The organism is Streptomyces sp. AK02-01A (assembly GCF_033795305.1).
Classification (GTDB): Bacteria; Actinomycetota; Actinomycetes; order Streptomycetales; family Streptomycetaceae; genus Streptomyces.
Map to the genome: position 1 here is coordinate 56142 of NZ_JARBAE010000027.1, position 52647 is coordinate 108788.

Here is a 52647-nt window from a genome sequence, read left to right on the forward strand (position 1 = left end):
TCGCGGCGGCGCCTTCCTCGGTCGCGAAGACGATCCGGCTGATGGCCGGGCACGAGCTGGTCACCGAGGGCTTCAAGGCCGGCCAGGTCGGCTCCTCCGCGATGCCGCACAAGATGAACACCCGTTCCTGCGAGCGGGTCAACGGTCTGATGGTGATCCTGCGCGGCTACGCGTCGATGACCGGTGAACTGGCCGGCGACCAGTGGAACGAGGGCGATGTCTCGTGTTCCGTGGTCCGCAGGGTGGCGCTGCCCGACGCGTTCTTCGCGTTCGACGGGCTGCTGGAGACCTTCCTGACGGTCCTCGACGAGTTCGGCGCGTTTCCCGCGGTCGTGGCGCGTGAGCTGGACCGCTATCTGCCGTTCCTCGCGACGACGAAGATGCTGATGGGCGCGGTGCGCGCGGGCGTGGGCCGGGAGGTCGCGCACGAGGTCATCAAGGAACACGCCGTGGCGTCGGCGCTGGCGATGCGCGAGCAGGGCGCCGAGCGCAATGAACTGCTGGACCGGCTCGCCGCCGACGAGCGCATGCCGCTCGACCGGGCTCAACTGGACGCGCTGATGGCGGACAAGCTGTCCTTCACCGGCGCCGCGGAGGACCAGATCGCGACCCTGGTCTCACGTATCGACGAGATCGTGAAGCAGCACCCGGAGGCCGCGGGTTACACGCCGGGATCGATCCTTTGACCGTGCGGACCGGATCGCGGTCCGGTTCCTGGGCCAGCTCGTGGGCCGGTTCCTTGGCCGAATCGCAGACCGGATCGCGGGCCGGATCGCAGACCGGGAGTACGCGGCGGCCGTTCCGGCCGGCGGTCCGGAGGACGGTCTCCGGATGAGGCCGGAGGAACTGGAAGCCGCCCGGGACCGAGTCCTTTCCGATGTGGTGTCGGACGGGCTGCGCGTGCTGTTCTGCGGTATCAACCCGGGCCTGATGTCGGCGGCGACGGGCCACCACTTCGCCCGTCCCGGCAACCGCTTCTGGCCGGTCCTGCATCTCTCCGGCTTCACGCCGAGACAGCTCGCGCCGGCCGAGCAGGACGAACTGCTGGCCTACGGCCTCGGTATCACCAATGTCGCGGCGCGGGCGACGGCGCGAGCCGATGAGCTGAGCGCCGCCGAGTTCCAGGAGGGCGGCCGGCTCCTCGCCGCCAAGGTGAGCCGGCTGCGGCCACGCTGGCTGGCGGTGGTCGGCGTCACCGCGTACCGGGCCGCCTTCGACGACCGGAAGGCCCAGATCGGCCCGCAGCGGCGGACGATCGGCGACACCCGGATATGGGCCCTGCCCAATCCGAGCGGTCTCAACGCGCACTGGCCGGTGGCGGCGATGGCGGAGGAGTACGGCAGGCTGCGCGCGGAAGCCGAACGCCTCTGAGGCGTGCGCGCCCAAGTCCGCCTCCAGGCACCTCTATTTGGTCTTGCCATAGGAGCGTTGACCACAAACGATCACCGGGTTGGTCACGCGGCCCGGGACTGAGGACGACCCCACCGGCGGTGTCGTTCACGCCGTACTCGGGCACCTTCTCGACGCTGCGCGGCCCGCACATCCGGATGCCGGTTGCTGGCGTCGCGCCACCGCGGATACGTGTGCGGCTCCCGCCCTCGCCCTCCCACCGGCCGAACTATGATTCGGCCTCGGGCCTCAAGTCGTTGGAGAAAACGCATGAGTGATGTGAGCGTCGGCACCGGCAAAGTGGTTGTGAACAGGGCGATGTCGCTGGACGGCTTCATCGCCGGTCCTGGCCACGCGATGGGCTGGATCGCCGAGTACCTGTCCGCGGACGCGTTCCCGGAGGTCATGGCCGCCACGGGCGCCATGCTCGTCGGCCGGGGCACGTACGAGGTCGCCAAGCGTATGGCCGACCAGGACACCGCCTACGACGGGGGCTCACAGTTCATCCTCACCCACAAGCTCCCCGACGAGCCGGACCCTACCGTCACATTCCTCACGTGTGAACTTGAGGAAGCCGTTGCCACGGCACGCAGCGCCGCGGGCGACAAGAACGTGGAAATCCTCGGTGCCGACGTGGCCGCCCAGTGCCTGCAGCGCGGGCTCGTCGACGAGATCCTGGTTTACGTCCTACCGGTGCTACTCGGCGACGGTGTCCGCTTCTCACCCCCAAGCCTCGACAGGATCGACCTGGAACCTTTCAGCAACACCCAGTCGGGCGCCGTCACGATGCTCCGCTTCCGCGTGCGAAGGTAGGCGCGGCCCTCAAGCGGCTAAGGGCTGTCCCTCCCGTAATCCCGGGCGAGCGCGTCCGGGCCGCCGCCTCGCCGCAGGGCCTACGGAGGGTCTGTCTCCGTCACCGCGGCGACCAGGCGGAACCGCTGGTCTCCGGTCCCGCCGGCCAGGCCCACCGCGAGCCAGCGGTCGCCCGTCCGCCACAGACGCAGCCAGCGGACGCCGCTGCTCAACTCCCGCCAGGGCTCCGGTATCTCCTCACCCTCGCCGCCTCGGATCAGGACGCTCGGCGTCTCGATCCGGCACATAACGACCAAGGTCACCGGAAGGTGCGGTTGCTCAACAGCGCCGCGATCGACAGCAAGGAGCCCTCGCCCTATACGTCTTGGTCAGGAGCCCTTGACCGACTGAATGCCGACGGCTCACGATGTGCGAGCACGGTTCGCCAAATTTCGAGCAACGGAGGCACGACATGCGCGCTCGGCTTCTCGGCAAAGACCCGGAGTCCCAAGAAGGCAACTCTCCTACCTTGTTCGCCACCGACCGTACCGACCGCCAGACCTATCTTGCTCAGGGATGGAAGGTGACCGACCCCCAGGCGCTCGCCGACGTCGGCCCCGTCCCCGACCACGAGACTCTCATCGAGATTCCGGAAGAAGTACTCAAGATGTACGCCCTCCGCTACTTGGAGCAGGAGGGAGGGCACTGAACCTGATCATCGGCCCCGAGTTCAGCAAGCTCTTCCGCACCTTCGAGCACACGGCCTTCCGGCTGGAAACTCGGGATCACTACAAGTCGGACAACGAGTCGGCGGCGCTGCGTCAGTTTGCCGCGGGTGAGCCGGTTGACCTCAACTGGTTCCAGAACTGGCTGACCATGATCCGACAGACCACCGCTGAAGGCCGGCGTTTCATGCGCGTGCGCGTAGTGTCGATGCCGCTCACCGATTACAGCCGCTTCGGTGTGTTCTGCTCGGAGCACACCAACGCCGCAGGTGAGGACATCCGTTACCTTCGGAGGGACGACGCGGCGGACCTGCCAGATTACGACTATTGGTTGTTCGACTCGCGCAAGCTGGTGCGGATGCACTTTGATGACGATGAGAACTTCCTGGGCGGTGAACTGATCGAAGACCCCGCCCTGGTCGTGGCACACAACTACTGGCGAGATGCTGCCTGGCATCTCGCTACCAGGCGGGACGACTTTGCCAGCGAATAGAACGACCGGCGTCACCAGTGTCCACGAAGCTCGTGACGCATTGGGCAAACGACTCCGCGAGCTACGCCAGCAGGCCGGCATGAGTGGTCGGCAGCTCGCGGAATCGTTGTCGTGGCCACCTTCCAAGGTGTCCAAGTTGGAGAACGGCCGCCAGGCACCGACCGATGACGACCTTCGTGGTTGGACGCGGGCAACCGGCAGCGAAGGCGAAACGGAAGCGTTGCTCGCTTCACTGCATACCCTCGAAATCCAGCACGCCGAGTGGCAACGTCAGATCAAGTTGGGCTTGAAGCCGCACCAACAAGAGATGGCTTCACTCGACGCCCAGACGCGGCTCTTCCGGGGGTTCGAGTCCACGTTCATCCCTGGGCTCCTCCAGACGGCCGAATACGCGCGGGCACGGTTCGCCCAAAGCATCACCGTGTTCAAGGTACGCAACGACATCAACGAGGCGGTGGCGGCCCGCATCCAGCGCCAGGAAGTCCTGTACAAGCCCGACAAGCGGTTCCACTTCGTGCTGACCGAGGCGGCGCTCCGCTACCGGCTGTGCCCACCGGAAATCATGCTCGGACAACTTGATCGGCTGGTCTCGCTCGCATCGCTGCCCAACGTGAAGCTCGGCATCATCGGATTCGAGACGGCCTACGTGGTCGCGCCCGCTCACGGCTTCTGGATGCTTGACAACGACCGCGTGATGATCGAGACGTTTTCGGCTGAGCTGAACCTCGCCCAACCGCAGGAACTCGGCCTGTACGGCGGCATCTTCGATTCGCTCGCAGCGGTCGCCAGCTATGGCCGATCAGCACGGACGATCATCAACCGGGTGGTTGACGACCTTGTCCCCGACGCCCCGGAGAGTGGCGAGTAATTTCGTACCGGTTCACCCCGCTCGGTACGTTGCGAGAAATGCCAAGAAACTTTCTGGCCATCTGTAAACAGCACCCCTACGCTCCCGGATGGGGCACGCCACTGCGTGCTCCATCCGTCTTCGGTTATGGGAGGCCGTCAGGTGCCCGTCTTGTGCAGCTTTTAACGCGGGATCAGATAGAGCGGATGCCCGAGCGCGCCCGCGACTCGTGCGCCGTGGCGTATGCCCATGAACTGTCGGACTACAACGGCCACTACGGCATCCCTGAACTGTGCGACATCTGCCCGCTCGCGCAGCTCAACCGGTGCAAGAACGCATACAGGGTGCCGGACGCCCTGGGCGTACGAAGGGTCGCCAGCACCTTGCCCGAAGCGCTCGGCTTGGTGGTTGTGGACATCACGGAGCACGCGGCGATCGTGTCCGGGCTCGCCACCGAACAGCCCCGCTACTACTTGCAACACGCCCTCGGTTTCCAGGTGCACGACGTACGGCACCCGCACCGGGAGCGACGACACGGCCGAGCAGACATCGGCTGGGAAGACGGCGCACAAGATGAGTGACTGGACGGAACTTTCGTACGCGGTCGTGGACGTAGAAGGCAACGGCCACCAGCCTCCGGACCTCGTGGAGTTGGCCGTCGTTCCGATCGTCGGCGGCGTCATCGGGGAGCCGGTGTCGTGGTTAATGCGCCCCGATCAGGCCATCACGCCGATGGCCCAGGGCGTCCACGGCATCCGGAACAGGGATGTGGCCGACGCCCCCGTGTTCGCGGACATCAAGGACGACATCCTCAAGGCGTTGGACGTCTCAGCCTTTGTGGCGCACAACGCCCACGTGGACGCCAACGTCCTCCGTCGCAAGCTGCCCGGCTGGGTGTGCCCTGAGGTGTTCGACACGCTCAAGCTCGCGCGCCGCTTCGTGTCCGGCCAGGCGAGTTTTCGGCTGAGCTCGTTGATCGAGGTGTTCCAACTTGCCGAGGGGCTGCCGCGTGATCTGCACCCTCACCGGGCCATGTTCGACGCCTTGGTGGCGGCCCGTCTCTTTGTCCAGCTCGCCTCCACGGCCGGCTCACTGGAAGAACTGCGCGGTACACCGCCCGGAGGGAGGGGAGATGAAACTCCGTCCCTTTTCTGACCACGACCGTGGCATGTTTGTCAGCTTCGACGGCCCCAGCGGTGCGGGGAAAAGCACCATCGTTCACCACCTGGCGCAGATGCTCGTAGTAGCAGGCGAACGAGTCCACGTCACCGCCGAGCCGTCCACCGGCCCCATCGGCAACCTCTGCCGCGAGCTGACCGAGACGGTCACTGGTCACGCACTGGCGTGCTTGTACGCCGCCGACCGCTACCACCACGTTGAGACTGAGATCCGGCCGCACACCACGGCGGGGCAAACGGTCATCAGCGACCGCTACCTCCCGTCGGCGCTCGTCATGCAGCGATCCGAATCTTGACCAACAACGTGAAGCAATGGCAAGTCTCGCACTCCTGGTCTCAACGCGCACTGGTCGACGGCGGCGATGGCGGAGGAGTACGGCAGGCTGCGCGCGGAAACCGAACGCCCCTGAGACGGGCGCGCCCGGGCCGCCGCCTCGCCGCAGGGCCTACGGAGGGTCTGTCTCCGTCACCGCGGCGACCAGGCGGAACCGCTGGTCCCCGGTCCCGCCGGCCAGGCCCACCGCGAGCCAGCGGTCGCCCGTCCGCCACAGACGCAGCCAGCGGACGCCGCTGCTCAACTCCCGCCAGGGCTCCGGTATCTCCTCACCTTCGCCGCCTCGGATCAGGGCGCTCCAGAGACTGATGTACCGCGGCTCTCCGAAGCGCGCGGTGAGGATCTCCGTCAGCGCGGTGTGCTCGGCCGCGGACTGATCGGCGTCCGCCGCCGAGTACGCGCCGTCGTCCCGGAAACCGCCGTCGTCCCGGAAACCGCCGTCCCCTAAGCCGTCGGCACCGGGCAGCTCGGCGAGGTGATAGCCCGGTCCGCTCGTGCCCACCTCGGACGGGCCGCGCTCCGCCGGGAACGCGCGGACGCGCAGCCGCTCGATGACGGCGAGATGCTGTGCGGTGGTCATACGGCCAGTAAACCCCCGGCCACTGACAATTGGCGGCCCGTCAGGCGACCGGACCGGTGCCCGGACGGAACCCGCCCGCGCCCGGTCCGGTTCGCTCAGTTCCGTTCGCTCAATCCTGTTCGCTCAGTCCTTCGTGCGGCGCAGCCGTACGATCGGGATGTCCCTGTCCGTCTTCTTCTGGTAGCCCTCGTAAGGCGGGAACAGCTCCACAAGTCCCGGCCAGACCCGGGCCTTCTCCTCCGGTGACAGCGTCTCCGCCCGCGCGCTGAAGCGCTCGGCGCCGACCTGGACCCGTACGTCGGGCTCCGCCTCCAGATTGACGTACCAGAGAGGATGCGTGTCGGCGCCGCCCTTGGACGCCACGAGCAGTACGTCTTCGCCGTCGCGCCCGTAGATCAGCACGGTCCTGCGCCACACGCCGGTGCGCCGGCCGCGGTAGTCGAGCAGCAGGCACGGCGCGCCCTGCAGGGTGCCGCCACGGGCGCCGTCGGACTCCTCGTACTCCTTGGCCTGCTGGGCCACCCAGTCCTGCGGGCTGACCACGACTTCTTCGTCCTGTGCCATCTCGGCTCCTCCGCTCGTACGTCGCCAACGCGCCTCAGCCTAAGACCTGTCCCAAGCCCGTCGCGCTCGCCCCTCGCCGCGCCGCCGACCAACGAGTAGCATCCGCCAGACACGCACGAGCTGGGAGGACATACCGTGGGGCGGCTGACCGGCGGAGACCCTTCTCTCCTGCGGCGGATCAACTCCGCGGTGGTGCTGCACGCCCTGCGGGGCGCGGGCTCCCTCACGCTCACGGATCTGACCCGGATCACCGGTCTGTCACGGCCGACGGTCGAGGGCGTGGTGGAAGGGCTCATGGAGGCGGGCCTGGTCGTCGAGTCCGCTCCGGAGGAGGGCGAGACGCGTAAACAGGGCCGCCCGGCACGGCGGTTCCGGTTCCGGGCCGAGGCCGGACATCTGCTGGGCATCGAGATCGGCCCGCACCGGGTAGCGGCGCTGCTCTCCGGACTGGACGGCCGGATCATCGGCGCCGGGACGCGCGAGGTGTCGGAGACGGCCGACGCGGACGAGCGCCTGGAGCGGGTCCGGCTCGCCGTCGCCGATGTGCTGCGGCGCGCGGGAGTGGCCCGCAGTTCGCTGCGCGCGGTCGGGGTCGGCAGCCCCGGCATCGTGGAGGCCGACGGGACCGTACGGCTCGGCACCGCGCTCCCGCAGTGGACGGGTCTGGCGCTCGGTGAGCGGCTGCGACGCTCCTTCCGCTGCCCGGTGCTGGTGGAGAACGACGCCAACGCCGCCGCCGTCGCCGAGCAGTGGAAGGGCGCCGCCACCGACTCCGACGACATCGTCTTCGTACTGGCCGGACTGAGTCCCGGAGCCGGTGCTCTGATCGGCGGACGGCTGCACCGCGGCTTCGGCGGAGCGGCCGGAGAGATCGGCGCGCTGCATCTGCTGGGCCGTGATGTGACGCCGGAGAGGCTGCTGTCGACTACCGACGAGCCGCTCCATCCGCTCGACGAGCAGGCGGTGGCCAAGGTCTTCGCCCATGCCCGCGAAGGAGACGTGGGCGCTCAGGAAGCTGTCGAGAGGTTCATTCAGCGACTGGTGCACGATGTGGCGGCGCTGGTGCTGGCGCTGGACCCGGAAGTGGTGGTGATAGGCGGCTGGGCGGCCGGGCTCGACGGTGTGCTCGACCCGCTGCGCGACAATCTCTCGCGCTTCTGTCTTCGGCCGCCGCGGGTCACACTGTCGCTGCTCGGCGAGGCGGCGGTGGCCACCGGCGCGCTGCGGCTGGCTCTCGACCATGTCGAGGAGCAGCTCTTCGCGGTGGACGGAACGGTGACGGCCCGCCGCTGAGCGGCGGGCCGTGTGCTGTAAAACGCGTGCTGTAAAACGCGTGGCGTGAGACGCGTAGTCAGAGACCACACGTCATGCGTACCGGTTCAGGACGCCTGGCGCTCCTGCGGATGGTCGCTGATCTCCAGATCGCCGGAGTCTCCGAAGGTGAGCCGGCAGGTGTCGGCGCGGTAGGTGGCGACCGAGACGGCCGCGGTCCGGCCCGACACGACATAGCGCGTCGTGACCACCAGGACAGGAGCGCCCGGGAGCCGGTCCAGCTCCTTGGCGTCGTCCGCGCGGGCCGAGCCCAGCTCCACCGCGCGGTCCTGGCCGTCAAGGCCGAGACGCCGCAGCTCGCGCAGGACGGCGCGGGCGCGAGCGGGTCCGGAGGGCGCGTCGATGGCCGACAGCTCGGGAACCGAGGACGGCGGTACGTAGAGCAGCTCGGCCGCGACCGACTGGCCGTGCGTGACCCGGATCCTGCGGACGGTGTGGACCTCTTCGCCGGTGTCCGTCTCCAGGAGGCGGGCCACCGCGGCGGGCGCGGGCGTCGTGGCGCAGTCGACCGGCTGCCAGGCGTCATTATGCGTGCCCGGCCATTCGTGCTGCGTGGTGGAGACGTCCACGCCGACCCGCGGCGGTGCGACGGTCGTACCGACACCGCGGCGGCGCTGGAGCCGGCCTTCCAGCTCAAGCTGTTCGAGCGCCTGCCTGAGCGTGGCGCGGGCGACTCCGAAACGGGCGGCCAGTTCACGCTCGTTGGGCAGGATCTCACCTACCGCGAAGTCACTGTCGAGAGCTTCGCCGAGCACGGTCTTGAGATGCCAGTACTTCGGCTCCGGCACTGTTTCAAGCTGCGTGGTCCCCACCCTGATCCTCCGCAATCGCCGTGTCCCCGGCGGGTTTTCCGTGCCCTTGTTTATTAAAGGTTCCTGCACTAACTACCGACCATAGGACGGCTCTTCCCGTTGGTCAAGACCAATCCTGCGCCGGTTACGCAGAGAAATCGCGTCTCGACGCAGGGCGTTCACAGGACGTTCGTACGTGGCTGAGCCGATGGCGGAAAGCGGAGCCGATGGCGGAAACAGGCGCAGGACCGGGCGCCGGGACCGTCGCCGGCGCGCGGAGTCGACAGGCCGTTGTTCATCCCGGGTTCGCGCCCAGGCCGTTGCCGGAGGCCAGGGCCTTTCGTTTGGATCGGACTGGATCAGGGAGCCGGGCGGAGCCCTGGTGACCGACGACAACGCGGCGAGGCGCGGCACCAGGGCACGCGAGCCCGGCACGATCCAGACGACAGGCCCTGGGCATGGATCCCGGCACCCCGTCCCCACTCGCGCAGGAGGCTTCTCGATGTCGCCCAACTCCCCTACCGATCACGGTCGTTCCGCGTCCGGCGAGGCCCTGGACCCGACGGGTTCCGCCGCTCCCGCCCGTCGCCGTGTGCTGCGCGGTTCGCTCGCCGTCTCGGCGGCGCTGGCGCTGCCCGCCGGCGTCGCGGCCGCCGCGCCCGCGCAGGCCCTGTCCGGCCGGCCACGCGCCCTCTGGGGTGTGCAGACCGGCGATGTCACCTCCTCGTCCGCGCTGGTGTGGGTCCGCTCCGACCGGCCCGCCAGGATGATCGTGGAGACCTCGGCCACCGAGTCGTTCCGCCGCTCGCACCGGTGGTACGGCCCGTTGCTCGGCCCCGGCACCGACTTCACCGGCACGGTTCCGCTGCGCGGACTGCCCGCCGGTGAGCAGGTGCACTACCGGGTGACGCCGGCCGATCCCGAAGACCCGCGCCGTACCGGTGAGCCGGTGTACGGCACCTTCCGTACCGCGCCCGCGAAGCGCGGCGGCAGGGTCCGGTTCGTCTGGTCGGGCGATGTCGCGGGACAGGGCTGGGGCATCAACCCGGACATCGGCGGCTATCGCGTGTACGAGGAGATGCGCCGGCTCAACCCGGACTTCTTCCTGTGCAGCGGAGACACCATCTACGCGGACGGCGTGATCGAACCGAGTGTGACGCTGCCCGACGGCCGGGTCTGGCGCAACATCACCACCGAGGAGAAGTCCAAGGTGGCGGAGACTCTGGACGAGTACCGCGGCAACTTCCGCTACAACCTGCTCGATTCGAATCTGAGGTCGTTCAACGCGCAGGTCCCGGCGATCATTCAGTGGGACGACCACGAGGTGCGCAACAACTGGTATCCCGGGCAGATCCTCGACGACGACCGCTACACCGAGAAGAACGTCGACGTGCTGGCCGTCCGCTCGATGCGCGCGTTCCGCGAGTACTTCCCGGTGTCGACGCCGCCGACACGCGGCACGGACCGGCGTGTGCACCGGGTGGTGAATCACGGTCCGCTGCTCGATGTGTTCGTCCTCGACATGCGGTCGTACCGCAACGCCAACTCACCGGGCCGGCAGGCCGACGACACCCAAGGCATCCTGGGCGCCGAACAGCTCCGCTGGCTCAAGCGCGAGCTGTCGCGCTCGCGCGCGGTGTGGAAGGTGATCGCCGCCGACATGCCGATCGGGCTGGTCGTGCCGGACGGTACGGAGAACATCGAGGCGATCGCGCAGGGCGACCCCGGCGTCCCGCTCGGCCGCGAGCTCCAGATCGCGGAGCTGCTGCGCTACATCAAGCACCGGCGGATCACCGGCACGGTGTGGCTGACGGCGGACGTCCACCACACCTCGGCGCAGCACTACGACCCGTCACGGGCCGCCTTCAAGGACTTCGCGCCGTTCTGGGAGTTCGTCTCGGGGCCGCTCGCCGCGGGACAGTTCCAGGCCAGTGCGCTGGACGCCACGTTCGGCCCGGAGCGGGTCTATGTGAAGGCCCCGGACCGTGCCAATGTCTCGCCGATGGAGGCACCGCAGCTCTTCGGTGAGGTGGACATCGACGGCGGCAGCGGAGAGCTGACGGTCCGGCTGCGGGCGGAGGGCGGCACGGTGCTGTTCACCAAGGTCCTCCAGCCCGGGAAGGTCGGGCAGTAGGACGCAGCGGGACGCAGTAGGACACCGACGGACCCGGCGGCGCCGGAGGACGGCGAGCGGCTCCGCCGGGAGCCGGGTCGTTCTCCGGCGCCGCCGGTGTATGTCCGCCCGAGGTGCTGAGTGCCGGGTCCGGCGGAGGCGGCCGGAGAGGCGATATCTCCGGCCGGCCCGGCGGAGGCGACGCCACCACTCGTCAGGACGCACAATAGAGATGATCATTCCTCGCCAAGGTTGGCCGAATATCGCCCAAAAGCGAACAGATCCATACTTAACCCATCAGTCACAAACCGTTCGTGATCACGCAACACCTGTGGGTCAGAGTGAAGCCATGACCCATGTGACTTCTGCGCAGAGTGTCCGCCGCCGGCACCACTGGCGGCGGGACGTTGTCGAGCTTGCCGCCCTGTTCACCGCCGTGGCCGTCGCCGACGCCGTGGCGAACATGATCGCGCACGGACCGCACGGCGCCTTTCTGCTGGTCGCCTCGGCGATGGCGCTGATCGCCACCGCCACATTCCACACCTGGTGGGCACGGAGGCACAGTCATGCCCCACCGCCGTCGGGCCCCGCCGGGCCCGCGCCCGCGCCGGACGCGGCGGCCGGTCCGGCTCCGGTGGACACCGCGCTCTGGCGGATGCGGACCACGGTCCGCGACGAGCCCGGCAGCCTTGCCGCGCTGTGCACGACGTTCGCGGCCCACCATGTGGACATCCTCACCCTGCAGACCCATCCGCTGGCCGACGGCACGGTCGACGAGTTCCTCCTGCGCGCCCCGGCCACGCTCCAGGCGAAGGACCTCACCCGGGAGGTCTCGGCCGCCGGCGGCAGCGGCACCTGGATCGAGCGCGCCGACGCGCACGATCTGGTGGACACGCCGACCCGGGTCCTCGGCCTCGCCACCCGTACGGCCCTGGACGCCGCCGAACTCCCGCTCGCACTGCGCCAGTTGCTCGGCCGCTGCACCATCCACTCCCGCCCCGCCGTGTCCGTCACCGGCCGCGTGGCCGGCGAGAGCGCTCCCGTCGAGGGCGTGCTGGACGGCACGGAAATGCGGCTGCGCGATCCGAACGGCGGCAGTATCACCGTGGAGCGTCCCTATCTCCCGTTCACGCCGACCGAGTTCGCCAGGGCTCGCGCTCTCGTCGAGCTGGACGCCAGGCTCGGGCCGCGCATCCCGCGCAGCCACGATGTCCTCACCCTCCCGGAAGGCGAGGAGATCACCGTCCGCCGCGCCGACCACGACGATCTCGATGCCGCGCTCGCCATGCACGGCCGCTGCTCCGACCGCACACTCGGGCTGCGCTATCACGGCCCTGTCGGCGACGCCAACCGCTATCTCAGCCATCTGCTCAGCCCGCGCTTCGGACGTACCCTCGCCGTCCAGACGGCCTCCGGCCGCCTGGTCGCCCTCGGGCATCTGCTCTGGGACGGCGACGAGACCGAAGTCGCCCTGATCGTCGAGGACTCCTGGCAGCGCCGGGGCATCGGCTCCGAGCTGCTCGGCCGGCTGGTCGCACTCGCCGACGAGGCCCGCTGCGGAAGTGTGTACGCCGTCACTCAGGCGTCCAACACCGGCATGGTCGCGACCATGCGGAACCTCGGCCTGCCGCTCGACTACCAGATCGACGAAGGCACGCTCGTCATCACGGCCCGGCTGGACCGGGCGGCCGAGCGGACGCCCGAGCACAACGACCAGCGCGACCGGCACGAGCAGGCCGATCGCTGAGCACCGTGCTCTGAGCACCATGCTCAGCTCCTCGGCCACAGCGTGGTGGCTGACGGAGGCACGACGGTGCCGCGGTGAGCCCGCCCGGAGTGCCGCACTACGGGACCCGAAGGACGCCGTCGTCCCGTCGCGCCTCGATCCGGCCAAACTCAGAAAACACAGACGCGCTCCGAAGCCGCCGCTTCCCGGCGGTGCCCGGCGGCGCCGCGAGGACCGCATCCGGTCCGAAGTCGCCCGCGCCAGGGCCCAGTTGGTGCGCCAGGAGCCGGAGCACGACCCGCCGATGCCGCCCTCATCAGCCATCCCGGCCCGTTCGCCCAGTCGGACGATGTGACGTGAACGGCTCTCTTGGATGAGGATGGCCGCATGTCAGACACAGCCGGCAGCGCGCTGCCCCGCCAGGTCGCCGACGCCTACGTCGACGCACTCATCGAACTCGACCCGATCACCGGTACCTTCCTCGGCGTCGCGGAAAGCCACCGCCGCCTCCCTGATTTCTCTCCGGCCGGACAACAGGCCCTCGCCGACCTCGGCCGGGCCACCCTCGCCCGGCTCGACGAGGCCGAGCGGCTGCCGGGCGCGGACAGCGAAGCCGAGCGGCGCTGCGGCCGGCTGCTGCGCGAACGCCTCACCGCCGGGCTTGCCGTCCATGACGCGGACGAAGGACTGCGCATGGTCAGCAATATCCACTCGCCGGCGCACCACATCCGCGAAGTCTTCACCGTGACACCGACCGAGACGGACGAGGACTGGGCGGTGGTCGCGGAGCGGCTGCGGGCCGTGCCCGCCGCACTGGCCGGATTCCGGGCCTCGCTGGCGCTGGGACTTGAGCGCAAGCTGCCCGCCGGTCCCCGCCCCACCGCGACCTTCGTCCGTCAGCTCACGGAATGGGCGGGTGAGGGCCGCGGCTGGTTCGAGGAGTTCGTGTCGGCCGGCCCGGACTCTCTCCATACCGAACTGGACGGCGCGGCGGCCCAGGCGACCGCGGCCGTCGCGGAGCTGCGCGACTGGATGCGCGATGTGTACGCGCCCGCCGTCGAGGACGCGCCCGACACCGTGGGCCGGGAGCGTTACCGCCGCTGGTCACGCTATTTCAACGGCACCGATCTCGATCTGGACGAGGCGTACGCGTACGGCTGGTCCGAATACAACCGCCTGCTCGCCGAGATGAAGACCGAGGCCCAGAAGATCCTGCCGGGCGCGGGCCCCTGGGAGGCGCTGGCCCATCTCGACGAACACGGTGCGCACATCGAAGGCGTCGACGAGGTCAGGGACTGGCTGCAGAACCTGATGGACGAGGCGATCGAGGCGCTGGACGGCACACACTTCGAGCTCGCCGAGAGGGTCCGGCGGGTGGAGTCCCGGATCGCGCCGCCCGGCGGCCCCGCGGCCCCGTACTACACCGGCCCGTCCGAGGACTTCTCGCGCCCCGGCCGCACCTGGCTGCCGACCATGGGCGAGACCCGCTTCCCGGTGTACGACCTGGTGTCGACCTGGTACCACGAGGGCGTGCCCGGCCACCATCTGCAGATCGCCCAGTGGACGCATGTCGCCGAGCATCTCTCGCGCTACCAGGCGTCGGTCGGCCAGGTCAGTGCCAACGCCGAGGGCTGGGCGCTCTACGCGGAGCGGCTCATGGACGAACTGGGCTTCCTGCCCGACGCGGAGCGCAGGCTCGGTTATCTGGACGCGCAGATGATGCGTGCCTGCCGGGTCATCGTGGACATCGGTATGCATCTGGAGCTGGAGATCCCGGCGGACTCGCCGTTCCATCCCGGCGAGCGCTGGACACCCGAGCTGGCGCAGGAGTTCTTCGGGAACCACAGCGGCCGTCCCGCGGACTTCGTGGAGAGCGAGCTGACCCGGTATCTGTCGATGCCGGGCCAGGCGATCGGCTACAAGCTGGGCGAGCGTGCCTGGCTGCTCGGCCGGGAGAACGCCAAGAAGCGCCACGGTGACGCCTTCGACGCCAAGGCCTGGCACATGGCGGCGCTCTCGCAGGGCTCGCTGGGCCTCGACGATCTGGTGGACGAGCTGTCGAAGCTCTGATCCCACGGCGCGCCGCACGGCGGCCGGACCCCGCCCGGAGGCGAGTCCGGCCGCCGTGGCGGCACCGCGAGTACCGCTCCCGGGCGGAACGCTACGCCCGCGACTCGCTCCGCCCGGCCGGTGCGTCCACGAGGACGGGCCTGGTCGCGACGACTACGGTCGCGTCCAGCTCGTCCGACGTCGCCACCTGAGAGACGAGCCCGTCGCGAGTGACGGTCTCGACGGCCGCCGCCGCCTGCCGCCGGCTCGTCTCGAACAGCAGATGGCCGCCCGGCGCCAGCCACACCGACGCCGCGGCGGTCACCCGCCGCAGCACGTCCAGCCCGTCCGTACCACCGTCGAGCGCCACCCGCGCCTCGTGCACGCGGGCCTCCGGAGGCAGCAGCGCTATCTCCTCGGTGGGCACATAGGGCACATTGGCGAGCAGCACATCGACCCGGCCCCGCAGCGCGGCGGGCAGCGGATCGTAGAGATCACCTTCGTACACCTCACCGCCGACGGCGGCGACATTGCGCCGGGCGCACAGCACGGCCGCGGGATCGATGTCCGTGGCGTGAAGATCGGCCCGTCCCAGCGTCGTGACCAGGGCCGCGCCCAGCGCGCCGGAGCCGCAGCACAGGTCGACCACGACGGCTCCCGGACGGGCGAGCGCGGCGGCCCGGCCGACCAGGAATTCGGTACGGCGGCGAGGTACGAAGACCCCGGGGTCCACGGCGATCCGCAGACCGCGGAACTCGGCCCAGCCGAGGACATGTTCCAGCGGGAGACCGTCGACGCGCCGGTCCACCATGGCGGCGAGGCCGGCCGGTGTCCGTGCCGTGGAGATGAGCAGCTCCGCCTCGTCCTCGGCGAAGACACAGCCGGCGGCTCGAAGCCTGGTGACGATGGCGGAGTGAGGGAGAGGAGACGGTGAGACCGACATGGGAGCCTTTCGGGATGCCTGAGGGCGCTCCCGCGGTCACCTATGCCGAATGGACCGCGCCATGGGATGAGAGCACCCAGCCTGGTACAGCGGTAATGGGTCCCACCTCCTCGGTCGTTCACTGCAGAAGACGGCAACACTGTACCCGAGCCGGATCGAGGCGTGCGGACACCCGCCCGGCCCGGGCGCCACACCGTCCAGCCGGTCAGCAGCCGCAGTCCGCGCTCCCGGCGGGCGCGGTCAGCGGGTCGGCGTCCCGGCGCTCCCGGCCCCGCGAGGTCTCGGTCTCGAACCCCTCCCGGATCCAGTACTCGATACCGCCGAGCATCTCCTTGACCTGGTAGCCGAGACGGGCGAGGGCGAGCGCGGCGCGTGTCCCGCCGTCGCAGCCCGGGCCCCAGCAGTAGGTGATGACCGGCACCGCCGGGTCGAGCAGCCGCTCCGCCTCGCCGACGATGCGCGCGGTCGGCAGATGAACCGCGCCCGGGACATGGCCCTGGTCCCACGACCGCGCCGAGCGGGAGTCGAGCACAACAAAGCCGGGATCGCCGCCGGCCGCCAGCGCGGCGGCGACATCGGAGACATCGGCGTGGAAGGCCAGGCTCGCGCCGAAGTACGCGGCGGCCTCGGCGGGAGCGGCGGGCGGCACCCGGAGGACCGGGTTGTCGGAGAAGGACGGTATCGGCGCGGCGCCGGGAAGTGTGGTCATGGCCCGAAATCTACGGGCGCCGACCCGTCCGATGAAGGCGGATTCACCGGTACTTTCCTTGCCACGCACCGACTTTCCCTGTTATTCCTCGGTGATGACCGAGTATTCACCGGACGCCACGGACTGGCACATTCTGGACGTCCTGCAACGCGACGGCAGGGTCAGCTTCGCCGAACTGGCCAGGGCCGTCTCGATGTCACCGAGCGCCGTCACCGAGCGAGTGCGCCGACTGGAGGAGGCCGGTGTGATCTCCGGCTACACCGCGGTGGTCGACCGGGAGCGGCTCGGCCGGCCGATCCTCGCCTTCGTCCGGCTGCGCTATCCGAACGGCAACTACAAGCCGTTTCACGATCTGCTGGCGGCGACCTCCGAGATACTGGAGGCCCATCATGTGACAGGCGACGACTGCTTCGTACTGAAGGTCGCCGCTCGCTCGATGCGCCATCTCGAAGAGATCTCGGGCCGGATCGGCGCACTGGGATCGGTGACGACGAGCGTCGTCTACTCCTCGCCGCTGCCGCGCCGTTCGCTAGGACGCTGAGCGCGCTTCCGCGGCGCGGCCGTCACCTCGTCCCGCCGCGCGCGCGTATCGCCGAGCCGTGCCGGTCCTTGACGATCTCCAGTTGCGTGGGGATACGGCGGCGCAGATCGGCGACATGGCTGACGATGCCGACGCAGCGGTCCCGTTCCCGCAGCGAGTCCAGCACATCCAGCACCTCGTCCAGCGTCTGGTCGTCCAGGCTGCCGAATCCCTCATCGATGAAGAGGGTGTCCAGGCGGGCTCCGCCTGCCTCGTCGGTGACGACATCCGCGAGGCCGAGCGCCAGAGCGAGGGACGCGAAGAAGGTCTCGCCGCCGGAGAGCGTCGACGTGTCGCGCGCGCTGCCGGTCCAGGCGTCGATGACCTGGAGCCCGAGGCCGGACCGCCGCTGTCCGCCCGCTCTCGCGTCCGAGTGCGCCAGCGCGTACCGCCCGGAGGACATGCGCTGGAGCCGTACGGTGGCGGCGGCCGCGACCTGTTCGAGACGGGCCGCCAGGACATAGGACTCCAGACGCATCCTGCGTTCGTTCTCGGTGGAGGTGCCGGCGGTGAGTCCGGCGAGGCGGGCCACCCGGTCGTACTCCTCGCGCACCGGTCCCAGCCGCCGCACCTCGTCCTCGGCCTGCCGGGAGAGTCTGCCCAGCTCGGTGCGGCGGTCCCGGGCGGTGGCATACGCGGACGACGCGTCCCGCAGCGTGCGTTCGGCCGCGTCGTACGCGGCCGACGCGGCATCGGCCTCGGCCGGCGGACGCGCACCGGCGTCCTCGGTGTCCTGCTCGGCGAGCCGGTCCGCGACGGCGGCGGCCTCGGCGCCCCATGCGTCGAGCCGGTGCTGGAGGCCGCGCCGCGAGGTGTCGGTGAGCAGCGCCGACGCGGCGGCGTCCGGCGTGTCGAAGCCGGCCCGGAAGGCGGCGTCCGCGAGCCGGTCGTCGGCCTCCTTGAGCTGAAGCGCGGTGGTGTCGACGGCGCGTACGGCCTCGGCGGCCTCCGCGAGCCATCGGGCCCGGCGCTCCAGCTCGTCGGCGCGGTCGGCGACGCTGCCCGTGTCGCCGCCGACTCGGCGCAACTCGTCCCGTAGCGAGGCCTGTTCACGTTCGAGGGCTTCGCGCCGCGAGGTGCGGGCCGCGACCCGGCGTTCGGCCTGCTGCTGCGCGGCGAGCCGGCCCTCGTGCTCGCGCTCGGCGCGGCCGAGAGCCTCACGCGCCGCGTGTGTGCCTGCGGCGGCGGTGTGCGCCTCGGCGTGTTCCTGTGCCAATCGCCCGGTGAGCGCGGTGAGTTCAGCGACGGTGGAGTCACCGGCCGCCGCGTCCGCCGCCGCGTGCCGCTCCTGTACGGCCGCGTACTCCCGCTCGGTCTCGCCTCGGGCCTGGTCGGCGCGCCGGTGCTCCGCGAGGGCCGCCTCCTCCGCGGCCGGGTCGACCTGACCGTCCGCCGCCCGGGCGGGCCCGGGGTGCGCGGCGGAGCCGCAGACCGCGCAGGGTTCGCCGTCGACGAGCCGCGCGGCCAGCTCGGCCGCGATACCGCGCAGCCGTCGCTCCCGCAGGTCGAGCCAGGTCTCGTGGGCGGTGTTGGCACGCTCCCTGGCGGCGTCCAGACGGCGTCCGGCGTCGGTGGCCTCCGCTTCGAGTGCGTCGCGCCGCCGGGCCGCTTCCAGGCGTTGCCGGGCCGGTTCGAGCTGTCCGGCGAGCTGCTCGGCGCGGGTCGCCGCGTCCTGCGCGTGCTCGATCCGTTCCCGCGCGGCGCGGCGCGTGGCCTCCCAGCCGGCCAGCCAGCCGGCCGCTTCCTGGAGGATCTCCTCGTCGGCCCGCGCCTGCCGGTCCAGGTCGGCGCGTTCCGCGGTGATCTCGGCGCTGCGCCGCTCGGCGCGTCTGGCCGCGTCGAGGGCGCCGAGTTCCTGGCGTACGGCACCGGCCCGCGCGGCCAGTCGCTCCGCGCCGGCGTCGGCGAGATCGGCGGGCAGCAGCTCCCGAGTGCGGTCGTGCTCGGCACGCGCCGCGCGGTGCGCACGCTCGGCGTCCTCGCGCAGAGCGATGGCCGGGGCCACCCGTTCCGCCTGGAGAGCCCGGTCGAGCCGCGTCCGGTCGCTCTCACGCTCGGGACGGCGTGCTTCGAGTGCCTCGGCACGGCGTCTGGTTTCCTCGAACCGCTTCTGCAGGCGCAGCAGTTCGCGCGCGGCCTCCACCTCGCGCCGGGCGGCGGCCCGCCGGCTCTCGGCGGCGGCCAGCGCCGATTCCGCGATGTCCGCGCGCTCATGCGCGGTGGAGCGGGCGAGCGCCGCCCACTCCAGGACGGCGGCGGCGAGTCCCGGATCGCCGGGCGTACGGTCGGGCGGCGCGGAGGCCGAACTGCCGCCCGCCGCCTGGGCGATGCGCTGGGCGATACCGAGCAGCCGGTCGTCTCCGGCCCGCACCTGGTGCTCGGCGGCGCGGCGCAGCTCGGCCAGCCGTTCCTCGACCGCGGCGAACCGACGCGTGTCGAAAAGCCGGCCCAGCAGCTTGCCGCGCGCTTCGGCGTCGGCCCGCAGAAAGCGTGCGAAGTCTCCTTGTGGCAACAGCACCACCTGGCAGAACTGTTCGCGGTTCATGCCGAGGAGCAGGCCGATCTCCTCGCCGATCTCCTGGTGGGAGCGGCTCAGCGCGCGCCAAGCGCCGCTGTCCGTGTCGTACTCGCGCAGCCAGCTCTGTGCCTTCTCGGTGGTGAAACCGGTGCTCCGCTTCTTGGGGCGCCGCTGTGCGGGCCGCCGTGTGATCTCCAGTCTCCGTCCGCCGACGGTCAGTTCGAGACAGATCTCGGTGAAGGTGCCGACCGGAGCGTGGTCGCTGCGCAAGGTGGCGCCGGGGCTCTGCCGGGCGCCGGGCACGGCGCCGTACAGCGCATAGCAGACCGCGTCGAGGACGGAGGTCTTTCCGGCGCCGGTCGGGCCGTGCAGCAGGAAGAGCCCGGCGGTGGAGAGCGCGTCGAAGTCGACTTCCTGGGTGGTGGCGAAGGGACCGAAGGCGGTGATGGCCAGCCGGTGCAGTCTCACGGCGTCACCTCGCGCACCACGGCGTCGACGCGGACGTCGTCGAAGGCGCCGCTCAGCACGGTGCGTTCCCGGTCGTCGGGTCCGGAACCGCCGCGTACGTGCGCCACGAAATCCTCCGCGATCTGCTGGTCGGTGCGGCCCGCGAGACGCTGGGCGTAGGAGGCGAGCGGATCTCCGTCGGGCCGTTCCGGGTCGAAGAGCAGACTCAGGGTGTGCGGAAAGCGTCCGGCGAGGCGTGCCATGGGTTCGGCCGGGCGGACCGGGTCGGTGAGGGTCGCCTCGACCCATGACTCCTCGTGGCGTGCGAGCGCCGGGTCGTCGAGCAGTTCGTCGAGCCGGCCACGGATCCTGGCCAGGGCGCGCGGCACCGGACAGTCGATCCGCTCCGCCGCGATCTCGCCGCCCTGCCCCAGGTCCACCAGCCACATGGTCTTGCGGTGCGTGGTCTCCGAGAAGGAGTAGGCGAGCGGCGAGCCGGCGTAACGGACGCGTTCGGTGAGCTTCTGGGAGCCGTGCAGATGGCCGAGGGCGACATAGTCGACGCCGTCGAAGACTCCGGCGGGCACGGCTGCCACGCCGCCGACGGTGATGTCCCGTTCGCTGTCGCTGGCCTCGCCGCCCACCACGAAGGCATGCGCGAGGACGACGGAGCGGGTGCCGGGAGCGCGCGCCGCGAGGTCGGCCCGTACGCGCTCCATCGCGGCGCCGAGCACCGCTTCGTGTCCGGCCTTCGCCGCTCTGAACTCGTCGCGTACCAGGGCCGGTTCGAGATACGGCAGACCGTAGAGAGCGACCTCTCCATGAGCGTCGGCGAGCAGCACCGGGACGGCGCAGCCGGCCGGGTCGGTCCGCAGATGGATGCCGGCGCGTTCGATGAGGCCCGCGCCGACGCCGAGCCTGCGGGCCGAGTCATGGTTCCCGGAGATCATCACGGTCGGTACGCCCGCGTCGGCGAGGCGGTGCAGCGCCCGGTCGAAGAGCTCCACCGCGGTGAGCGGCGGCACGGCCCGGTCGTAGACGTCGCCCGCCACCAGGACCACGTCGACGTCACGCGCGCGGACCGTCGCCACGAGATGGTCGAGGAACGCCGCCTGGGCGTCGAGCAGGCTCACTCGGTGGAACGACCGTCCGAGATGCCAGTCCGACGTGTGCAGAATCCTCACGAGACGGCTCCGACCAGCATGCTTGCTTTTCTCCACCCCTAGAACGGCCCCGAGGCCCGCATCCGGCCACCGGCGGCACCACGCTAGTCCCACTCGGCGCCCGGTCTCCCACGGACCTCACTTTTCCACCTGGTCGGCATCCACGCGGACCGCTTTCCCGCCCGGTCCACGCGGCCGGCGGTCAGCCGTCGCCGTACGCCTCTCCGCCGAGTTCCAGGACGGCCGTTCCCGCGGTGGTGTCGGCGAGCCAGGCGCGGAAGGCCGCCACATCACCGTCCGGCAGTCCGATCCCGATGGTCACCGCGTCCGCGTAGCGCACCTCACGCACGGCGCGTCCGGTGGCGCGCAGATCGTTCTCCAGTTTTCCGGCGCGCTGGTGGTCGACGGTGACGGTGGCGAGCCGGTAGCGCCGCCGGGTGAGCGTGCCGACCGCGTCCAGGGCTTCGCCGACGGCTCCGCCATAGGCCCTGATCAGACCGCCGGCACCGAGCTTGACGCCGCCGTAGTAGCGGGTGACGACCGCGGCGACATACCGCACCTCGCGCCGCATCAGCATCTGGAGCATCGGCACTCCCGCGGTGCCGCCCGGCTCGCCGTCGTCGCTCGCCTTCTGTACGGAGGCGTCGGCGCCGACGACATACGCGAAGCAGTTGTGCGTGGCCGTCGGATGCTCCTTGCGGACCCGTGCGACGAAGTCCTGTGCCTCCTGCTCGGTCGCGGCGGGCGCGAGCGCGCAGAGGAAGCGCGAACGGTTGACCTCGGTCTCGTGCACACCCGCGCGGGCGATGGTCCGGTACTGCTCCTGCATCACCCCACCCTATGCGGGGCCGCCGGGAATGGCCGGGGCGGGCGGCCCGTTGTGCGGACATGTACGCAGACGCAGAGACGATCCGCAAGATTCTCACTTCGACCGGTGACACCTGGGCCGTGGTGGGTCTGTCCGACAACCGGTCACGGGCAGCGTACGGAGTCGCCGCGGTGCTCCAGCGCTTCGGCAAGCGTGTTGTGCCGGTACATCCCAAGGCCGAGACGGTCCACGGCGAACAGGGCTATGCCTCGCTCGGCGACATCCCCTTTCCCGTCGATGTCGTGGATGTCTTCGTGAACAGCGAGTTGGCCGGTCCGGTGGCCGACGAGGCGGCGGCGATCGGGGCGAAGGCCGTCTGGTTCCAGCTCGGAGTGATCGACGAGGCGGCGTACGAACGCACCCGTGCGGCCGGGCTCGACATGGTCATGGACCGCTGCCCTGCGATCGAGATTAATTCCCTGGGCTAGCAGGAGGCCGCCACCTGCGGGAACGCAAAAAAGCTCCTGCCACCCTCCCTGAGGGAGAAGGTGACGGGAGCCTCTTCAAGCGGTCCGGACTTGGTATGCCGACCTCACCCGGACCGCTTCATCCCCGCGCACCTACTGTGACGTCCAGCGCACGGAGGCTCAGCACCCCGCCTGACTGCCACGCTGTCCAGGAGAACAGTCAGGCGCGGCGGTCTGTGCTCCGATGCTGCTAAGACCGGGGAGGAAGCTCTTTCAGTTGCTGTCTGTGCAGTTTGCCGATTGCCCGGAACTGCCGCTGTTCGTACTCTGTGGCCTGGCGAACGGAGCGTCGCCGGCTCTGCCACTTGAGACCGGTGGGGCGCGACAGGCTGACGTACTCCCCGACGAAGCTGTCCAGCCGGGCCACCATGCCGTCAACACGGTCATAGACCACCATGCCGATACACAAGCCGCCAGTACCCGGCGGCCGCGCCCTGTACTGAGTCGATCTCTGCGCTCTCACTGCCCGCCCCGTTCGCTGGGCTGGGGCGGGTGACCGAAGATGCGCTCAAAAAGCGCCGCTTCGTCAGTCGACGCGATCGACGCTTCCAGCTCCTTCTTGAACGTATCGTCTGTAGCGTCGGCGATATGCTGTCGAAGGTTCTCCATTTCCGCTTCTACGTACCTGATCTTTGACGTCAGCTCGTCGATCTGTGACGCGAGCCGTCGACGTCGGGGACTGATGAGACGCATAAGGGCTGAGAACTGCCCCTTCAGGTACCACCACGTTTCCAGCCTCCCGTACTGACTTACCAGCCAAGTACGAACGACCATCAGCGCCGCTTCCGCAATTTGTGAGGATGCCTACTGATTTCTACGCCGATATCCACGGCGTGAGACGGGTCGTAGGTGGGGCTCTGACGGTTCATCGCCTGATTCCACTGATCTGCTAACGCCCCGCACACATCGCAGCCCGGATGGGGCTTCGGTTCAGTGGGCGCGGGGCTTTCTGAAAGGGTTACGGGGCCTCTGACGGTTCGCATGTGCGTCATGTGAATGCACCTCGGACGGGGACGGTGCAGTGATGTTCTCGTCCCTCACGCCTGCCCAGTAGGGGCATACCTAGGGGCGAGTTACCTCCCGTGCACCAAAATGGTCTGTCAAGGGGCGTCCGTAGGGGCACCATAGGAGCATGGCCATTGGGCGACTGATCAAGGACCTTAGAACGGCGCGCGGCTGGAGCCAGGGACGGTTAGCGTCGGAGATCAACGACGCATTCGGCACGCCCCTGGATCGGGAGTGCGTCAGTCGCTGGGAGCGTTGCAAGGCAGTGCCGGGGACCTACTATCTCCGGTGCCTGTCCGCAGTCCTTGACGTCCCTCTGGCAGTCCTTGAAGGTGAAGTGAACAGACGCACGTTCATCAGTGACGTGGCTGCTACTGCGATAGCTCCAGTGGTCGCCTCAGATCTTCTATCCGCGGGTTTCGCCGCGCGGCTCGACGGCGGACCGTCGGGCGAAGCGTGGGAGCACAAGCTGTCCACGTACGGAACGCAGTACATGAGCCTTGGCGCCGCTGACATCCAACGCCGGGTAGCTGGGGAGCTGGTGGTGGTACAACAGCAACTCGACACCCCGCAGCTCTGGTCAGTGGCCGCGCGGCTGATGACGCTCTACGCCAAGACTTTCCCCGGGTCTGATGGCTCGAAGGCTGTCAACTGGTACCGCACAGCCGCACAAGCGGCCGATGAAAGCGGCGACGACAGCGCCCGAGTGTGGGTCCGCGGCCGGGCCGCTATCGCGCTGGGGTACGAGGGCGCGTCCCTGGGAGTCGCTGACCTGCTGGCAGACCAGGCTATGGCGATCTCTGACCGTCCTTCCCTGGGGCTGCTTAACGCCGTCATGGGGAAAGCTCACGCAGCAGCCATCCGAGGCGACCACGCCACCGCGCGCCAGCTTGCCGACCGTGGCCGGCGCATCTTTGATATGGCGGGCTCGTATGAGGAGTCGAGCGACTACGCCGTACCCTTCTGGCGTATGAACGTCTTCCTCTCACTTCTCTTGGCGCGGCTGGGGGACGAGAAGGGGGCCGTCGCGGCACAGCAGGCAGCGCGCCGCGAGCTACCGTCGACGCTGCCGAGGTTTGCTACGCATCTTGAGCTACACCGAGGGCTCATGCTCGTCCGGTCGGGTGACAAGGCTGGTGGAGTAGCGTACGCAAGCACTGCTATGGGCCAGCTCCCCCCAGAGAAGCACTCTCTGACGCTACGGATGCTGATGGATGAGATCAGCGCCTGAACGCAAAGAGCCCCCTGCCTCATGTGAGACAGGGGGCTCGCGGCGTCGCGCTTCATGCTGCCTCGCTCGCTCGTAGCGTCCTCCATCGCAGAGTACATGGGGAATTATCCCTCAGCGCCCCGGCCATCGAGATTCCGCAGCTCGCGGCTGAGGAGCCGGGCGGGCCGAGAACCGGCCCGGGACTTTGGCGCCGCTCCGGTCAGACGCCCAGTCCCTCCAGGACCACGGCGCCGGGCAGGCCCGCGAAGACCTTGCCGGGCACGATCAGCTTGCCGCGGCGCCGGCCGCTGCCGATCAGGACCCACTCGGTGTCGATCACCGCGGAGTCCACGAGCAGCGGCCAGCTCTCCGGCAGCCCGATCGGAGTGATGCCGCCGTACTCCATGCCGGTCTCACCGACCGCGGTGTCCATCGGCGCGAACGACGCCTTGCGCGCGCCGAGTTGTCTGCGGACCGCGCCGTTGACGTCGACGCGGGTGCGGGACAGGACCAGACAGGCCGCGAGCGTCGACTCGCCGCCCCGCTTGCCCGCCACCACCACGCAGTTGGCCGAACTGTCCATCATGTCCTGGCCGTAGTGCTCGACGAAGGCCGCCGTGTCCGCGATCGCCGGATCGGTGTCCACGAACACGATCCGCTCGGCAGGGATGTCGTCCTGCCGGGCGCGTACGGCGTCGGCCACCGGCCGTGGGAGGAGTTCGAGGCTCTCCGTGGCGGGTCGGGCGTTGTCGAAGTTTCCGAGTGGGGCGCGCATGCCGTTCACGCTAACAGCGACCGCCGACCGCTGAGACGGCCGTCTCAGCGCACGGGCGGGATGGACACGGCCATGATCAGCTCGACCTGCTCCGTGCCGTCGTTGCGGTAGGCGTGCGGGACATTCGCCTCGAAGGCCGCCGACGCGCCCGCTGGCACGGAGTGCGGCTCGCCGTCGACGACCAGGGTCAGCTCACCGGCGGTCACATGGAGCAGTTCGGTCGTGCTCGCCGGATGCGGGTCGGAGGTGCTGGCGTCGCCCGGCATCAGCGTCCAGGACCACAGTTCGAGCGGACCGCGCGCCTCGGTGCCGACCAGCAGTGTGGTGCGGCTGCCCGCCGGAGTGGACCACATGCGCACCGCCTGGTCGCCGGGCACGATCCTGACCTGAGGGCCCTGCTCGTAGTCGAGGAGGGTGGTGATGGAGACACCGAGGGCGTCGGCGAGCTTGACGGTGGTACCGACACTCGGGTTGGTCCTGGCCTGCTCGATCTGAATGATCATCCCTCGGCTGACTCCGGCCCGGGCGGCCAAGGCGTCGAGAGTGAAGCCGCGTTCACCGCGCCAGCGCTTGAGGTTGCGTGCGAGCGACTGCGTGAGCTGGTCGAGATCCGACACGTTCCGTCCAATATATTCAATGGAAGAGTTCAGTTTATTGCACTACGGTGTGGTGCACCCCATCGTTCAGCGCACTGTACTGCGAGGCCACCCATGACCGCACTGTTCGCCCTGGCCACCAGCGTGCTGTGGGGTCTCGCCGACTTCGGCGGCGGGCTGCTCGCCCGCCGTACACCCGCGCTGACGGTCGTCGTGGTCTCCCAGTCCGTCACGGTGGTGGTCCTCGGCGCGATCGTGGTGGCCACCGGAGCCTGGTCGCAGGCCGGTCCGCCGCTCTGGTACGCGGTCGCGGCCGGAGTCGTCGGCCCGGTCGCGATGCTCAGCTTCTACAAGGCGCTCGCGCTCGGCCCGATGGGAGTGGTCTCGCCACTGGGCTCCATCGGCGTCGCCGTACCGGTCGGCGTGGGACTCCTCGTCGGCGAGCGGCCGGGACTGCTCCAGATCGCGGGGATCGCGCTGGCCGTGGCCGGGATCATGCTCGCGGGCGGGCCGGAGCTGCGCGGCGCTCCGGTCCGGCGCCAGGCTCTTCTGCTCACACTGCTCGCGGCCTTCGGGTTCGGCGCGGTGATGGCGCTCATCTCCGAGGCATCGTCGACGGTCACCGGACTCTTCCTCGCGCTCTTCGTCCAGCGCGTGGCGAACGTCGCCGTCGGCGGGACCGCGCTGTGTGTCTCGGTGCGACGGGGCAACCGGGCCCTGCCCGAGGACGGCGGCGCGCGCGCCGTACGGGCCGCACTGCCGGCCCTCGCTCTGGTGGGGCTCGCCGATGTGGCGGCCAACGGCACCTACTCGCTCGCCGCGCAGCGCGGACCCGTCACCGTCGCCGCCGTACTCGCCTCGCTCTATCCCGTGATCACGGCGGTCGCGGCGCGCGGAGTGCTCAAGGAGCGGCTGCGCGCCGTCCAGGCGGCGGGCGCGGGGCTGGCGCTGGTGGGGACGGTGCTGCTCGCGGCGGGCTGACGACCGCCCGTCAGGTCTCGGGATCCAGCTCGGCGAGCGCCAGGAGCTGCTCGGGAGTGATGCCTTCCGGAATCGGCACCGGCGCGGGCGTGCGCAGCGGTGGCCGCCAGCCGTGCTCCGGATCCCAGCTCCGTACGACCCTGGCCGGCGCTCCGGCCACCACCGAGTGGTCGGGCACCTCTCCGCGTACGACGGCGCCCGCGGCGACCACGACATTCCGGCCGAGCCGCGCGCCGGGCAGTATCACCGCGCCGGTGCCCAGCCAGCAGCCCGGTCCGATCTCCACCGGTTCCATACGGGGCCACTGCTTGCCGACAGGTGCTTCCGGATCGTCGTAACTGTGGTTGGTGGAGGTGATGTAGACGTACGGTCCGCAGTAGGTGTCGTGGCCGATGGTCACGGCGGTGTCGGCGATGACATGGCTGCCGCGGCCCAGGACCACTCCGTTGCCCAGCGTCAGGACCGTCTCGGACCCGAGGTCGAGACCGGGCATCAGGCCGGCGGTCAGTGTGACGTGTTCACCGATGACACAGTGGTCGCCGAGCTCGATCCAGGGCTCGCCGAAGACCGTGCCCTGGGGAAAGGCGAGCCGGGTGCCGGTGCCGATCCGGCCGAAGCGCAGCCGCCCGGGACGCTCGGCGCTGACCGCGCCCGCCTCCTGGACCCAGCTCCAGCCGCGCTGCACGGCCCGCGAGACGAGGCGACGCCGCCAGGCCGTCAGCGATGAGAACGTGTTTCTGTTCTTCGGCACGCGGACACGGTAGTCCGCGAGGACCGGAGCGGCCCGTCCCGTCCGCTGTGACGTTCACCCCACACCACCGGCCGCCGGCACCGGCGCGGCCACACTCTCTTTTGCCCTCCGTCCGCCCGCCACAGCGGCTCCGGCGGTCACCGAAGGGCCAGAAGACCCGCTGGTTGGCTGAAATCGGTTGTCCTCAGCGGCTGTTGACGCTCCGATACGGGCATCCGCGGCGTTCGAACAGGTGGTGGCACACTGGGTACGGCGGCGCCGGACGCATATGACAGGGCCCATCGCCGATGTCCCATCTACCACGACGCCCGCAGCCGGTGGACGACTTCGGGACGAACTCCGGCGTTGTGCGGGCTCCGGCCGTTCCGCGTCTTCCGGCGCCGTCGCACATGGTTAGCATGAGCGCCACATGTGCTGCGGAAGATCACCGTCCCCATCGGTGTCCGGTCTTCCGCTCGTGCGGCCGAAGCGCGCTGGTCGGCCGGTCTGTTTCCCCCCGCACTCAAGTACCGAGGGACCGCGGAATGTCAGTGCCTGTCGCCCCCAGCCCGCGCCGCATACGCACCAAACGGTCATTGTCGCTCGCTCTGCCCCTGGCCGTGCTGGTGCCGGCCGGCGCGGCCGGAGCCGCGGTGGCCGCGTCCGCCCCCGGGCCGGCCCGGAGCTGGGTGGCGGCCACCGTTGTGGCCGCCTGGGTGTGCCTGGCGGTCACCGTCCTCACCGCCGCGCTGCTGTTGCGGCGCGGGCGGCGCGGTGTGGTCACGGCCGACAATGAGATCAGGACGGCGCAGACACAACTGGCCCAGCTCGGCGCGGAGTCCGCGCATCTGCTGAATGTCACACTGCCGGCGGTGGTCAAGAGGCTTCGGGACGGCGCGAGCGCCGAGGAGACGCTCGTGGCCACTCCCGCGCCGTCCGATCCTCAACTGCGCCGTATCCTCGGGATGTTCACGACCGAGGTCGCCGACTCCGAGGCGCGCGCGGTCCGGTCGGCCGCCGACAGCGAGAGCGTCGCGGCCCGGCTGGCACAGGTCGCCGGCGACCTCGACCGGCTGACCACCACGACGCTGCCCGCCGCGATCGCGGAGCTGCGCGCCGGCGGCTCCGCCGACACGGTGCTGGGTTCCGTGTCGGCGGAGCTGCCCACCGATCCGCGGCTGCGAGCCCTGGCGGCCGCGGTGATCAGAGACTTCGCCACCAGCGAGCGGCGTGCCGCCGCCGCCCAGGCGGCCAGCGCCAAGGCACTGAGCCGGGTGCAGGCGAAGGCCGTGAGCATGCTGGCCGACCTGCGCGAGATGCAGGACCGGCACGGCGAAGAGGTCTTCGGAGACCTGCTCAGGCTGGACCACAACACCTCACAGCTCGGGCTGCTCACCGACCGGCTGGCGCTGCTGATGGGCGGCCGCGCGAGCCGCGCCTGGAACAAGCCGATCGCCATGGAGAGCATCCTGCGCGGCGCGGTGGGCCGGATCGCCGCCTACCAGCGGGTGCGGCTGCACTGCTCCAGCAACGCCGCCATCGCCGGATTCGCGGCCGAGGGCGTGATGCATCTCCTCGCCGAACTGATGGACAACGCCGCGAACTTCTCGCCGCCGATCGACGAGGTCCATGTCTATGTCGAGGAGCGCACCGCGGGCATCGTGGTGACCATCGAGGACAGCGGACTGAAGATGGCCGACGCCGCCATGCGGCGCGCCGAGGAATCCGTGTCCGGCCGCGTCACCGACCTGGCGCTGCTCCAGGGCACGCGACTCGGTCTCGCCGTGGTCGGCAGGCTGGCCGCCAAGTACCACATGAGTGTCAACTACCGTCCGTCCTCACGTGGCGGCACGGGCGTCGTGGTGCTGTTCCCGTCGCAGCTTCTCGCGCAGCAGCGCGGCGCGGCTCCGGAGCGGTCGCCGCGCCGGCCGGGCCCGGAGACGGAAGCGACGGCCGCCGTCTCGTCTTCCGTGACATCCGCGCCACCGGCCTCGCCCGTCACCGGGGACGAACCCCAGGTGGCGACAACCAACGGTCTGCCGGTACGGCCGCCCGGCCGCACCATGGCCGCCGCCGACCGCGGCAGGACGCGGCCGGACGTGGACACCGATACGACACGGCCGGGCCGCGACGCCGGTTCCCAGTTCGGCGCCTTCCACCGCTCCCGCCGCCCGTCGACCGACCGCCCGTCGGGACCTCCGTCCGAGTAACGGCCGCGCTCTCCCCGCACGGCGCCCGGGGCATCGGCGCCCACCCCCCGCCCAGAACGCGAGATTGGAGGCACGGGCTGGTGACCGGCTTACGGCACATCCCGGCCCACGCACACCATGCAGACGACTGACAACAGCCTGACCTGGCTCCTGGAGAGCCTGTTGGAACGCACCCCCGGCACACGGCATGCCCTGGTGCTCTCTCGTGACGGGCTGAAGCTCTGCTGGAGCCGTCATCTCACGCTCGACCAGGCCGACCAGCTCGCCGCCATCTGCTCCGGCATCCAGGCACTCGCGCAGGGCGCGTCGGTGGAGTTCGGCAACGGCACCGGCGGCGTACGGCACTCGATGACCGAATTCCACGGTGGGCTGCTGTTCATAGTGGAGGCCGGCGCCGGTGCTCATCTGGCGGTCGTCGCCGAGGACGGCGCCGACCCCGGCGTCGTGGGCCATCAGATGAGCGAAATGGTCGAGCAGATCGGTGAACATCTGCGGGCCGAGCCGCGCACACCGGCCCAGGAGAGCTCACCGTCATGACCCGCCGGCCCGTCGACACCGGGGATCCCGACCGGCTGTACACCGTCACCGGCGGCCGCAGCCGGGTCGACGACGACTCGTTCGACCTCGTCACCCTGATCGTCAGCGAATGTGAGCCGACCCAGGGGATGCAGTCGGAACATGTCAGGATCCTCGGCCTGTGCGGCCATCCCACCGCGGTCGTCGAGATCTCCGCGGAACTGAAGCTGCCGGTGACGGTGGTACGTATCCTCCTCGGCGATCTCCTCGCGACGGGCCGGATCACCGCCCGCCATCCGCGCTCGGCTCGGTCCGTCGCCGAGCTGCCCGACTCCGCCTTCTTGAAGGAGGTGCTCCATGGACTCCGCAACCTCTGAGCTGCCCGCGCGTACCCCGCTGGCCGATGCCGCCGAGACCGGCCTGAAGATCGTCATCGTGGGCGGCTTCGGGGTCGGCAAGACCACCCTCGTCCGTTCGGTGAGCGAGATCCGTCCGCTCAACACCGAAGAAGTCATGACGCAGGCTGGCGTCGGCGTCGACGAGACGGCCGGGCTGACCTCCAAGACGACCACGACCGTGGCCTTCGACTTCGGACGGATCAGTCTCAACGAACGCATGGTGCTGTATTTGTTCGGAGCGCCGGGACAGGAGCGGTTCTGGTTCCTGTGGGACCGGCTGTTCTCCGGCACGCTCGGCGCGGTCGTCCTGGTCGACACCCGCAGGATGAGCGAGTCCTGGTACGCCGTCGACCGGCTCGAACACCACAAGACACCGTTCGTGGTGGCCGTCAACCGGTTCGACGACGATGCCTCGGCGTTCTCGCTGGCGGAGATCCGGCAGGCCCTCTCGCTGCCGGAGCACGTCCCTCTGATCGACTGCGACGCCCGGGTGCGCTCGTCCGGCAAGAACGTCCTGATCACCCTCGTGGACCACCTCTACGAAATGGCCATGGCCCGGGAGATGACCCCATGACCGACCTCAACGGACTCCCGGCCGGCGACGGCCCGCCGCCGGGCTGCCCGGCGCACGCGGACGCGGTGCCGCTGAGCGGCCTGGAGTACCAGCAGACGCCGTCCCAGCTCTACCGGTCGTTACGCCGGGAGCACGGCACCATCGCGCCCATTCTGCTCGACGGCGGCATCCCCGCCTGGCTGGTGCTCGGATACTCCGAGGTCTCGTATGTCACCGGCCACGACGAGCTGTTCGCCCGTGACTCGCGGCGCTGGAACCAGTGGGAGTCCATCCCCGCCGACTGGCCACTGCTGCCGTTCGTCGGATACCAGCCCTCGGTCCTGTTCACGGAGGGCGCCGAGCACCAGCGGCGGGCCGGTGTGATCAGCGAGGCACTGGAGGCGGTCGACCAGTTCGAGCTCGCCCATATGTGCCGCGAGATCGCCGAGGGACTCATCGACGCCTTCGCCGGCAGCGGTCACGCCGAGCTGATGGCCGCGTACGCGCACGCGCTGCCCATGCGTGCCGTCGTCCGGCTCTGCGGTATGCCTGCCGACGGTGTGGACACGGACGATCTCGTACGGGATCTGCGGATCTCGCTGGACGCCGCCGAGGGAGACGACCCGGTCGCCGCCTATCTGCGGGTGCAGGACCGTATCGAGCGGCTGGTCAAGGACAAGCGGAACAGTCCCGGCTCCGACATCACCTCCCGGATGCTGACCCATCCGGCCGGGCTGACGGACGAGGAGGTCGTCCAGGACCTGATCACCGTCATCGCGGCCGCGCAGCAGCCCACGGCCAACTGGATCTGCAACACCCTGCGGCTGCTGCTGACCGACGACCGCTTCGCGCTGAATGTGTCCGGCGGACGGCTCAGCGTCGGTCAGGCGCTCAACGAGGTGCTGTGGCTGGACACTCCGACGCAGAACTTCGTCGGCCGCTGGGCGGTACGCGACACACAGCTCGGCGGCCGGCACATCAAGACCGGTGACTGTCTGGTCCTCGGCCTCGCCGCGGCCAACACGGATCCGCAGATCTGGCCCGAGGGCCATATCGGCCCGGAGAACTCCGCGCATCTCTCGTTCAGCAACGGCGAGCACCGCTGTCCCTATCCAGCTCCGCTGCTGGCCGATGTGATCGCCCGTACCGCGATCGAGACGCTGCTGGAGCGGCTGCCGGATGTGGTGCTGGCGGTGGAACCGGACGAGCTGACCTGGCGGCCGTCCATCTGGATGCGAGGACTGACCTCGCTGCCGGTGGATTTCACTCCGGTCGTCCGCTGAGGTCCGTCCCGTAGTCCCGGGCGGGCGCGCGACGCCGCGCGCTGATCCACCAGGGATTACGGGACAGCCGACAGGCCCTGTCCGCCGGGCCCGGGATGTCCCGGGCCCGGCGGACGCCGTTACGCCGTGACGGGTGTGAACTCCACCGGCAGGGACCGCGGTCCGCGAGTGAACACTCCCTGCTCGACCGGGTCGAAGCCGTCGGCCAGCCGGAGATCGGGCATCGCGTCGAGGAGCTGGTTGACGCCGGCCTCGACCTCCGCCTTGGCCAGCAGGGCGCCGACGCAGAAGTGGCGTCCGAGCGCGAAGGCGAGATGATCGGCGGCCGCGGAGAAGGCGGTCGTCGTGGTCAGATCGTCCCGGAAGATATTGAAGGTGTCCGGGTCCTGGTAGTGGGAGCCGTCACGGTTGGCGGCGCCAATCAGACAGGTGACCGTGGCACCGGCCGGTATCGTCCCGCCGCTCAGCTCGACGTCCGTCGCGGTCTGCCGCATGATCATGTGCACCGGCGGAGTGAACCGGAGCGTCTCCGCGAAGGCCCGGTCGACCAGGCTCCGGTCCTTCCGTACGGCCGCGAGCTGCTCGGGATGGAGCAGCAGGTTCGCGAAGATACTGGCGATCGCCTTGTCGGTGGTCTCGCCGCCGGCGGCGAGCAGCAGGCTGCAGAACGCCTTGATGTCCTCGTCGCTCATCCGTACGCCGTCGACCTCGGCGGCGCAGAGCGTGGAGAGCAGGTCCTCGCCGAGATTGTCCCGCCGGTCGCGGATGATCGGGATCATGTACTCGGCGAACTCGACACGGGTCCGTTCGCCGGCCGCCGCGACCTCCGGGTCGGCGGACAGATTGCCCAGGAAGGCGATGACCGCGGTGTACCAGCGGTGGAACTGCGCGTGGTCCGCCTTGTCGAGGCCCAGCATGTCGGCGATGACATTGACAGGGAAGCGGGTGGCGAAGGCGCCCACGAGATCGACGGAGCCGGTGTGCCGGAATGTGTCGATCAGTTCGCGGGCGTTGCGGTCGATCACCGGCAGGAACTTCTGCTGAAGATCGCTGCCGCGGAAGGCCGGAGCGACCAGCGCCCGGCGTACCGCGTGCTCCCGCCCGCTGAGCTGGAGAATCGTCTTCCCGTGCACGGGCTCGATCTGCCAGTCGTAGTTGTCGGTGGTGAAGACCGACTCCTTGTCCTTGAAGGCCCGCTCGACATCGTCGTACCGGGAAATGATGTAGCTCTGGGTGGCCTCGTGCCAGATGAGCGGCGCGCTCTCTCGCATCACGCGGTAGGCCGGATAAGGGTTCTCGGCGAACTCGGGCGACAGGATGTCGGGGACTTGCTGAGCGGTGGCCATGAAGCTCCCTCGGTTGGTACCGGCCCGATCGGTAACGGGCAGCGCCACTAAGGTTATTGATCATCCGTCACCAGAAAAAGGTCAACTCCTGGCCGACCTGATCCTTCGCGGCCGTCCGGCCCGGCGTCACGCCGTCTGCCGGGCCACGGTCAGTCGCCGACGGGCACCGCGTCGGACTCGCCCGCCACCGGCGCCGGCTCTTCCTTCGCGGAATCCATCCGCTCGGCCGCCTTCTTGGCGCGGTTCCTCAGGACGAGCATCGAGACCAGTCCGATCAGCACCGCGAGCAGCAGTCCGAGCCAGGAGAAGCGCTTGAGCCATGCCTCGGCGACCACACCCACCGAGTAGACGACGGCGGTCGTACCGCCCGCCCAGACGATCCCGCCCAGCACATTGGCGATCAGGAACTTCCAGTACGGCATGCGCAGCACACCCGCCAGCGGTCCCGCGAAGATACGCAGCAGCGCGACGAAGCGGCCGAAGAAGACCGCCCACACGCCCCACTTCTGGAAGGACCGCTCGGCCATGGCGACCTGGGCGTCGCCGAAGTGCTTGGGGAATTTCGCGGCGCACCAGGCGAGCAGCGGCCGGCCGCCCTTGCGTCCGATGGCATAGCCGATCGAGTCACCGATGACCGCGCCGGCCGAGGCGCAGGCGCCGAGAATGTACGGATTGATGTCGCCGTGCTGGGAGGCGAGCAGCGCCGAGCTGACGAGCACGATCTCGCCCGGCAGCGGGATGCCGAGGCTCTCCACCGCGATGACCAGTCCCACCAGGAGATAGATACTGACCGCGGGGATGGTCTCCAGCCACTCCTGTACGTGCAACGCCGATTCCTCCCGTTGTTCCCGGTCCTTCCGTGGTCCGGGGCCCGGCGTGCGCCCTCGGGCGCACGCCGGGAAGCCTACCTGGTGGCAGGAGGGTCAGGAGTTCGGGCGGAGGGTCCAGAGGACGGTCATCTCGCCCGTGACGGCTCCGTCCTCGCGGGTGACGGCGACGGACACCGGGAATTCCGGGCGCTCTCCCTTGTCCAGCTCCGCGACGACGTCCGCCACCGGGCGGCCCAGCGTCGCGGTGGCTGTGACAATTCCCATGGCGAGTTTCCGGTAGCCGATTTCCGCCTTGACAGCGAGCGGAACCGCTCGGTGGAGCTGGTCGCCGAAGGCGGCGAGCACGATCGCGCCACTGGCGGACTCGGCGAGCGTGAACATCGCTCCGGCATGCGGGCCGCCGAGGTGGTTGTGGTAGTCGGGCCGGTCCGGCAAGCGGACGACGGCACGCTCGGCGGTGGTCTCCAGAAACTCCAGCCCGAGAGTCCTGGCCATGGGGACCGTGGCGGCGAGCATCTCGCCGACTGACTTCTGATCAGCGCTCATGGACCGCGACGTTACCGGTGAGTAGTGGACTTGGCCATCCCCTCACAGGCCGGGCATGGCAGCGGCGGGACGGCCCCTCTATGGTTACTCGCCATGTGGCCAGGACAGCAGCCGCCCGGGGGCGAGCAGAACCCGCAGGACCAGAATCCGCAGCCGAACCCGTACCAGCAGCCGGGGTACCAGCAGCCGAATCCGTACCAGCAGCCGGGATATCAGCAGCCCGGGTATCAACAGCCCGGTTACCCGCCGCCCGCAGGCGACCAGAGCGGATACCAGCAGCCCGGCTACCAGCAACCGGGACACCCGCAGCCCAACCCGTACCAGCAGCCGACGGAACCGCAGTTCGCGGGTCCGGGCGGACCCGGTCCCGGTCAGAACAAGAAGAAGACGACCGTCGTCGCGATCGTGGCCGCGACAGCGGTCGTGGTGGCCGCCGCGGTCACCGGCTTCCTGGTGATGAACAAGGACGACAAGAACGGCACGGACAAGCGGGCCGACAGCGACTCCAAGGCGTCCGCGACCGCCGAACCGACGGCGGATCCGTCCGTCGGCAATCCCCGGGACGGCTCCGCGGTCGGAGAGCCGCAGATCGCCGGCTGGAAGGTCGTGACCAATCCGCAGCACGGGACACAGTTCGACGTCCCCGCGGACTGGGAAGTCCAGAGCCCCGGTCTCATCTCCGGTTTCGAGGACAGAGCGAAGGACGACGGCATGCCCGTCATCTCCTTCTCCGCGCCCGCCTTCTACCAGTCCAAGTGGTGCTCCCAGGACACCGACAAGGACGGCAAGACGGAGGACAGCAGCCTCGGCGGAACCGGCACCAAGGGCGGCGCGGGAGCCAAGGACACGGCGTCGGCGGCGAAGAACGAAGCGGGTAGCTGGGCCTGGGCCGCGTACGCGCAGCAGGAGCCCGAGGCCACGCTCAAGGACAAGGTGAAGGTCACCGCGGCCGAGCCGTACACCACCACGTCCGGTCTCACGGGACATTTCGCGACAGCCTCGACCTCAGGTCTCACCAAGAAGAACAAGTGCGACACCGAGGGCAAGTCGATCGCGTTCACCTTCACCAACGCCAAGGGCGACTACGCGAGCTGGGTGCTGTACGCCAACACGGGTGTGTCCGGCGAGATCCCGGACGCGACGATCAAGAAGATCATGAGCACCGTCCGGCTGGCGAAGTCCTCCTGAGTCCGTCCGGCGGAGGCGGTCTTCCGCCGGCCGCACCCGCCCGGCGACGCCGTACCGGACGCGCGGCACAACGAGTTGGCAACCGGGCGCGGTCGCGGCGATAGTCTTCGGGTGACCTCTCCCGCCGACGTCGGCCTCCGCCGCGCCCGTCGCCCCGAGTGGGCCGGCCGCAACTACACGCTGCTGACCGCCGCGGCGGTCGTCACCAACCTCGGCAGCCAGGGTGCCCTGATCGCTGCGGCGTTCGCGGTGCTGGAGTCGGGCGGAGACGCCGGCGACGTGGGGCTGGTGGCGGCGGCGCGCACGGTGCCACTCGTGCTCTTCCTGCTCGTCGGCGGAGCACTGGCCGACCGGCTGCCCAGACACCGGGTGATGGTCGCTGCCAACTCCCTCAACTGCCTGTCGCAGGCCGCTTTCGCGGCCCTCGTCCTGGCCGGCGAACCGGCTCTGTGGCAGATGATGGTGCTGGCCGCTCTGGGCGGTACGGGCCACGCCTTCTTCAGCCCCGCCTCCGAGGGCATGCTGATGTCCAGCGTCAGCGGCGAACAGGCCGGGCGCGCCTTCGCGCTCTACCGGATGGCCATGCACGGTGCCGGAATCGGCGGCGCCGCGCTGGGCGGCGCGCTCATCGCGGTGTTCGGCGCCGGCTGGGTCCTGGCCATCGACTCGGCCGCCTTTCTGATCGCCGGAGCGCTGCGGGCCTTCCTCGATGTCAGCCATGTCCCGGCGCGCGAGCCCGGCGGCGGGATGCTCGCCGATCTGCGCGACGGCTGGCGGGAGTTCACCGGAAGACCCTGGCTCTGGGCCGTCGTGACGCAGTTCGCGGTGGTCAACGCGGTCGTCACGGCGGCCGAGGCGGTGTACGGGCCGCTGGTCGCCCGGGACGAGCTCGGCGGGCCGGGACCATGGGGTCTGGCCCTCGCCGCCTTCGGCGCGGGCACCGTCGGCGGCGCGCTGGTGATGATGCGCTGGAGGCCGCGCCGGCTGCTGCTCGCCGGCAGCCTCTCCGTCTTCCCGCTGGCACTTCCCTCGGCCGGGCTCGCGGTACCGCTGCAGGCCGGAGCGCTGGCCGCGGTGATGTTCCTCACGGGCGTCTCGATCGAGATCTTCGGCGTCTCCTGGATGACGGCACTCCACCAGGAGATCGCCGAGGAGAAGCTCTCCCGGGTCTCGGCATACGACTGGCTCGGCTCAATCGGCATGGTGCCGCTCGCCACGGCGCTGGCGGGACCGGCCGAGAGCGCCTTCGGCCGTACCTCCGCGCTGTGGGGCTGCTCCGCGCTGATCGTGCTGCTGACCGCGGCGGTGCTGACCGTCCCGGACGTCCGCCGGCTGACCCGGCGTACGGAGAAGATCGCGGCGGCTCCCGTGGTGTCAGCCAGTACGGAAGGCGCCGTCCGGCGGCCGGGGTGACGGCACCGCGCCGGCGTCCCGTACCACCGTCGCGTTCCCGGTGAAACGTCGCAGCGAGGCGCCGTGCTCGACACGGGCGGGAAAGGCGTCGGCGGCGGCGCGGCGGGCCAGGGCCCCGGTGTCGATCGCGGTGTGTGAGGCGACCAGCACGGCATTGCCGAAGCGGCGGCCGCGCAGCATCGCGGGCTCCGCGATCAGCACCAGCTCCTCGAAGACCGCCCCGAAGGTCGCGAGTTGGGAGCGGAGGAAGTCGAACGGCGTCCCGTCGGCGAGATTCGCGGCATAGACACCGCCGGTCCGCAGCACCCGCGCGGCCTGCCGCGCGTACTCGACGGAAGTGATGTGGGCGGGGACTCTGGAGCCGCCGAAGACATCGGCGATCAGTACGTCCGCCGAGCGGTCCGGGGCCGCTTCGAGCCAGCGGCGGGCGTCCGTGCCGTGCACGGTGATGCCCGTGCCGGCCGGTATCGGCAGCCGCTCCGCGACCAGCGCCAGCAGCCCCGTGTCGGCCTCCACCACCTGCTGCGCGGAGCCGGGCCTCGTCGCGGCGACATAGCGAGGCAGCGTGAACGCGCCGCCGCCGAGATGGAGCACGGAGAGCGGCAGGCCCTCGGCCGCGGCGCAGTCGACGACATGGGCGAGGCGTTGTACGTACTCGAACTCAAGATGGGTCGGCTCGTCCAGATCGACGTACGACTGCGCCGCGCCGTCCACCGTCAGCAGCCAGGCCCGCTCCCGGTCGACGTCGGGCAGCAGTTTCGCGGTGCCGCGGTCCACGGCGCGGATGACGGGGATCGGCTCGTTCACCGTCCTATTGTGCGCCGTGCTCCGGCCCGCGCGGGCCGCGCCCGGTCAGTCCGCCCAGAGCGCGGCGACGGCCGCCGTGTGCGTCCCGGCCTGGGCCAGCCCCGCGCGGGCGGCGCCGGCCCGGCGGGCCGGGTCGAGGACATTGCGGCCGATCGCCTTCTTCGCCGCGGCGGCGGGCGTGATGACCTCGACCCGGGCGCCCGCCGCGGTGAGCGCGGCGGCCTGGGTGCCCGGAGCGGCGATCACACCGTTGCCCGACCCGACGGGCGCGATCACGACGACCCGCTCGTAGCCCGCGGCGAGCTGGGCATTGGCGGGTGAGTGCGTCCCGCCGTCGATCCACCTGCGGTCCTCGATGGTGACCGGCGGCCAGACACCGGGCACGGCGCAGCTCGCGGACACCGCGTCCACCACCGGTACACCGCTGTCCTTGTCGAAGGACCTCAGCTCACCGGTGAGCGCGTCCACGGCGGTGACGCTGAGCGGCCGGGCCGGCCAGGTGTCGGTCAGGATGCTGGCGGCGAGCACCGCCTTGCGGTCCGCCTCCGGGACGGTGGCGGCGGCCAGGGCGTACTTGCCGAGCTTTCGCGCGTACTCCTCGGGTGTGCGGGAGGTGAGCATGGCCCGCGCGTAGCGGAAGAGCACGGCCGCCCCGAGGCGTGCCGCGGCCGTGTCGCCCGGCGCCGCGAGCTGGCGCTCGTACAGCTCACCGAGGTCATGGGTACCGGCGGCGATCTGAGCGCCGACCACCGAGCCCGCCGAGGTGCCGACGATCAGATCGGCGCTGGTCAGATCCGTGCCGGCGGCGCTGAGCCCGTGCAGGACGCCGATCGTCCAGGCGACTCCGGTGACCCCGCCGCCGCCGAGGACCAGTGCCGTACGCGTCATGGTGTCCGCCTCTCCCCCGCCGGACCCGCCGTCCGGCGCAGGAGAAGTGTCGCGCACGGCAGCGCGCCCGTCTCCCGTGGGTCGGTACGGGAGACGGGCGCGGGCCGGTCAGAGCAGCGAGGTCACCGTACCGGCGCCGACCGTGCGGCCGCCCTCACGGATCGCGAAGCCGAGCCCCGGCTCCAGCGGTACGTCCCGGCCCAGCTCGACGGTCATGGTGACCGTGTCACCGGGACGTGCGACGGCCGCCTCGCCCAGGTCGATGTCGCCGACGACATCGGCCGTACGGATGTAGAACTGCGGCCGGTAGCCGCTGCTGACAGGAGTGGTCCGGCCGCCCTCGCTCGCGGACAGGACATACACCCGTGCGGTGAAGCGCCTGCTGGGCACGACGGTGCCGGGCGCCGCGACCACATGGCCGCGGCGGACCGCGTCGCGCGCCATGCCGCGCAGCAGCAGCGCGACATTGTCACCGGCCTGCGCGGACTCCATCGGCTTGCCGAAGGTCTCCAGACCGGTGACCGTGCTGGTCACCGGACCCGAGTCGGCGCCCAGTACCTCCACCCGGTCACCCACGCGCACCGTGCCGCGCTCGACCGCGCCCGTGACGACCGTGCCGCGCCCGGTGATGGTGAGGACGTTCTCCACCGGAAGCAGGAACGGCGCGTCCGTGTATCTGACCGGCATCGGCACATAGGTGTCGACGGCGTCGAGCAGTGCCTCCACGGACGCGGTCCAGCGCGGGTCGCCCTCCAGCGCGCGCAGGCCCGACACCCGGACGACCGGCGCCGCGTCTCCGCCGTAGCCGTGCCGGCTGAGGAGCTCGCGGACCTCCAGCTCGACCAGGTCGGTCAGCTCGTCGTCGCCCGCGTCGGCCTTGTTGAGCGCGACAACGATGTGGTTGACGCCGACCTGACGGGCGAGCAGAACGTGTTCGGCGGTCTGCGGCATGATCCCGTCGAGCGCCGAGACGACGAGGATGGCCCCGTCGAGCTGGGCGGCGCCGGTCACCATGTTCTTGATGTAGTCGGCGTGACCGGGCATGTCCACATGCGCGTAGTGCCGGGTGCCGGTCTCGTACTCGACATGCGCGATGTTGATGGTGATTCCGCGCGCGGCCTCCTCCGGCGCCCGGTCGATCCGGTCGAACGGCACGAAGGTGCCGGTGCCCCGGTCGCTGAGGACCTTGGTGATGGCGGCGGTCAGGGTGGTCTTGCCGTGGTCGACATGGCCCATGGTGCCGATGTTCACGTGCGGCTTGGTGCGCACGTATGCCGTCTTGGGCATGGTTCCTTCCAGGAACTCGAAGCGTGAGAGGGACCCCTGGGCCTTGCCGACCCTCCCCCTGTGGGGTCCGCCGGACGATCCGGGAAGGGTCAGCTTCGGGCGCCGCCGAAGGGCGCCGCCGCCGCGGCCGCTACCGCCGCGGCCGCTACCGCTGCGAGTACCGCCGTCGCGTACGGCGCGAGGAGCGCGGCAGCCTTCGGCGCGTCCGCGACTGCGGACGGCGCTGCGAGGAAGGCGTACCGGGACATGTCGCCGATCATCGCCCACGGCCCGCCGTCGCGTCGAATGGTTTTCAGCACTCCGCGTGCGGTCCTGGCCCTTGCCTGAACGGCAATCACACACGCTTGTCGGTTAGTCTCGCCACGTGCTCGACACCGTCCCCCCGCCGTCCCCGGCCCGTGCCGTCCGTTGCTCCAGGGCGCTGCTGTCACCCTGGTCGCGGTTGGCCCTGCTCGTGGCCCTGCTGGCGGCGGCGGGCACGGCGGTGCTGCTGTACGAGCCGCAGAGACTGCTGGCGGACGGCTGGCCGCCGCAGGTCAGCGGTGGTGCGGCGGTGGTGCTGTTCGCCGTGGCGTACGGGCTGTGCGCCGTCGCGTTCGTACCCCGGCCGCTGCTCAATCTCGCCGCGGGCGCGCTCTTCGGATCCCGGCTCGGACTGCCCGCCGCGCTGGCGGGGACGGTGCTGGCGGCCGGGATCTCCTTCGGACTCGGCCGCTTCCTCGGACAGGAGGCGCTGCGACCGCTGCTGCGCGGCCGCTGGCTGAAGTCCGCCGACATCCAGCTCAGCAGGCACGGATTCCGGTCGATACTGGCGGTACGGCTCTTCCCCGGAGTGCCGTTCGCGGCGGCCAACTACTGCGCCGCCGTCTCGCACATGGGATGGGTGCCCTTTCTGCTGGCGACGGCGATCGGCTCGGTCCCCAACACCGCGGCCTATGTGGTCGCGGGCAGCCGGGCGACCTCTCCGACGTCGCCGACATTTCTGCTCGCGATGGGCTTCATCGTGGTCACGGGACTGGGCGCGGCCGTGGTCGCCTGGCGCAAGCGCCATCGCCTCAACGGCCGCTGAGAAACCGTCAGGCTCTGTCAGCGCCGCCGAGTCCGAGGTCTCCGCCGGGCGGACGGGCGGAGAACCGCGCCACCTCCGCGTCCGTGACCAGCGCCAGCTCCTCCGGCGACCAGCGAGGCGTACGGTCCTTGTCGATGACCTGGGCGCGGATGCCCTCCACCAGATCGGCCGTGGTGAGCGCGGCGCACGAGGCGCGGTACTCCAGGTCGAGCACCTGCTCCAGAGTGCTTGTCCGGCGGGCCAGACGCAGCGCGGCGAGAGTGGCCTTGAGCGCGGTGGGTGACCGGGTCAGGATCGTCGCGGCGGCCTCCTTCGCGGCCGGACCGCCGTGGTCGAGCAGCCGGCCGACGATCTCCTCCATCGAATCGGCCGCGTAACAGATGTCGATCCACGCGCGGTCCGTGGCGAGTTGAGCCTCCGGCGGGGCCGCCGCGTAGCGGTGCGCGATCTCACCCGCGTCCGTTTCCGCGAGCGCGGCGCTCAGCTCGGGCAGCCGGTCCGAAGGGACGAAGTGGTCAGCGAGGCCGCACAGCAGCGCGTCCGCCGCGCCCACCGCCCGTCCGGTCAGGGCGAGATGCGTGCCCAGTTCACCGGGCGCACGGGACAGCAGATAGGTGCCTCCCACATCGGGCACCAGACCGATACCGGTCTCGGGCATGGCGACGGCGGACCGTTCGGTGACGATCCGTATGGTGCCGTGCGCCGAGACACCGACCCCGCCGCCCATCACGATGCCGTCCATCAGCGCGACATACGGCTTCGGGTAGCGGGCGATACGGGCGTTGAGCCGGTACTCGGCACGCCAGAAGGCGGCGGAGGCACCGCCGCCGGTGCGCGCGTCCTCGTGGATGGCGCGGATGTCACCGCCGGCGCACAGCCCGCGCTCTCCGGCGCCCGAGATGACCACGGCCGCCACGCTCTCGTCGTGCTCCCACTCCGCCAGGGCCTTGTCGATCGTGAGCACCATGGCATGAGTGAGGGCGTTGAGCGCGCGCGGGCGGTTCAGCGTGATCCGGGCCGTGCGGCCCGCCCGGCCGAGCAGTACGGGTTCCTCGTGAGCCATGCTCTCGCTCGTTCCTTCCCTGGTCCGGCACGTCGGCGGCCCGGCCCTTCCGGCGCCGTCCCTGCCCAGTATCGGCGCACTGGGAGACAAGCCCTGCAAGATCCGAAAGAAAGGCCCTAAGCTGGAGGCGCAGTCGGTTCGCCCTGCCCGCCAGGCAGACGCGTCGTAAGAGGGAACCCGGTGCGAATCCGGGACTGCCCCGCAGCGGTGAGTGGGAACGACCGCCGTCATAAGCACTGGACACACCAGTCCGGGAAGCGACGGCCAGTAGGAGCTTCGTACACGTACGTGTCCGTACGGATACGGCACGAGGCGCGCCCGCGAGTCCGAAGACCTGCCACTGCCCGGATGCGACCACCGCACCCGGAATCTCGGTGACCTCGTGGGCGGGTCGGCGGTTGAGCGCGGGCACACACGCGAGGTGCCTCGCTCCGGCTTCCGTTCCTTCGCTTCCCACGGGCCGTCCCGGGATGTTTCCCGCACGACTCGCGAAGGAGAGTTACGTGACACCCAAGTCCGCAGCCGCGGCCACCCGGTCCACCGTCCATGGCTACCCGCGCCAAGGCCCCGACCGGGAACTGAAGAAGGCCATCGAGGGCTACTGGAAGGGCCGGGTCACCGCCGACGCCCTGCGGGAGACCGCCGCCCGTCTGCGCCGTGACAACTGGCGCGAGCTCGCCGAGTCCGGCCTCGACGAAGTGCCCACCGGTGACTTCTCGTACTACGACCATGTGCTCGACACCAGTGTGATGGTCGGCGCGATCCCCGCCAGGCACCGGGCCGCCGTCGAGGCGGACGCGCTCGACGGCTACTTCACCATGGCGCGCGGCGCACAGGACGTCGCGCCGCTGGAGATGACCAAGTGGTTCGACACCAACTACCACTATCTGGTGCCCGAGTTGGGTCCTGACACGGTCTTCGCCGCCAACCCCGCCAAGCAGCTCTCCGAGCTGCGCGAGGCCGTCGCGCTCGGCCACACCGGCCGGCCCGTGCTGGTCGGGCCCGTCACCTATCTGCTGCTCGCCAAGCCCGCGCCCGGAGTGGCCGCGGACTTCGAGCCGCTGACACTGCTGGACCGGCTCCTGCCGGTCTACGCCGAGGTGCTGGCCGATCTGCGGGCGGCCGGCGCGGAGTGGGTCCAGCTCGACGAGCCCGCTCTGGTCCAGGACCGTACGCCCGCCGAGCTGAACGCCGTCGCCCGCGCCTACCGCGATCTCGGCGCGCTCACCGACCGGCCTCAACTGCTGGTCGCCGCCTACTTCGACCGCCTCGGCGAGGCCCTGCCCGTACTGGCGAAGGCACCCGTCGAAGGTCTCGCGCTGGACTTCACCGGTCCCGCCGCCGCCAATCTCGGCGATCTCGCCGCGGCCGGCGGTATTCCCGGCAAGCGGCTCGTCGCCGGAGTGGTGGACGGCCGCAATGTCTGGATCAACGATTTCGCGGCCTCGCTGAGCACTCTCGCCACGCTGCTCGGTCTGGCCGGCCGGGTCGATGTGTCGACTTCCTGCTCTCTGCTGCATGTGCCGCTGGACACCACGGTCGAACGGGATCTGGATCCCGGGCTGATCCGGTGGCTGGCCTTCGCCCGGCAGAAGACCGAGGAGGTCGTCACGCTCGCCCGCGCTCTCACCGGCGGCACCGACACCGTCGCGGCCCGGCTCTCCGCGAACCGCGCCGATCTGGCGTCCCGCTCGGCCTCGGCGATCACTCGCGACCCGGCGGTACGGGCCCGCTCCGCGTCCGTGACCGAAGCGGACGCCCGCCGCGGCCTGCCGTACACCGAGCGCGCCGCCGCGCAGCGTCAGCGGCTCGGTCTGCCACTGCTGCCGACGACCACGATCGGCTCGTTTCCGCAGACCACGGAGTTGCGCACGGCACGCGCCGAACTGCGGGCCGGCCGGCTGGACGCGGCCGGCTACGACCGGCGGATCGAGGCCGAGATCCGTGAGGTCATCTCCTTCCAGGAGAAGGCCGGGATCGATGTCCTGGTACACGGCGAGCCCGAACGCAACGACATGGTGCAGTACTTCGCCGAGCGGCTCACCGGATATGTGGCGACCAGCCACGGCTGGGTGCAGTCGTACGGCACCCGTTATGTCCGACCGCCCATCCTGGCCGGTGACATCTCGCGTCCGGCCCCGATGACCGTCGCGACGACCTCCTACGCCCAGTCGCTGACCGACCGCCCGGTCAAGGGCATGCTGACGGGCCCGGTCACCATGCTGGCCTGGTCCTTCGTCCGCGACGACCAGCCGCTCGGCGAGACCGCGCGGCAGGTGGCGCTGGCCCTGCGGGACGAGGTCGCGGACCTGGAAGCCGCAGGGACGGCCGTCATCCAGGTCGACGAACCGGCGCTGCGCGAGACCCTCCCGCTGCGTGCGGCGGACGGACCCGCCTATCTGGCGTGGGCCACCGAGGCGTTCCGGCTCACCACCGGCGGGGCCGGGCCGGACACGCAGATCCACACCCATATGTGCTACGCCGAGTTCGGCGACATCGTCCAGGCCATCGACGACCTCGACGCCGACGTCATCAGCCTGGAAGCCGCGCGCTCCCATATGCAGGTCGCCCACGAACTCGCCGGTCACGGCTATCCCCGCGCGGCCGGACCCGGCGTGTACGACATCCACTCGCCGCGCGTGCCGAGCACCCAGGAGGCGGCCGACCTGCTCCGCACCGGCCTGAAGGCGATTCCCGCCGAGCGGCTCTGGGTCAATCCCGACTGCGGCCTGAAGACCCGCGGCTGGCCCGAGACCCGCGCCTCCCTTGAGAACCTGGTCGCCGCCGCCCGTATGGTCCGGGCCGAACTGTCCTCCTGACCAATGGGCCCACGGGGCCGGGGCGCCGACGAGCGCCCCGGCCCCGCACGGAGAGGTTCTGCCGGTGCGGCAGAAACCGCGGCAGATCGTGATGGACGGCGTGCGGACAGGTCCTCAGGGCTGATGAAAGCCCTTTACGAAGACCGCAGTTCCATAGGTGTGCCCGTCCGCCTTCTCGGCCTGGAATCCCGCCGAGGCGAGGATCCCCAGAAGAGCGTCCCGCATAGAGGAATGGACGGTTCCAAAATGGCGAATCGCGTAAGGCAGATCCGAAGGATCGAGTTCGTCCGGAGGAACGTTCAGAGCGGCAGTTCTCAGCTCTTCCTCCGTGTTCCATTCCACCAGCACACCGCCGATGACGAGAGGATCCACATGAACCTCCGCCCCAGGCCTGCCTTCGGACTCGCCTCCGAGGTCGCCCCGGTGAACGGGGATCCCGGCCTGGGCCAGTGCGCGGCAGGCTTCCTCAGCCAGTGCGTCGCGCTGGGCGATGACATCCGGCGGGGCTTTCGGCGGCAGATCGAATCTGTGCTCGGTCATGCGTCCTTCACTTCTCTTCCTGCTGTTGGCCCGTCAGGGAGCGTGCTGAACGTCCCCCGCCGGCCCTCTTGACGTAACTAGCCAGCAATTCCTTCGCATACGACTCGATGCCGGGGTAGTAAGGGACCGACCAGGTGACTGGTGTGCCCGCCTTGAGGGCACCGGCCAATTCGGAGGCGCAATCCCCACAGGGTTGCCGCTCAGTGTATAGAGCGGTGATCTGGTGAGGATCGAACCCCTTTGCCTTCAGCTTGTCCAGGATGGCGGTCTCCGAGTGACCGGCGAAGCTGCTGCTCGCGACCACGAGGTCTCCGGTCTTGGGGTCGTTCCACCCCGGCACCTTGGCGACGGCGACATTGTGCTGCGCGCCGTAAAAACCGGCCTCCGTCCTGAACTGGTAGGCCATGCGGCTCAGCTCGTCGCTGTTGTAGCGGATCAGACCCGTGGGACATCCCTCGGCCGCCACGGCCGCCCGAGCGGTCAGAGGCGTACGGGCCCGGCTCCTGGTGCAGAACTCGACGAATTCGTCGATTGCCCGGTACCCGATTCGAGCGACGACGTCGTCGGCCAGGCCGAGGGTACGCAGCGCGTTGAGGGCGTCGGTGAAGCCGATGCCGGTCCTGGCGGCGGCGTCCACCGCCCTGACGGCGTCCGCGACGGGCCGGAGGATCTTGCCCGCGAACAGGCTCGCCACATCCACAAGCGCCCAGGCGCAACCGCCCCAGCTTCCGTTCTCACCGCCGGGGGTGAGCTTCTGGGTGCATCTGATCCAACTGCCGAAGAGGATGTCGATCGGGTCGACGCCCTCCTGGTACTCCGCGATCGTGATGTTGTGCGTGACCTCGGTGGACAGTTCCTTGGTCGGGAACTCGCCCAGGTACACGGTCGCGTCCGAGGGACACGTGTACTGCGATGCGCCCATGTCCTCGCTGGTGCACAGGTACAGGTCGAGGACGGCCTTGTACCCGATCTTCTCGGTGATCGTGCAGTCACCGTCGTAGAAGAGCTGGTCCCACCAGCCTTCGCAGCCGTCGGTCTTCTTCAGGACCTCCGGATCGCCGACCTGGTCCATGTGGTCGACGACGTAGAACATGCCGCCGATGGACGCGCCGGTCCCGTCGGGAACCGTGCCGGTCTCGATCTGCTGGGCGTTTGCCGCCTGCTCGGCCTGGTCTGCCGCCTGCTGGGCGGATTCGGCGTACTCCTGGGCGTCCTTGGCGGCTTCCTCGGCCGCCGTCGCTTCGGCGGCGGCGTGGTCGGCGGCCTCGCGTGCGTCCTCGGCGGCCTGTTCCGCCTCGGCCGCCGCTGCGCGGGCGGCCTCCGCGTCCAGTGCGGCTTGGTCGGCGGAGTCCCGGGCGTCGGTGGCGTATCCCTCCGCGCGTCCGGCCGCGCCGTCGGCGGCCGCCGCGTCCTCGGCGGCCTGCTGGTCGTAGGCGATGGTACGACCGAGGGACTGCGCCGCCTGGGCCGCGTAACCGGCCGCTTCGGCGGCGTACCCCAGCGCCTCCTTCGCGGAGTTACGGGCGTCGGCGGCGTAGCCGGCTGCTTCGGCGGCCAGAGCGTAGGCGGCCTTTGCGTCACCGGTGGCGGCGTTGGCGGTGCTCTGTGCCTGAGCGGCCGCCTCCTGGGCGTTCTGCGCGTGCGCCTGAGCGACCGCCAGTTGCTGTTCGGCGATCGTCTTGGAGGACTGGCCGGTCAGAACGGCGAGTCCGGCGGCGGAGTCGGTGGTGATGTAGGGCGAGCCGAGCTGGATGGCGTCGTTGGCGGGCGCGGCGACCTGGACGGCGGCGTTGCCTGCGTCGACGGCTGCCTGCGAGGTGGTGTAGGCGTGTCCGGCGGCGTCGTTGGCGCCCTTGATCGCCGTGGCCGCCTGCGCCTTGGCCGCGTCCGCCTGTGCCTTGGCGTCGGCGGCGTGCGCCTCGGCCTCGTCGGCGAGCTTGACCGCCGCACGGGCCGCGGTGGCGGCGTTCTTGGACGCCGTGATGGCGTCCGCCGCCGCGCTGGTCGCGGTCCGCACCGCCGCGTCGGCCTTCAGCTTGGCGGCCTGCGCCGCGTCCGCGTCCGAACGGGCCCGCTTGGCTGCGGCCTCCGCGCGGGTCGCCGCCGCGTCCGCGTCGGCAGCCGCCTGGGTCGCCGCGTCCGCCTCCGAACGCGCGGAGCCGGCAGCCTCCTCCGCGCTGTCGGCTGCGGCGTTGGCGGCGTCGGCCGCCTGCCTGGCCTCCTGCGCGTAGTCCTCCGACTCCGACGCCTCGGCCCAGGCCTCCTTCGCGTCGGCCTTGGCACGGGCGGCGTCGGCCTTCTGCTCGGCGTCCCAGGCGTCGTCGCGCAGTGCCTGGGCCTTGTCCCGGGCAGCCTCGGCACCCTCGCGCTTCTCGGTGGCGGTGGTGTCCGCGGCGTCCGCCCGGTCCTTGGCGTCCTGAGCCTGGGAGGCGTACTCCTGAGCCTGGGACTTGTGCTGGGCGGCCTCGGCCTGCTTCTGCGCGGCGGTCTCCTTCTCCGCCTTCGCGGTGGCCTCCTCCTTCTCCGCGTCCAGGCGCCTGGCATGGGCGGTGGCGGCCGCGGCCTTGGCGTCGGCCTCGGCCTGCTGGGTCTCGGCGAGCTTGGCCTTGGCCGTGTCGCGGGCCTTCTTGGCGTTGTCCGCCTGCACCGCGGCGGCGTTCGCCGCGGCCTTGGCCTGTTCCTTGGCGGCCGCGGCGGCGGCGTTGCGGAACGCGGCCTGGCTTCCCGCCGCCTGGGTGACCGCCCGGGCGGCGATGGTCGCGCTGTCCCCGGCGGAGGCCTTCGTGGCCGCCAACGCGGTCTCGCCTGCCTGCACCATCGCGTTCAGCGCGGCCGCCGACGCCTTGGTGACCTGCGCCTTCTGCTGGCCCACCAGCAGTGCCCGGCCGCGCGGCGCGCCGGCGGCGTCGGCGATGCCGTAGGCGCTGTTCAGATACGTGTCGGTGTTGGTGGCCGCGGTACCCGCGGTCTGGGCCTGCGCCTTGATCAGGTTCAGCTGGGTCTGCGCCGCGGCCCGGGCGTCGGTGACGCCCTTGGCGGCCTTGGTGAACTGGGCCGCCGTGGGGTAGGACAGGTTGTCGTCCATGCCGTTGTGGCCGGACGGCACGATGTCGAACTTCTGCGGGTCGGAGTTGTCGCAGGTCCAGATCCAGGCGTCCTGGCTGTTGGCGTAGGTGTGCATGTCCAGGCACTTGCCGGAGCCGGTGTTCTTCAGCGTGGTGGTGCCGTGGGTGGTGTACTCCCACCGCTGGGCCGGCTTGGTGCTGTTGCACGTCATCTGCACAATGGCGGTGCCGTCGGCGGTACCGGAGCTCTTCACCTCCAGGCACTTGCCGGAGTTGACGTTCACCAGTGCGTTGCCGGAAATCCGCCACTGCTGGTTGGCGCCGCTGTTGCAGGTGTACATCTGCACGACGCCGCCGTCGGCCTTGGAATTCCCGCCCACTTCCAGGCACTTGTCGGACGCGCCGTGGATGTGGACGACCAGCGGGCTGTCCCCGATCCAGCCCGGTCCGCCGGCCGACCAGTAGCTCTGCCAGCGGGTGAGGTGGTCGGCGACCCAGGACTGGCCGAGTATCTCGCCCAGCGCCTTCGCACCGGTGGCCAGCGCCTTGGTGGCGTCCCGGTTGGCGGTGACGATCTGGTTGCGCTGGGTGGCCTGGGCGGCGATCTCCTGCTGCCACTCCGCGGAGGCGGAGGCCACCTCCTCACCGAGGACCTTGCTCGGGTCGATCGGACTGCGCCACGAGCACGCCGCGAACCGTGTCTTCAGGTCCTCCACCGCGAGCCGGAATGCCAGGCTGTCCGGGTCGGGGGCGGTGCGCGGGAAGCCGCCGGCGGAGAGGAACATCCGGGCGTCGTCCGCGTTCATGCCGGTGAAGACGTCGTCCCCGTCGAGCAGGTCGTCGAACGCCTGCTCCTCGGCGAACGCCTGCTGCCAGTCGCCGCTGGACGGATCGGCCTCACCGTAGAGCGGGGTGCCCAGGTCCGTGACCGCCTTGACGGTCACCTCGTCGGCCACCGGCGTGGGATTCTCGTAGAAGTCGTCCTCCGACTTCCACCACTGGTCGCCCAGCCACTTGCCGTAGCCGACCTGGTGGAAGAAGTCGTCGCCGGAGGACCTGCCGGGCGGCCACTCGAAGTCGGCGACGCTCGCGAAGCCTTCTTCGGGATACGACAGGCCGGACAGCGCGTCCTGCCAGGAGTCGAGACGCGGGTCCAGCGTGTCGATCTCCTGGTCGATGTCCTCTCTGTCCCCGGCGTACGCCGTGGCCAGCGGGGTGTCGTTCCAGTACTCGCGGTCGGCGGTGGAGTGCAGCTGTTCCGGGGTCTGGTTCAGGCCGGTCTGCGCGAGACTGACCATCCGGGGGCCGCCGAGTCGCAGCGCGTCGGCCATCAGGCACTGGTCCTGCCGCAGTTGCTGCGCGGACTCGGCGTCGAAGCCGTCGTAGCTGTCGGCCACGGTGGTGGTGCCGGCCGGGACGCCGGCCGGCGGCTCCGGGCCGAGCAGACCCGCCAGCACCGCGCCGGCGGCCACCAGAGGGATGAGAGGACCGGAGGCAAAACCCAGCCACTTCGCACGGGAACGGCCACGGGACCTGACGCGTCGCGGCGGCCTGCCGGCCGGTTCGTCAGGCGATCTGTCGGTACGTCTGAAACGCACGGAAGCATCCTTCTGTCAGAAGTGGAGGCAGACAGGGACGCACCAGGCCGAGAGACGGACAGCACCCCGCTTGACTCGCCGCGACGTGCCCGGACGATCGCGCACACGGCATGGCGAAGCCCCCTCCCCCGTCGACGGCCCTCCCATGCCGTACCGAAACCGCACACCGACGCGGACGTGCTGGCCCCGCCGGACGCGGCGTTTCATTCACGCACGCCCCAAGAACACCGCACAAGATCACCGCAATTGCTTGACCTAAAAGTTAACGACCACCAACCAGCACACTGATCGGCCCTGGAGCCGGGGTCGCTGAATGACGCCGGAGGCTGGGCCGCACACCGGCGATGCCCTCGCGGTCAGCCCTTGTGGAGGGGCTGGTCGCCTGTCGGTGTGTAGATCTGCATCCCGTAGCCTTCCAGCAGGAGGCCGTGGTTGAGCTCGCTCACCGCGGCCTTGCGGAAGGACTGCGTGAGCAGGTGGCGTGTGAACCGTCGCGTCGTGGTCGGCTTGACCAGGAGCTTCGCCGCGATCTCGTGGGCCCGTGTGAGAACCGTGTCCTTCGGGACGACCTCGTTGACCGCGCCCCATTCCTTGGCTTCCTGGGCGGTGAGTCTCAGGTCGGTGGTGAGGAAGTAGCGCGCGCGGTTCTGCCCGACGACGAGCGGCCAGATCACGTGAACGCCGTCACCGGGGACGACAACCTGCTTGAAATGAGCGCGGTCCATGAGTGTCGCGTCCTCGGAGGCCACGACGACGTCGCACATGAGCGCGAGTCGCTGAAGTCTTCGCCGAGCAGTTCGCCCAGTGCGCTGCCATCATCGAGACCGCTCTGGCGGATTCCGACCCCTGGCGGGGGTTGTGCGCGGCCGTGGAAGGACTGACGAGGATGCAGGCGGCGGACCACGGGTTCAGTTCCGCCTTTGTCGAGCAACTCCCGGAGACATCCGTGGTCGAGGAGAAACTACAACAAGGCATGACGGGCTTCCGGCAGCTCATTCATCGCGCGAAGGATTCCGGACAGCTCCGCGGCGACTTCGCGTTCGATGACCTGGCTCTGATCCTCATGGCCAACAGCGGCGTGGTCGACCACGCGTCCAGTGCGGCAACCGCAGCGTCGAAACGGCTTGTCGGTTATCTCCTCGACGCATTCCGAACAGAAGTAAATTCACGGCAGCCGCTGCCGCCTCCAGTTCCCACGAATTTGGCCCGAGTCGCCTTTCCGCCGGCCCCAAGGTAAAGCGGTCGGTGGCCGTCACTGCCGTCGTACACCCGGCGACGTGACACCACCCCTCCACCACCAAACCCTCCACCACCAAACCCACC

Annotated in this window: 52 protein-coding genes and 1 riboswitch (1 of these 53 cut by a window edge); of the genes, 27 read left to right on the plus strand and 25 right to left on the minus strand. The window is 70.1% G+C overall.

Translation table 11 applies throughout. The features are described 5' to 3' along the window. The 3 genes from purB to PV679_RS23430 all read left to right on the plus strand — a co-directional run. Positions 1-686, plus strand: partial view of an adenylosuccinate lyase gene (gene purB, locus PV679_RS23415; RefSeq protein ID WP_319682382.1) — the end only. The gene continues 748 nt to the left of window position 1, outside the view; the window shows 686 of its 1434 coding nt (coding positions 749-1434); the start codon falls outside the window, past its left edge; the stop codon is at positions 684-686. A gap of 145 nt (positions 687-831) precedes the next feature. Then, positions 832-1371 (plus strand): G/U mismatch-specific DNA glycosylase, encoded by a 540-nt coding sequence (mug, locus tag PV679_RS23420; protein ID WP_319682330.1) that lies wholly within the window; start codon positions 832-834, stop codon positions 1369-1371. A 288-nt stretch (positions 1372-1659) separates the two neighbouring features. Then, positions 1660-2202 carry a dihydrofolate reductase family protein gene (locus PV679_RS23430; protein WP_319682331.1) on the plus strand — a complete coding sequence of 181 codons (543 nt, stop codon included), beginning with the start codon at positions 1660-1662 and terminating at the stop codon, positions 2200-2202. 80 nt (positions 2203-2282) lie between these two features. On the opposite strand, the gene PV679_RS23435 is transcribed toward PV679_RS23430, so the two are convergent. Further along, positions 2283-2489, minus strand: coding sequence for a hypothetical protein (locus PV679_RS23435; protein ID WP_319682332.1), 207 nt, complete (start codon positions 2487-2489; stop codon positions 2283-2285). A 221-nt stretch (positions 2490-2710) separates the two neighbouring features. Here PV679_RS23435 and PV679_RS23440 point away from each other — a divergent pair, with 221 nt between their 5' ends. The 6 genes from PV679_RS23440 to PV679_RS23465 all read left to right on the plus strand — a co-directional run bounded on the left by PV679_RS23440 (position 2711) and on the right by PV679_RS23465 (position 5720). Further along, complete coding sequence (locus tag PV679_RS23440; RefSeq protein ID WP_319682333.1) at positions 2711-2890, plus strand: hypothetical protein; 180 nt, start codon at positions 2711-2713, stop codon at positions 2888-2890. Positions 2891-2898: 8 nt separating this feature from the next. Then, complete coding sequence (locus PV679_RS23445; RefSeq protein WP_416069784.1) at positions 2899-3399, plus strand: DUF6879 family protein; 501 nt, start codon at positions 2899-2901, stop codon at positions 3397-3399. Beyond that, positions 3350-4267, plus strand: coding sequence for a helix-turn-helix transcriptional regulator (locus tag PV679_RS23450; protein ID WP_319682335.1), 918 nt, complete (start codon positions 3350-3352; stop codon positions 4265-4267). Before PV679_RS23445 ends, PV679_RS23450 begins: the two co-directional genes overlap by 50 nt. Before the next feature lie 185 nt (positions 4268-4452). Beyond that, positions 4453-4827 carry a hypothetical protein gene (locus PV679_RS23455; RefSeq protein WP_319682336.1) on the plus strand — a complete coding sequence of 125 codons (375 nt, stop codon included), beginning with the start codon at positions 4453-4455 and terminating at the stop codon, positions 4825-4827. Next, complete coding sequence (locus PV679_RS23460; RefSeq protein WP_319682337.1) at positions 4820-5401, plus strand: 3'-5' exonuclease; 582 nt, start codon at positions 4820-4822, stop codon at positions 5399-5401. The genes PV679_RS23455 and PV679_RS23460 overlap by 8 nt, the downstream gene beginning before the upstream one ends. Beyond that, positions 5379-5720, plus strand: a complete 342-nt coding sequence (locus PV679_RS23465) for a hypothetical protein (RefSeq protein ID WP_319682338.1) — start codon at positions 5379-5381, stop codon at positions 5718-5720. The genes PV679_RS23460 and PV679_RS23465 overlap by 23 nt, the downstream gene beginning before the upstream one ends. Before the next feature lie 150 nt (positions 5721-5870). Here the strand turns inward: PV679_RS23465 and PV679_RS23470 are convergent, their stop codons facing one another. Both PV679_RS23470 and PV679_RS23475 read right to left on the minus strand, forming a co-directional pair. Then, positions 5871-6338 (minus strand): hypothetical protein, encoded by a 468-nt coding sequence (locus PV679_RS23470; protein WP_319682339.1) that lies wholly within the window; start codon positions 6336-6338, stop codon positions 5871-5873. Positions 6339-6461: 123 nt separating this feature from the next. Further along, entirely contained in the window at positions 6462-6902 is a 441-nt protein-coding gene (locus PV679_RS23475) for a nitroreductase family deazaflavin-dependent oxidoreductase (RefSeq protein ID WP_319682340.1), read from the minus strand. 135 nt (positions 6903-7037) lie between these two features. On the opposite strand from PV679_RS23475, the gene PV679_RS23480 reads away from it, so the two are divergent. After that, the gene (locus PV679_RS23480) at positions 7038-8195 is read left to right on the plus strand and encodes an ROK family transcriptional regulator (protein ID WP_319682341.1); all 1158 of its coding nucleotides are present in this window, start codon (positions 7038-7040) and stop codon (positions 8193-8195) included. Between the two features lie 86 nt (positions 8196-8281). Here the strand turns inward: PV679_RS23480 and PV679_RS23485 are convergent, their stop codons facing one another. Then, positions 8282-9046: a GntR family transcriptional regulator gene (locus PV679_RS23485; protein WP_319682342.1), complete on the minus strand. Its 765-nt coding sequence runs from the start codon at positions 9044-9046 to the stop codon at positions 8282-8284. 481 nt (positions 9047-9527) lie between these two features. On the opposite strand from PV679_RS23485, the gene PV679_RS23490 reads away from it, so the two are divergent. The 3 genes from PV679_RS23490 to PV679_RS23500 all read left to right on the plus strand — a co-directional run bounded on the left by PV679_RS23490 (position 9528) and on the right by PV679_RS23500 (position 14934). Beyond that, positions 9528-11159, plus strand: coding sequence for an alkaline phosphatase D family protein (locus PV679_RS23490; protein WP_319682343.1), 1632 nt, complete (start codon positions 9528-9530; stop codon positions 11157-11159). 328 nt (positions 11160-11487) lie between these two features. After that, entirely contained in the window at positions 11488-12885 is a 1398-nt protein-coding gene (locus PV679_RS23495; protein ID WP_319682344.1) for a GNAT family N-acetyltransferase, read from the plus strand. Positions 12886-13251: 366 nt separating this feature from the next. Next, positions 13252-14934, plus strand: a complete 1683-nt coding sequence (locus tag PV679_RS23500; protein ID WP_319682345.1) for a DUF885 domain-containing protein — start codon at positions 13252-13254, stop codon at positions 14932-14934. Between the two features lie 91 nt (positions 14935-15025). On the opposite strand, the gene PV679_RS23505 is transcribed toward PV679_RS23500, so the two are convergent. Both PV679_RS23505 and PV679_RS23510 read right to left on the minus strand, forming a co-directional pair. Continuing rightward, a complete protein-coding gene (locus PV679_RS23505; RefSeq protein ID WP_319682346.1) occupies positions 15026-15856 on the minus strand; it encodes a putative protein N(5)-glutamine methyltransferase in 831 nt (276 codons plus the stop codon). Between the two features lie 205 nt (positions 15857-16061). Next, entirely contained in the window at positions 16062-16565 is a 504-nt protein-coding gene (locus PV679_RS23510) for a rhodanese-like domain-containing protein (RefSeq protein WP_319682347.1), read from the minus strand. Between the two features lie 94 nt (positions 16566-16659). Here PV679_RS23510 and PV679_RS23515 point away from each other — a divergent pair, with 94 nt between their 5' ends. After that, positions 16660-17106, plus strand: coding sequence for an Lrp/AsnC family transcriptional regulator (locus tag PV679_RS23515; RefSeq protein WP_319682348.1), 447 nt, complete (start codon positions 16660-16662; stop codon positions 17104-17106). Positions 17107-17128: 22 nt separating this feature from the next. Here PV679_RS23515 and PV679_RS23520 read toward each other — a convergent pair whose 3' ends face one another. The 3 genes from PV679_RS23520 to PV679_RS23530 form a co-directional block, all read right to left on the minus strand. Continuing rightward, positions 17129-20131 (minus strand): SMC family ATPase, encoded by a 3003-nt coding sequence (locus PV679_RS23520; RefSeq protein ID WP_319682349.1) that lies wholly within the window; start codon positions 20129-20131, stop codon positions 17129-17131. Then, positions 20128-21294: an exonuclease SbcCD subunit D gene (locus PV679_RS23525; protein WP_319682350.1), complete on the minus strand. Its 1167-nt coding sequence runs from the start codon at positions 21292-21294 to the stop codon at positions 20128-20130. The genes PV679_RS23520 and PV679_RS23525 overlap by 4 nt, the downstream gene beginning before the upstream one ends. A 181-nt stretch (positions 21295-21475) precedes the next feature. After that, complete coding sequence (locus tag PV679_RS23530) at positions 21476-22102, minus strand: YigZ family protein (protein WP_319682351.1); 627 nt, start codon at positions 22100-22102, stop codon at positions 21476-21478. 59 nt (positions 22103-22161) lie between these two features. On the opposite strand from PV679_RS23530, the gene PV679_RS23535 reads away from it, so the two are divergent. Next, positions 22162-22569, plus strand: a complete 408-nt coding sequence (locus PV679_RS23535; RefSeq protein WP_319682352.1) for a CoA-binding protein — start codon at positions 22162-22164, stop codon at positions 22567-22569. 229 nt (positions 22570-22798) lie between these two features. Here the strand turns inward: PV679_RS23535 and PV679_RS23540 are convergent, their stop codons facing one another. Both PV679_RS23540 and PV679_RS23545 read right to left on the minus strand, forming a co-directional pair. Continuing rightward, positions 22799-23005: a hypothetical protein gene (locus tag PV679_RS23540; protein ID WP_319682353.1), complete on the minus strand. Its 207-nt coding sequence runs from the start codon at positions 23003-23005 to the stop codon at positions 22799-22801. Positions 23006-23067: 62 nt separating this feature from the next. After that, positions 23068-23217 (minus strand): hypothetical protein, encoded by a 150-nt coding sequence (locus tag PV679_RS23545; RefSeq protein WP_319682354.1) that lies wholly within the window; start codon positions 23215-23217, stop codon positions 23068-23070. Between the two features lie 523 nt (positions 23218-23740). Between PV679_RS23545 and PV679_RS23550 the strand changes: the two genes are divergently transcribed. Next, positions 23741-24844, plus strand: a complete 1104-nt coding sequence (locus PV679_RS23550) for a helix-turn-helix transcriptional regulator (RefSeq protein ID WP_319682355.1) — start codon at positions 23741-23743, stop codon at positions 24842-24844. Between the two features lie 199 nt (positions 24845-25043). Here PV679_RS23550 and PV679_RS23555 read toward each other — a convergent pair whose 3' ends face one another. Together PV679_RS23555 and PV679_RS23560 are read right to left on the minus strand one after the other, a co-directional pair. Beyond that, the gene (locus tag PV679_RS23555) at positions 25044-25598 is read right to left on the minus strand and encodes a YbaK/EbsC family protein (protein WP_319682356.1); all 555 of its coding nucleotides are present in this window, start codon (positions 25596-25598) and stop codon (positions 25044-25046) included. 44 nt (positions 25599-25642) lie between these two features. Continuing rightward, positions 25643-26215, minus strand: a complete 573-nt coding sequence (locus PV679_RS23560; RefSeq protein WP_319682357.1) for an XRE family transcriptional regulator — start codon at positions 26213-26215, stop codon at positions 25643-25645. Positions 26216-26308: 93 nt separating this feature from the next. On the opposite strand from PV679_RS23560, the gene PV679_RS23565 reads away from it, so the two are divergent. Then, the gene (locus PV679_RS23565) at positions 26309-27175 is read left to right on the plus strand and encodes an EamA family transporter (RefSeq protein WP_319682358.1); all 867 of its coding nucleotides are present in this window, start codon (positions 26309-26311) and stop codon (positions 27173-27175) included. Between the two features lie 10 nt (positions 27176-27185). Here the strand turns inward: PV679_RS23565 and PV679_RS23570 are convergent, their stop codons facing one another. After that, positions 27186-27926: an acyltransferase gene (locus PV679_RS23570; protein ID WP_319682359.1), complete on the minus strand. Its 741-nt coding sequence runs from the start codon at positions 27924-27926 to the stop codon at positions 27186-27188. 524 nt (positions 27927-28450) lie between these two features. Here PV679_RS23570 and PV679_RS23575 point away from each other — a divergent pair. From PV679_RS23575 to PV679_RS23595, 5 genes are all read left to right on the plus strand, one after another. Continuing rightward, the gene (locus PV679_RS23575) at positions 28451-30115 is read left to right on the plus strand and encodes a sensor histidine kinase (RefSeq protein ID WP_319682360.1); all 1665 of its coding nucleotides are present in this window, start codon (positions 28451-28453) and stop codon (positions 30113-30115) included. A 117-nt stretch (positions 30116-30232) separates the two neighbouring features. After that, positions 30233-30652 carry a roadblock/LC7 domain-containing protein gene (locus PV679_RS23580; RefSeq protein ID WP_319682361.1) on the plus strand — a complete coding sequence of 140 codons (420 nt, stop codon included), beginning with the start codon at positions 30233-30235 and terminating at the stop codon, positions 30650-30652. Then, entirely contained in the window at positions 30649-31008 is a 360-nt protein-coding gene (locus PV679_RS23585; RefSeq protein ID WP_319682362.1) for a DUF742 domain-containing protein, read from the plus strand. The genes PV679_RS23580 and PV679_RS23585 overlap by 4 nt, the downstream gene beginning before the upstream one ends. Continuing rightward, on the plus strand, positions 30989-31603 hold the full coding sequence (locus tag PV679_RS23590; RefSeq protein WP_319682363.1) for an ATP/GTP-binding protein: 615 nt from the start codon (positions 30989-30991) through the stop codon (positions 31601-31603). Before PV679_RS23585 ends, PV679_RS23590 begins: the two co-directional genes overlap by 20 nt. After that, on the plus strand, positions 31600-32865 hold the full coding sequence (locus tag PV679_RS23595) for a cytochrome P450 (protein ID WP_319682364.1): 1266 nt from the start codon (positions 31600-31602) through the stop codon (positions 32863-32865). The genes PV679_RS23590 and PV679_RS23595 overlap by 4 nt, the downstream gene beginning before the upstream one ends. A 119-nt stretch (positions 32866-32984) precedes the next feature. Here PV679_RS23595 and PV679_RS23600 read toward each other — a convergent pair whose 3' ends face one another. The 3 genes from PV679_RS23600 to PV679_RS23610 all read right to left on the minus strand — a co-directional run bounded on the left by PV679_RS23600 (position 32985) and on the right by PV679_RS23610 (position 35587). Further along, positions 32985-34211, minus strand: coding sequence for a cytochrome P450 (locus tag PV679_RS23600; protein ID WP_319682365.1), 1227 nt, complete (start codon positions 34209-34211; stop codon positions 32985-32987). Positions 34212-34360: 149 nt separating this feature from the next. Continuing rightward, positions 34361-35038 (minus strand): DedA family protein, encoded by a 678-nt coding sequence (locus PV679_RS23605; RefSeq protein WP_319682366.1) that lies wholly within the window; start codon positions 35036-35038, stop codon positions 34361-34363. Positions 35039-35134: 96 nt separating this feature from the next. Then, positions 35135-35587, minus strand: a complete 453-nt coding sequence (locus PV679_RS23610) for a DUF4442 domain-containing protein (protein WP_319682367.1) — start codon at positions 35585-35587, stop codon at positions 35135-35137. A gap of 93 nt (positions 35588-35680) precedes the next feature. Between PV679_RS23610 and PV679_RS23615 the strand changes: the two genes are divergently transcribed. Together PV679_RS23615 and PV679_RS23620 are read left to right on the plus strand one after the other, a co-directional pair. Further along, positions 35681-36775, plus strand: a complete 1095-nt coding sequence (locus PV679_RS23615; RefSeq protein WP_319682368.1) for a hypothetical protein — start codon at positions 35681-35683, stop codon at positions 36773-36775. A gap of 111 nt (positions 36776-36886) precedes the next feature. Beyond that, complete coding sequence (locus tag PV679_RS23620) at positions 36887-38188, plus strand: MFS transporter (RefSeq protein WP_319682369.1); 1302 nt, start codon at positions 36887-36889, stop codon at positions 38186-38188. Here PV679_RS23620 and PV679_RS23625 read toward each other — a convergent pair. The 4 genes from PV679_RS23625 to PV679_RS23640 all read right to left on the minus strand — a co-directional run bounded on the left by PV679_RS23625 (position 38150) and on the right by PV679_RS23640 (position 41469). Further along, on the minus strand, positions 38150-38995 hold the full coding sequence (locus PV679_RS23625; protein WP_319682370.1) for a fused MFS/spermidine synthase: 846 nt from the start codon (positions 38993-38995) through the stop codon (positions 38150-38152). The two genes, PV679_RS23620 and PV679_RS23625, sit on opposite strands and share 39 nt — an antisense overlap. 45 nt (positions 38996-39040) lie before the next feature. Further along, positions 39041-39883, minus strand: coding sequence for a patatin-like phospholipase family protein (locus PV679_RS23630; RefSeq protein ID WP_319682371.1), 843 nt, complete (start codon positions 39881-39883; stop codon positions 39041-39043). A 108-nt stretch (positions 39884-39991) separates the two neighbouring features. Beyond that, positions 39992-41170, minus strand: a complete 1179-nt coding sequence (gene tuf, locus PV679_RS23635) for an elongation factor Tu (RefSeq protein ID WP_319682372.1) — start codon at positions 41168-41170, stop codon at positions 39992-39994. An 89-nt stretch (positions 41171-41259) separates the two neighbouring features. Beyond that, positions 41260-41469 carry a hypothetical protein gene (locus tag PV679_RS23640; RefSeq protein ID WP_319682373.1) on the minus strand — a complete coding sequence of 70 codons (210 nt, stop codon included), beginning with the start codon at positions 41467-41469 and terminating at the stop codon, positions 41260-41262. A 65-nt stretch (positions 41470-41534) separates the two neighbouring features. On the opposite strand from PV679_RS23640, the gene PV679_RS23645 reads away from it, so the two are divergent. After that, positions 41535-42239, plus strand: a complete 705-nt coding sequence (locus tag PV679_RS23645; RefSeq protein WP_319682374.1) for a TVP38/TMEM64 family protein — start codon at positions 41535-41537, stop codon at positions 42237-42239. A gap of 7 nt (positions 42240-42246) precedes the next feature. Here the strand turns inward: PV679_RS23645 and PV679_RS23650 are convergent, their stop codons facing one another. Next, positions 42247-43302: an enoyl-CoA hydratase/isomerase family protein gene (locus PV679_RS23650; RefSeq protein WP_319682375.1), complete on the minus strand. Its 1056-nt coding sequence runs from the start codon at positions 43300-43302 to the stop codon at positions 42247-42249. Between the two features lie 117 nt (positions 43303-43419). After that, a riboswitch (cobalamin riboswitch) is annotated at positions 43420-43659 on the plus strand. Positions 43660-43805: 146 nt separating this feature from the next. On the opposite strand from PV679_RS23650, the gene metE reads away from it, so the two are divergent. Next, positions 43806-46121, plus strand: coding sequence for a 5-methyltetrahydropteroyltriglutamate--homocysteine S-methyltransferase (gene metE, locus PV679_RS23655; protein ID WP_319682376.1), 2316 nt, complete (start codon positions 43806-43808; stop codon positions 46119-46121). Between the two features lie 114 nt (positions 46122-46235). On the opposite strand, the gene PV679_RS23660 is transcribed toward metE, so the two are convergent. The 3 genes from PV679_RS23660 to PV679_RS23670 form a co-directional block, all read right to left on the minus strand. Next, entirely contained in the window at positions 46236-46661 is a 426-nt protein-coding gene (locus tag PV679_RS23660) for a hypothetical protein (protein WP_319682377.1), read from the minus strand. A gap of 7 nt (positions 46662-46668) precedes the next feature. Then, positions 46669-51198, minus strand: coding sequence for an RICIN domain-containing protein (locus PV679_RS23665; protein ID WP_416069782.1), 4530 nt, complete (start codon positions 51196-51198; stop codon positions 46669-46671). Positions 51199-51680: 482 nt separating this feature from the next. Next, positions 51681-52088, minus strand: coding sequence for an enoyl-CoA hydratase/isomerase family protein (locus PV679_RS23670; RefSeq protein WP_319682378.1), 408 nt, complete (start codon positions 52086-52088; stop codon positions 51681-51683). A 92-nt stretch (positions 52089-52180) separates the two neighbouring features. Between PV679_RS23670 and PV679_RS23675 the strand changes: the two genes are divergently transcribed. Next, positions 52181-52561 carry a hypothetical protein gene (locus PV679_RS23675; protein WP_416069783.1) on the plus strand — a complete coding sequence of 127 codons (381 nt, stop codon included), beginning with the start codon at positions 52181-52183 and terminating at the stop codon, positions 52559-52561. Positions 52562-52647: the final 86 nt, after the last annotated feature.

Bases quoted from the DNA above. Each gene is read 5' to 3' on its own strand.
- PV679_RS23545 (WP_319682354.1), bottom strand. From the start codon at position 23,217: ATGGAGAACCTTCGACAGCATATCGCCGACGCTACAGACGATACGTTC.
- PV679_RS23585 (WP_319682362.1), top strand. From the start codon at position 30,649: ATGACCCGCCGGCCCGTCGACACCGGGGATCCCGACCGGCTGTACACC.
- PV679_RS23435 (WP_319682332.1), bottom strand. From the start codon at position 2,489: ATGTGCCGGATCGAGACGCCGAGCGTCCTGATCCGAGGCGGCGAGGGT.
- PV679_RS23670 (WP_319682378.1), bottom strand. From the start codon at position 52,088: ATGTGCGACGTCGTCGTGGCCTCCGAGGACGCGACACTCATGGACCGC.
- PV679_RS23450 (WP_319682335.1), top strand. From the start codon at position 3,350: ATGCTGCCTGGCATCTCGCTACCAGGCGGGACGACTTTGCCAGCGAAT.
- PV679_RS23490 (WP_319682343.1), top strand. From the start codon at position 9,528: ATGTCGCCCAACTCCCCTACCGATCACGGTCGTTCCGCGTCCGGCGAG.
- PV679_RS23515 (WP_319682348.1), top strand. From the start codon at position 16,660: ATGACCGAGTATTCACCGGACGCCACGGACTGGCACATTCTGGACGTC.
- PV679_RS23430 (WP_319682331.1), top strand. From the start codon at position 1,660: ATGAGTGATGTGAGCGTCGGCACCGGCAAAGTGGTTGTGAACAGGGCG.
- PV679_RS23470 (WP_319682339.1), bottom strand. From the start codon at position 6,338: ATGACCACCGCACAGCATCTCGCCGTCATCGAGCGGCTGCGCGTCCGC.
- PV679_RS23465 (WP_319682338.1), top strand. From the start codon at position 5,379: ATGAAACTCCGTCCCTTTTCTGACCACGACCGTGGCATGTTTGTCAGC.
- mug (WP_319682330.1), top strand. From the start codon at position 832: ATGAGGCCGGAGGAACTGGAAGCCGCCCGGGACCGAGTCCTTTCCGAT.
- PV679_RS23475 (WP_319682340.1), bottom strand. From the start codon at position 6,902: ATGGCACAGGACGAAGAAGTCGTGGTCAGCCCGCAGGACTGGGTGGCC.
- PV679_RS23575 (WP_319682360.1), top strand. From the start codon at position 28,451: ATGTCAGTGCCTGTCGCCCCCAGCCCGCGCCGCATACGCACCAAACGG.
- PV679_RS23495 (WP_319682344.1), top strand. From the start codon at position 11,488: ATGACCCATGTGACTTCTGCGCAGAGTGTCCGCCGCCGGCACCACTGG.
- PV679_RS23460 (WP_319682337.1), top strand. From the start codon at position 4,820: ATGAGTGACTGGACGGAACTTTCGTACGCGGTCGTGGACGTAGAAGGC.
- PV679_RS23590 (WP_319682363.1), top strand. From the start codon at position 30,989: ATGGACTCCGCAACCTCTGAGCTGCCCGCGCGTACCCCGCTGGCCGAT.
- PV679_RS23550 (WP_319682355.1), top strand. From the start codon at position 23,741: ATGGCCATTGGGCGACTGATCAAGGACCTTAGAACGGCGCGCGGCTGG.
- PV679_RS23565 (WP_319682358.1), top strand. From the start codon at position 26,309: ATGACCGCACTGTTCGCCCTGGCCACCAGCGTGCTGTGGGGTCTCGCC.
- PV679_RS23600 (WP_319682365.1), bottom strand. From the start codon at position 34,211: ATGGCCACCGCTCAGCAAGTCCCCGACATCCTGTCGCCCGAGTTCGCC.
- PV679_RS23630 (WP_319682371.1), bottom strand. From the start codon at position 39,883: ATGACGCGTACGGCACTGGTCCTCGGCGGCGGCGGGGTCACCGGAGTC.
- PV679_RS23650 (WP_319682375.1), bottom strand. From the start codon at position 43,302: ATGGCTCACGAGGAACCCGTACTGCTCGGCCGGGCGGGCCGCACGGCC.
- PV679_RS23540 (WP_319682353.1), bottom strand. From the start codon at position 23,005: ATGGTGGTCTATGACCGTGTTGACGGCATGGTGGCCCGGCTGGACAGC.
- PV679_RS23455 (WP_319682336.1), top strand. From the start codon at position 4,453: ATGCCCGAGCGCGCCCGCGACTCGTGCGCCGTGGCGTATGCCCATGAA.
- tuf (WP_319682372.1), bottom strand. From the start codon at position 41,170: ATGCCCAAGACGGCATACGTGCGCACCAAGCCGCACGTGAACATCGGC.
- PV679_RS23510 (WP_319682347.1), bottom strand. From the start codon at position 16,565: ATGACCACACTTCCCGGCGCCGCGCCGATACCGTCCTTCTCCGACAAC.
- PV679_RS23505 (WP_319682346.1), bottom strand. From the start codon at position 15,856: ATGTCGGTCTCACCGTCTCCTCTCCCTCACTCCGCCATCGTCACCAGG.
- PV679_RS23610 (WP_319682367.1), bottom strand. From the start codon at position 35,587: ATGAGCGCTGATCAGAAGTCAGTCGGCGAGATGCTCGCCGCCACGGTC.
- PV679_RS23615 (WP_319682368.1), top strand. From the start codon at position 35,681: ATGTGGCCAGGACAGCAGCCGCCCGGGGGCGAGCAGAACCCGCAGGAC.
- PV679_RS23595 (WP_319682364.1), top strand. From the start codon at position 31,600: ATGACCGACCTCAACGGACTCCCGGCCGGCGACGGCCCGCCGCCGGGC.
- PV679_RS23555 (WP_319682356.1), bottom strand. From the start codon at position 25,598: ATGCGCGCCCCACTCGGAAACTTCGACAACGCCCGACCCGCCACGGAG.
- PV679_RS23660 (WP_319682377.1), bottom strand. From the start codon at position 46,661: ATGACCGAGCACAGATTCGATCTGCCGCCGAAAGCCCCGCCGGATGTC.
- PV679_RS23535 (WP_319682352.1), top strand. From the start codon at position 22,162: ATGTACGCAGACGCAGAGACGATCCGCAAGATTCTCACTTCGACCGGT.
- PV679_RS23530 (WP_319682351.1), bottom strand. From the start codon at position 22,102: ATGCAGGAGCAGTACCGGACCATCGCCCGCGCGGGTGTGCACGAGACC.
- PV679_RS23500 (WP_319682345.1), top strand. From the start codon at position 13,252: ATGTCAGACACAGCCGGCAGCGCGCTGCCCCGCCAGGTCGCCGACGCC.
- PV679_RS23580 (WP_319682361.1), top strand. From the start codon at position 30,233: ATGCAGACGACTGACAACAGCCTGACCTGGCTCCTGGAGAGCCTGTTG.